At 64.4% G+C, this 56356-nt stretch carries 50 protein-coding genes and 1 pseudogene (1 of these 51 cut by a window edge); 10 read left to right on the top strand and 41 right to left on the bottom strand.

The window, feature by feature from the left end; genetic code table 11:
• The 3 genes from ABWW33_RS29745 to ABWW33_RS29735 form a co-directional block, all read right to left on the bottom strand.
• Positions 1-723, bottom strand: the 5' portion of a protein-coding gene (locus ABWW33_RS29745; RefSeq protein ID WP_353405048.1) for a M48 family metalloprotease. Its footprint begins 486 nt before the window's first position; 723 of the gene's 1209 nt are visible here — the first part of the coding sequence; its start codon is at positions 721-723; its stop codon lies off the left edge, out of view.
• Between the two features lie 81 nt (positions 724-804).
• Positions 805-2787 (bottom strand): hybrid sensor histidine kinase/response regulator, encoded by a 1983-nt coding sequence (locus ABWW33_RS29740; RefSeq protein WP_353405047.1) that lies wholly within the window; start codon positions 2785-2787, stop codon positions 805-807.
• A gap of 65 nt (positions 2788-2852) precedes the next feature.
• Positions 2853-3791, bottom strand: coding sequence for an SAM hydrolase/SAM-dependent halogenase family protein (locus ABWW33_RS29735; RefSeq protein ID WP_353405046.1), 939 nt, complete (start codon positions 3789-3791; stop codon positions 2853-2855).
• Positions 3792-3889: 98 nt separating this feature from the next.
• On the opposite strand from ABWW33_RS29735, the gene ABWW33_RS29730 reads away from it, so the two are divergent.
• Complete coding sequence (locus ABWW33_RS29730; protein WP_353405045.1) at positions 3890-4669, top strand: substrate-binding periplasmic protein; 780 nt, start codon at positions 3890-3892, stop codon at positions 4667-4669.
• Here the strand turns inward: ABWW33_RS29730 and ABWW33_RS29725 are convergent, their stop codons facing one another.
• From ABWW33_RS29725 to ABWW33_RS29715, 3 genes are all read right to left on the bottom strand, one after another.
• A complete protein-coding gene (locus ABWW33_RS29725; protein WP_353405044.1) occupies positions 4670-5779 on the bottom strand; it encodes a catalase family protein in 1110 nt (369 codons plus the stop codon).
• Between the two features lie 14 nt (positions 5780-5793).
• Entirely contained in the window at positions 5794-7797 is a 2004-nt protein-coding gene (locus tag ABWW33_RS29720; protein ID WP_353405043.1) for a DUF6600 domain-containing protein, read from the bottom strand.
• 84 nt (positions 7798-7881) lie between these two features.
• Positions 7882-8673 (bottom strand): helix-turn-helix domain-containing protein, encoded by a 792-nt coding sequence (locus ABWW33_RS29715; RefSeq protein ID WP_353405042.1) that lies wholly within the window; start codon positions 8671-8673, stop codon positions 7882-7884.
• Positions 8674-8746: 73 nt separating this feature from the next.
• Here ABWW33_RS29715 and ABWW33_RS29710 point away from each other — a divergent pair, with 73 nt between their 5' ends.
• The gene (locus tag ABWW33_RS29710) at positions 8747-9763 is read left to right on the top strand and encodes an alpha/beta fold hydrolase (RefSeq protein ID WP_353405041.1); all 1017 of its coding nucleotides are present in this window, start codon (positions 8747-8749) and stop codon (positions 9761-9763) included.
• A gap of 4 nt (positions 9764-9767) precedes the next feature.
• Here the strand turns inward: ABWW33_RS29710 and ABWW33_RS29705 are convergent, their stop codons facing one another.
• The 6 genes and pseudogenes from ABWW33_RS29705 to ABWW33_RS29680 form a co-directional block, all read right to left on the bottom strand.
• Complete coding sequence (locus ABWW33_RS29705; protein ID WP_353405040.1) at positions 9768-10577, bottom strand: DUF4198 domain-containing protein; 810 nt, start codon at positions 10575-10577, stop codon at positions 9768-9770.
• A gap of 13 nt (positions 10578-10590) precedes the next feature.
• Positions 10591-11043 (bottom strand): hypothetical protein, encoded by a 453-nt coding sequence (locus ABWW33_RS29700; RefSeq protein WP_353405037.1) that lies wholly within the window; start codon positions 11041-11043, stop codon positions 10591-10593.
• A complete protein-coding gene (locus ABWW33_RS29695) occupies positions 11040-11633 on the bottom strand; it encodes a HupE/UreJ family protein (RefSeq protein WP_353405036.1) in 594 nt (197 codons plus the stop codon). The genes ABWW33_RS29700 and ABWW33_RS29695 overlap by 4 nt, the downstream gene beginning before the upstream one ends.
• Entirely contained in the window at positions 11630-12817 is a 1188-nt protein-coding gene (locus tag ABWW33_RS29690) for a DUF4331 family protein (protein WP_353405035.1), read from the bottom strand. The genes ABWW33_RS29695 and ABWW33_RS29690 overlap by 4 nt, the downstream gene beginning before the upstream one ends.
• Positions 12818-12864: 47 nt before the next feature.
• Complete coding sequence (locus tag ABWW33_RS29685) at positions 12865-13695, bottom strand: helix-turn-helix domain-containing protein (protein ID WP_353405034.1); 831 nt, start codon at positions 13693-13695, stop codon at positions 12865-12867.
• A 98-nt stretch (positions 13696-13793) separates the two neighbouring features.
• Positions 13794-13898, bottom strand: a pseudogene (locus ABWW33_RS29680) (LysR family transcriptional regulator); the annotation flags it as partial.
• 102 nt (positions 13899-14000) lie between these two features.
• Here ABWW33_RS29680 and ABWW33_RS29675 point away from each other — a divergent pair.
• Both ABWW33_RS29675 and ABWW33_RS29670 read left to right on the top strand, forming a co-directional pair.
• Positions 14001-14381: a DUF427 domain-containing protein gene (locus tag ABWW33_RS29675; RefSeq protein WP_353405032.1), complete on the top strand. Its 381-nt coding sequence runs from the start codon at positions 14001-14003 to the stop codon at positions 14379-14381.
• Between the two features lie 134 nt (positions 14382-14515).
• Positions 14516-16621: a hypothetical protein gene (locus ABWW33_RS29670; RefSeq protein WP_353405031.1), complete on the top strand. Its 2106-nt coding sequence runs from the start codon at positions 14516-14518 to the stop codon at positions 16619-16621.
• Between the two features lie 44 nt (positions 16622-16665).
• On the opposite strand, the gene ABWW33_RS29665 is transcribed toward ABWW33_RS29670, so the two are convergent.
• The 12 genes from ABWW33_RS29665 to ABWW33_RS29610 all read right to left on the bottom strand — a co-directional run bounded on the left by ABWW33_RS29665 (position 16666) and on the right by ABWW33_RS29610 (position 33180).
• A complete protein-coding gene (locus ABWW33_RS29665; RefSeq protein WP_353405030.1) occupies positions 16666-17529 on the bottom strand; it encodes a hypothetical protein in 864 nt (287 codons plus the stop codon).
• Between the two features lie 55 nt (positions 17530-17584).
• Positions 17585-18364 carry an enoyl-CoA hydratase gene (locus tag ABWW33_RS29660; protein WP_353405029.1) on the bottom strand — a complete coding sequence of 260 codons (780 nt, stop codon included), beginning with the start codon at positions 18362-18364 and terminating at the stop codon, positions 17585-17587.
• Positions 18365-18436: 72 nt separating this feature from the next.
• On the bottom strand, positions 18437-19633 hold the full coding sequence (locus ABWW33_RS29655) for an acetyl-CoA C-acyltransferase (protein WP_176655346.1): 1197 nt from the start codon (positions 19631-19633) through the stop codon (positions 18437-18439).
• A 30-nt stretch (positions 19634-19663) separates the two neighbouring features.
• Entirely contained in the window at positions 19664-20113 is a 450-nt protein-coding gene (locus ABWW33_RS29650) for a YiiD C-terminal domain-containing protein (protein ID WP_176655345.1), read from the bottom strand.
• Positions 20114-20169: 56 nt separating this feature from the next.
• Positions 20170-22569, bottom strand: a complete 2400-nt coding sequence (locus ABWW33_RS29645; protein WP_353405028.1) for a 3-hydroxyacyl-CoA dehydrogenase/enoyl-CoA hydratase family protein — start codon at positions 22567-22569, stop codon at positions 20170-20172.
• Between the two features lie 18 nt (positions 22570-22587).
• Entirely contained in the window at positions 22588-24378 is a 1791-nt protein-coding gene (locus tag ABWW33_RS29640; protein WP_353405026.1) for an acyl-CoA dehydrogenase C-terminal domain-containing protein, read from the bottom strand.
• A 49-nt stretch (positions 24379-24427) separates the two neighbouring features.
• On the bottom strand, positions 24428-25048 hold the full coding sequence (locus ABWW33_RS29635) for a TetR/AcrR family transcriptional regulator (protein WP_176655342.1): 621 nt from the start codon (positions 25046-25048) through the stop codon (positions 24428-24430).
• A gap of 244 nt (positions 25049-25292) precedes the next feature.
• Complete coding sequence (locus ABWW33_RS29630; RefSeq protein WP_353405025.1) at positions 25293-26504, bottom strand: DUF4861 family protein; 1212 nt, start codon at positions 26502-26504, stop codon at positions 25293-25295.
• Between the two features lies 1 nt (position 26505).
• Positions 26506-27771 carry a DUF2264 domain-containing protein gene (locus tag ABWW33_RS29625; RefSeq protein ID WP_353405024.1) on the bottom strand — a complete coding sequence of 422 codons (1266 nt, stop codon included), beginning with the start codon at positions 27769-27771 and terminating at the stop codon, positions 26506-26508.
• 18 nt (positions 27772-27789) lie between these two features.
• Entirely contained in the window at positions 27790-28941 is a 1152-nt protein-coding gene (locus ABWW33_RS29620) for a glycoside hydrolase family 88/105 protein (protein WP_353405023.1), read from the bottom strand.
• Positions 28942-29042: 101 nt separating this feature from the next.
• Positions 29043-30341, bottom strand: coding sequence for a BNR repeat-containing protein (locus ABWW33_RS29615; RefSeq protein WP_353405022.1), 1299 nt, complete (start codon positions 30339-30341; stop codon positions 29043-29045).
• Entirely contained in the window at positions 30328-33180 is a 2853-nt protein-coding gene (locus ABWW33_RS29610; protein ID WP_353405021.1) for a TonB-dependent receptor, read from the bottom strand. Before ABWW33_RS29610 ends, ABWW33_RS29615 begins: the two co-directional genes overlap by 14 nt.
• Before the next feature lie 289 nt (positions 33181-33469).
• Between ABWW33_RS29610 and ABWW33_RS29605 the strand changes: the two genes are divergently transcribed.
• Both ABWW33_RS29605 and ABWW33_RS29600 read left to right on the top strand, forming a co-directional pair.
• Complete coding sequence (locus ABWW33_RS29605; RefSeq protein WP_353405019.1) at positions 33470-34489, top strand: LacI family DNA-binding transcriptional regulator; 1020 nt, start codon at positions 33470-33472, stop codon at positions 34487-34489.
• Positions 34489-35823: an MFS transporter gene (locus tag ABWW33_RS29600; RefSeq protein WP_353405018.1), complete on the top strand. Its 1335-nt coding sequence runs from the start codon at positions 34489-34491 to the stop codon at positions 35821-35823. The genes ABWW33_RS29605 and ABWW33_RS29600 overlap by 1 nt, the downstream gene beginning before the upstream one ends.
• Before the next feature lie 13 nt (positions 35824-35836).
• Here ABWW33_RS29600 and ABWW33_RS29595 read toward each other — a convergent pair whose 3' ends face one another.
• Together ABWW33_RS29595 and clsB are read right to left on the bottom strand one after the other, a co-directional pair.
• Positions 35837-36220, bottom strand: a complete 384-nt coding sequence (locus tag ABWW33_RS29595) for an Hsp15 family ribosome-associated heat shock protein (RefSeq protein WP_176655334.1) — start codon at positions 36218-36220, stop codon at positions 35837-35839.
• Positions 36217-37380, bottom strand: a complete 1164-nt coding sequence (gene clsB / locus ABWW33_RS29590) for a cardiolipin synthase ClsB (RefSeq protein ID WP_353405016.1) — start codon at positions 37378-37380, stop codon at positions 36217-36219. Before clsB ends, ABWW33_RS29595 begins: the two co-directional genes overlap by 4 nt.
• Positions 37381-37483: 103 nt before the next feature.
• Here clsB and ABWW33_RS29585 point away from each other — a divergent pair, with 103 nt between their 5' ends.
• Positions 37484-38296: a substrate-binding periplasmic protein gene (locus ABWW33_RS29585; protein WP_176655332.1), complete on the top strand. Its 813-nt coding sequence runs from the start codon at positions 37484-37486 to the stop codon at positions 38294-38296.
• A 1-nt stretch (position 38297) separates the two neighbouring features.
• Here ABWW33_RS29585 and ABWW33_RS29580 read toward each other — a convergent pair whose 3' ends face one another.
• The 6 genes from ABWW33_RS29580 to ABWW33_RS29555 form a co-directional block, all read right to left on the bottom strand.
• A complete protein-coding gene (locus ABWW33_RS29580; protein ID WP_353405015.1) occupies positions 38298-39113 on the bottom strand; it encodes an endonuclease/exonuclease/phosphatase family protein in 816 nt (271 codons plus the stop codon).
• A gap of 56 nt (positions 39114-39169) precedes the next feature.
• Entirely contained in the window at positions 39170-41128 is a 1959-nt protein-coding gene (locus tag ABWW33_RS29575) for a DUF4214 domain-containing protein (protein WP_353405014.1), read from the bottom strand.
• A 93-nt stretch (positions 41129-41221) separates the two neighbouring features.
• Positions 41222-41680: a dihydroneopterin triphosphate diphosphatase gene (gene nudB, locus ABWW33_RS29570; protein WP_353405013.1), complete on the bottom strand. Its 459-nt coding sequence runs from the start codon at positions 41678-41680 to the stop codon at positions 41222-41224.
• Positions 41681-41728: 48 nt separating this feature from the next.
• The gene (aspS, locus tag ABWW33_RS29565; RefSeq protein WP_176655515.1) at positions 41729-43528 is read right to left on the bottom strand and encodes an aspartate--tRNA ligase; all 1800 of its coding nucleotides are present in this window, start codon (positions 43526-43528) and stop codon (positions 41729-41731) included.
• A 53-nt stretch (positions 43529-43581) separates the two neighbouring features.
• Positions 43582-44202, bottom strand: coding sequence for a DUF502 domain-containing protein (locus ABWW33_RS29560; RefSeq protein ID WP_176655329.1), 621 nt, complete (start codon positions 44200-44202; stop codon positions 43582-43584).
• Positions 44203-44264: 62 nt separating this feature from the next.
• A complete protein-coding gene (locus ABWW33_RS29555; protein ID WP_176655328.1) occupies positions 44265-44543 on the bottom strand; it encodes an FmdB family zinc ribbon protein in 279 nt (92 codons plus the stop codon).
• 209 nt (positions 44544-44752) lie between these two features.
• Between ABWW33_RS29555 and ABWW33_RS29550 the strand changes: the two genes are divergently transcribed.
• Positions 44753-45118 (top strand): YXWGXW repeat-containing protein, encoded by a 366-nt coding sequence (locus ABWW33_RS29550; RefSeq protein ID WP_353405011.1) that lies wholly within the window; start codon positions 44753-44755, stop codon positions 45116-45118.
• A gap of 3 nt (positions 45119-45121) precedes the next feature.
• Here ABWW33_RS29550 and ABWW33_RS29545 read toward each other — a convergent pair whose 3' ends face one another.
• The 5 genes from ABWW33_RS29545 to ubiE all read right to left on the bottom strand — a co-directional run bounded on the left by ABWW33_RS29545 (position 45122) and on the right by ubiE (position 49647).
• Positions 45122-45715, bottom strand: a complete 594-nt coding sequence (locus tag ABWW33_RS29545; RefSeq protein ID WP_353405010.1) for a methyltransferase domain-containing protein — start codon at positions 45713-45715, stop codon at positions 45122-45124.
• Between the two features lie 3 nt (positions 45716-45718).
• Positions 45719-47287 (bottom strand): ubiquinone biosynthesis regulatory protein kinase UbiB, encoded by a 1569-nt coding sequence (gene ubiB / locus ABWW33_RS29540; protein WP_353405008.1) that lies wholly within the window; start codon positions 47285-47287, stop codon positions 45719-45721.
• Positions 47284-47907: a ubiquinone biosynthesis accessory factor UbiJ gene (locus ABWW33_RS29535; protein ID WP_353405005.1), complete on the bottom strand. Its 624-nt coding sequence runs from the start codon at positions 47905-47907 to the stop codon at positions 47284-47286. The genes ubiB and ABWW33_RS29535 overlap by 4 nt, the downstream gene beginning before the upstream one ends.
• A gap of 77 nt (positions 47908-47984) precedes the next feature.
• Entirely contained in the window at positions 47985-48899 is a 915-nt protein-coding gene (locus ABWW33_RS29530; protein WP_353405003.1) for a Tim44 domain-containing protein, read from the bottom strand.
• Between the two features lie 13 nt (positions 48900-48912).
• Complete coding sequence (gene ubiE, locus ABWW33_RS29525) at positions 48913-49647, bottom strand: bifunctional demethylmenaquinone methyltransferase/2-methoxy-6-polyprenyl-1,4-benzoquinol methylase UbiE (RefSeq protein ID WP_176655322.1); 735 nt, start codon at positions 49645-49647, stop codon at positions 48913-48915.
• 140 nt (positions 49648-49787) lie between these two features.
• Here ubiE and ABWW33_RS29520 point away from each other — a divergent pair, with 140 nt between their 5' ends.
• On the top strand, positions 49788-50276 hold the full coding sequence (locus ABWW33_RS29520; RefSeq protein ID WP_353405001.1) for a PIN domain-containing protein: 489 nt from the start codon (positions 49788-49790) through the stop codon (positions 50274-50276).
• A complete protein-coding gene (locus ABWW33_RS29515) occupies positions 50263-50538 on the top strand; it encodes a hypothetical protein (protein ID WP_353404999.1) in 276 nt (91 codons plus the stop codon). Before ABWW33_RS29520 ends, ABWW33_RS29515 begins: the two co-directional genes overlap by 14 nt.
• A gap of 3 nt (positions 50539-50541) precedes the next feature.
• Here the strand turns inward: ABWW33_RS29515 and ABWW33_RS29510 are convergent, their stop codons facing one another.
• The 4 genes from ABWW33_RS29510 to ABWW33_RS29495 all read right to left on the bottom strand — a co-directional run bounded on the left by ABWW33_RS29510 (position 50542) and on the right by ABWW33_RS29495 (position 56145).
• A complete protein-coding gene (locus ABWW33_RS29510; protein WP_176655321.1) occupies positions 50542-50967 on the bottom strand; it encodes a gamma-butyrobetaine hydroxylase family protein in 426 nt (141 codons plus the stop codon).
• A 2-nt stretch (positions 50968-50969) separates the two neighbouring features.
• A complete protein-coding gene (locus tag ABWW33_RS29505; RefSeq protein ID WP_353404996.1) occupies positions 50970-51398 on the bottom strand; it encodes an HIT family protein in 429 nt (142 codons plus the stop codon).
• Positions 51398-55429: a DUF3683 domain-containing protein gene (locus ABWW33_RS29500; protein WP_353404994.1), complete on the bottom strand. Its 4032-nt coding sequence runs from the start codon at positions 55427-55429 to the stop codon at positions 51398-51400. The genes ABWW33_RS29505 and ABWW33_RS29500 overlap by 1 nt, the downstream gene beginning before the upstream one ends.
• 224 nt (positions 55430-55653) lie before the next feature.
• Complete coding sequence (locus ABWW33_RS29495; RefSeq protein ID WP_353404992.1) at positions 55654-56145, bottom strand: YqaA family protein; 492 nt, start codon at positions 56143-56145, stop codon at positions 55654-55656.
• Positions 56146-56356: the final 211 nt, after the last annotated feature.

Raw genomic sequence — 56356 nt, 5'->3', positions numbered from 1 at the left:
GCCCTTGACCACGGCCATGCGCTTGACCAGCCACGGGTAGTCGCCGACCAGTTCATGGAACGACATCCAGAAGCCGGAGGACTCGCGCGCCTGCGCCGCGTAGCCCGCCGTGCTCAGCTGGCGCCAGCGCTTGCCGCCGGCGGCCAGCGCCGCCAGCCCGACCTGCGCGCTTTTCAAATCGTCGCAGGCGTGGAAGCCGTGGCGGTCGCAGGTGTATTCGCGGGCGCGCGCATAGGCCGCGCCCAGCAGCGGCACCAGCGAAGCCGGCGCCAGCAGCGCCGACCAGCGCAGGTGGTTGCGCTTGATGTGGCCGATCTCGTGGCCGATATAGAAATTGATCGCGTCCGGCTTGTCCTCCAGCGCATCGACCACGTCCGAGTACAGCACGATGTAGTGATTGTCGAGGAAGCGCGTGGCGAAGGCGTTGAACAGCCCGCCCATCTGCAGCAGGTAGGCCTCCGGCGCCTGCTCCAGCCCGAGGCGCTGGCAGCAGGTGACGATGCGCTGCTGCAGGTCGGGAAACTGCTGCGGCGTGATGCGCACCGCCGTGCCGCGCAGATAGGACACCAGCGCCGACTGGGCGAAACACCAGGAAATAAAAAACAGCAGCAGCCACACCAGCGCCATGCCCATGGTTCCCAGCAGCAGCCCGGCCCAGATCAGCACGGACACGCCCAGCATGATCGCAAACAGCGTTTTTTCGTTCTTGTAAACCAGTTCCATACCGTCCTCGTGCCAGACAAAAGTTTCCGCGAGGCTATTTTAATGGTTTATTTGAGAAATACACAACTATTTTTGATAACTTCAACCAATCTGGTTGTCCAGCACGGTTTGCAGTTCGGCGATATTGACGGGTTTGACGAGATGGGCGTCGAAGCCGGCCGCGCGGCTGCGCGACTTGTCGTGCTCCTGGCCGTAGCCGGACAGCGCGATCAGCTTCAGCGCCGCGCCATCCGGCAGGCTGCGCAGATGGCCAGCCAGCTCGAAGCCGTCCATGCCGGGCAGGCCGATGTCGAGGATGGCCACCTGCGGCATGGCGCCGCCGGCGGCGACGATGGCGTGGGCCGGATCGTAGGCCACCGTCGCGCTGTAGCCCAGCGCGCCCAGCAGGTCGCCGAGCGAATCGGCCGCGTCCTGGTTGTCGTCCACCACCAGCACGCTGGCGCCATGGCCGGCCATGGCCTCGGGCGCCGCCGCAGCCGGCGCCTCGGCCTCGGTTACCACCACCCCGGGCAAGGTCAAGGTGAAGGTGCTGCCGCGTCCTTCGCCGGCGCTGTAGGCGCTGACCTCGCCGCCATGCATCTGCACCAGGTTGCGCACCAGCGCCAGGCCGATGCCCAGCCCGCCCTTGGCGCGGTCCAGCTGGCGGTTGCCCTGCACGAACAGGTCGAAGATGTGCGGCAGCAAGGTCGGCGCAATGCCGTTGCCGTCGTCGGTCACCTGGATCTGCAGGCAGTCGCCCTTGATGCGGGTGGACAGTGTGATGTGGCCGCCGGCCGGCGTGTAGCGCGCGGCGTTGCTCAGCAAGTTGGACACCACCTGCGCCAGCCGCGCCGGATCGCCATGCCAGCGCGCGGTGGGCAGGTCGACCAGCAACTGGTGCTGTTTCTGCTCCAGCAGCGGGCTGGTCATTTCGATCGCCTTGTTCAGCACGTCCGCCAGCGCCACGGTTTCCTTGCGCAGCTCGACCTTGCCGCTGGCGATGCGCGACACGTCCAGCAAATCGTCGACCAGCCGCACCAGGTGGTCGACCTGGCGCTGGATCACGGCCTGCTCGTTGGCGCTGCCGGTGTCGCGCAGCTTCATCAGCTTGAGCGCGGTGACGATGGGTGCCAGCGGATTGCGCAGCTCGTGGCCCAGCATCGCCAGGAATTCATCCTTGATGCGCGAGGACATGTTCAGGTCGATGTTCAGGCGCTCGCTCTCGGCCATCGCCTGCGCCAGCGCGCGGTCGCTTTCCAGCCGGCTCAGCGTGGCGCACACGGCGGCCGTGATCTGTTCCAGGAACTGGCGATAGTTGTGGTCCAGCGGCAGCCGCGGCGACAGCCGGAACACCAGCGCCAGGTCGTCGCACAGTTGCAGCTCGGCGCTGCGGATGACCAGCGTGCCGTCGCCCTGCTCGACCGGCGGGTCGCCGTGGTACAGCTCGACGCCGTGCAGGTCGGCCGCATTGTCGGCCACGCACTGCGCGATGCTGGCGAGGACGTCCTGTTCGCTGCGGCAGTTGAGCAGGCTGCGCGCCAGCATGTCGAGCCCGTGGCGGCGGCGCTCGGCCAGCACCTGGGACGTGGTTTCGGTGCACACCACCAGCACCCCGCCGACGCGGTCGTGCTCGTCGAACACCGGCGTGTAGGTGTAGCTCCAGTAGACATCCTCGATGCGGCCGTTGCGCCAGATCGGCACCAGGTTGTCGGCATACCACTGCGATTCGCCGCCATTGCGCACGCTGTCGATCTGCGGGCCGATGATGGGCCAGGTCTCCGGCCAGCACTCGCGGCCGGGCTGGCCCAGCGCGGCCGGATGCTTGCCGGCGCCGAAGCACGGCACGTAGGCGTCGTTATACACCTGCACCAGCTGCTCGCCCCACCACAGGAACATCGGATGCACCGAGTGCAGGACGATGCCGACGCTGGTGCGCAGCGAGGCCGGCCAACCGGCGATCGGTCCCAGCGCCGTGTCTTCCCACGCATGGGCCTGCACCATGTCGCGCATGGGCGTGCCGCCGCCGATGAAGCGCCAGGCCGGCTCGGCTACCGCGGATGAGGTGGAAACAGGTAATGCAGACATAAGGCGCCCAGATTCAGAAAGTGAAAGTGTAACAACTGTATTGTCTGACGGCGCACAATAGCGATCTATTTCCTCGACGGCGATGCCTTGCTCACTTCAATCTCCCAGTCGACACCGGAGCCCACATGGTGCTTGGCGGCGAAATTGCCCTGGCTGATGGCCACGGCGACATCCATCAGGCTGTTCATATAGACCAGCGGCTTGCCGGCCGCCACGCCACCGAAGGTGTTTTCATACGGCGCCACCACGCTGGCCACCTGCTTGCCGCCGTGCAGGATGCGCACCCGCACCTTGTCGTGCAGCGCGATCTGCAGCTCGTCGAACAGCGACTTGGGGATATTGGTCCAGACGTTGCCGTACTTTTCATCAAGCACCGGCACGATGCCGCGCGCCACCCCGCCCTTGCGCACGGGTTGCTGGTAAGGGATCTTCACCACCGAAGCGCTCGGCAGCAGCGGGCCGACCTGGTCGTAGCGGATCGCGCCGGACGCCAGCCGCGCGCCGACATAGGCATACACGTCGCGGCCGTGGAAGGTGTAGGACTCGCCCGAGCCCGGCAGGCGGTTGACGGTCTCGTCGATCTCGCGCAGCTCGGCCACGCCGTCGCGCTCGGCGATCAGCGTGAACAGGCCGTTGTCGGGGCCGACGAAGTAGCGGCCTTCCGTGGTTTTCAACACCACCGACTTGCGGCTGGTGCCCACGCCCGGATCGACCACCGCCACGAACACGCTGCCCTTGGGCCAATAGTTGGCGGTCTGGTACAGGCGGTAGGCGCCGAGCCAGATGTCGTAGTCCGGTATCTGGTGCGTCAGGTCGGACACGGTCAGCGTCGGATCGACGCCGTAGGCCACGCCGTGCATGGCCGACACCGCGCCGTCCGAGGTGCCGAAGTCGGTCAGCAGCACCAGCGCCGAGCCGGCCTGCGACGGAAGCGGCGCCAGCATGGCGGCACTCAGGCTGGCCAGCGCCAGCAAGCGGGAGAGGTGAAAGCGGAATGGAAGCATGTCGGTCCTTATAGGTGGTGGGTGGGCAGGCAAAGGTGCGCTTGACATTCCCGTCACATCTGGCAAATTGTAGCCAAAGACCAAGAAGGGGTATCTCCATGCAAGCGCGTCACGTGTTATCCGTCATGGCGTTGACGCATGCAATTGTCATACCAGCCTGGGCCGCCACGGCGGAATCCTGCCAGCTGAAGCTGGCGATGGAACAATGGCCGCCTTATCTTTACAGCAAACCCAACTCGCCGCCCGCCGGCCTGGACTGGGAACTGGCGCAAGCCATTGTGAAGGAAGCGGGCTGCACGCTGCAGCTGCTGCCCGAGTTGCCGACCGCGCGCCGGCAACGCCAGTTCGAACAAGGCGGCATCGACCTGCTGCTGGCGGCCTCGGACACGGCCGAGCGCCGCAAGTACGCGCGCTTCAGCATCGCTTACCGCTATGAAACCGTCAGTGTGTTCGTCCCTACCGGCAAGCTGGCCGGCTACCGGGGCATCGGCAGTCTCGATGCGCTGGCGCGCAACAAGCTGTCATTGCTGGCGCCCAAGATGGGCTGGTATGGCAAGGCCTACGCGCGTGTGCAGCCCGAGCTGGCGCAATCGGGACTGCTGAGCACCTTCCTCAGCTTTCAGCAAGGCGTGCGCATGCTCGAGGCCGGCCGCGCCGACCTGATCCTCGGCGACACCGCCGCGCTGCGCCACGAAGCCAGGGAGCAAGGCCTCGCCATCAGCGCGCTGCCGTTCACCGTGCTGCGCGCGCCGGTGCACCTGATGCTGAATAAAGACAGCACCACGCAGGCACAGTTGGAGTTGCTGAACGGCGCCATCCAGCGCCTCGAGCGACAAGGCGTGCTCAGCGAGATACGCGGACGCTACGGCGAATCCTGATCAGTGCTCTTTCCAGTTGTCGAGATTGTGCGGTTCGGCCAGCGGCGCGCCGTTGCGCCGGGCGCGGAAGCGGGCCGAAGCTTCATACACGGCGCGCCGCACCCGCATGATGGAGCCGAGCGGGCGATGTGCGGCCAGGCAGTGCCATGGGCTGAACTGCATGCCGTCGTCGACCAGCACCGACAAGCCGTGGGTCCAGCCGGCCTGCGGCGGCGTCGTGATGCGCGCCACAGCGATCCAGGGACTGGTCCATTCCACCGAAGCGTCTTCGATCGGCATCGCTTGCAGATCGGTGCACAGTTGCACCCTTAACTCCCATTCGGCGCCGTGCACGGTGCAAAAGTCCACCACCGCCGCGCGCAGGCCGTTGGGCTTGTGCTCCAGGTCGACTTCCTTGTCCCGCAGCGCCAGCAGTTCCGGCGACACCGGCGCCAGCGACAGCTTGGCCATGTAGCGGCCGTACAGCACCGGCACCTGAGTGAAGAAGGTCTCGCCGAGGATGTGGGTTTCCGCTTGGCCGCCCAGGCCCTTGAGCGTGCCGCTCTCGCCGCCCACGGCTTCCAGCGCCTTTTCGGTGCCGCGCAAGGCGGCCGACAACGCCTCCTTCAGCGCCGGCGCCTTGTCGGTGGTGGCGGCCAGCAGCTTGACGCTGCCAAGGAATTTTTTTGCGGTCGGCGCCAGGAACACCGGGCCGTTGACCATGACGAAATCCTGCGTGACATCGGCCCCGCCGCCGGGCAGGCGTTCGCCCGGCACGCCGATGACCTTGATGGCCATGCCGCGCGGCGTGGAGACTTTGTCGTCCAGCATATCGCCCGGCGTGGTCGACAGCCGCATCACCACCGGCCACTCGCCGCCGGCGTTGCCGAACAAGCCCTGCGCATAGTCGGGAGGCAGGTTGTCCAGCACGCGCAACCGGCCGCGCAGCAGGCCGTGGCTCTTGGCGTGCACGCCGCGATGGGCGTGGCCGGTGTCCTTGCGCACGGTGTCGGCAATGTAGTGCATCTGCTCCTGCAGACCGGCGATCGTGCCGGCCTCGTCGTCCTCCTCGATTTCGTAGGACGGGTCGTAAGGCAAGGGCTGGTTCAAATGACGGGTAGGAAAGTCCACGGATATGCTCCTGGCTATTCGCGTTTGGGTTCGTGCTTCGGATCGTGATGCGCCGCTTCACGGCTTGGCGGCTCCTGCCCAGGCTGCGGATGAGGCTGGCCATGCGCCTGTTCGTGCTGCTGAGGCGCCGGTTGAGGATGAGGTTGGGTGTGCTCATGCGGAGGCGGCGCCGGCTGCGGTCGCGGCTGGGCATGCGCCAGCTCCTGCGGCCGCGGCGCTGGCTGCGGTTGCTGATGCGGTTGCTCATGCGGCGGCATCGGTTGCGGACGTGGCTGGGCATGCGCCAGTTCCTGCGGCTTCGGCGCCGTTTGCGGTTGCGGTTGCTGATGCGGTTGCTCATGCGGCGGCATCGGTTGTGGACGTGGCTGGGCGTGCGCCAGTTCCTGCGGCCTCGGCGCCGTTTGCGGTTGCGGTTGCTCATGAGACGGCATCGGTTGTGGGCGCGGCTGTGCGTGCGCCAATTCCTGTGGCCTCGGCGTCGGCTGGGGTTGTGGGTGCGCCTGATCGCGCGGCGCCGGCTGGGCGCCAGGCTGCGGCCGGCGCGGATCCGCGTGCGCGGCGATCTGGGGAGCCGGTGGCCCGGCGTGGGCAGGAACAGGCATCGGCGCCGCGGGATGGTCCGCCTTGACCAGATGAACCCGCGGCGCCATCGCTGCCGGCGCCGTCCTGGCCACCGCTTGCCGTGCCAGAAGAGCCGGCGCAGGGCGCGGGCCCTCGTGCGTTCCAGGCGCAGGCCGTTGCGGCCTTGCCGGGGCCGACGTCGCCAACGGCGCAGCAGCCAGCTGCTGCGGCGAAACGTGCATCGCGTGCCCGCGCACCGGCTGCGACTGCGCAAACGCCGCCGCAGGCACCGCCGTTACCGCCTGCCGGTTCACATAGCGGATGTTATTGACCTGAACGTTGTTGTAGACATTGGTGATCTGCGTCTGGTTGACCACCGTGTTGCTGACATTGATATTGGTGACATAGCGCGGGCTGGCGCGGTACGACGGCCGATAGACCTCGCGCGGTCCCAGCGGAAACCACGCCACGCCATGATCGCGCGAGCGCTCGTCGAGCAGCAGATTGGCGCCGCCGACAAACACCACCAGCGCCGGCGCGTACACCGGCCGTTGCGCCACTGGCCCGGGCAGCCAACCCCAGCCAGCCGGCGTCTGCGCCCAGCGTCCGTAGTGCGTGACCGCGAAGCCCCACGGCGCATCGTCGACCCAGGTCCAGCCCCAGGGGTCGACCCAGGCCCAATGGCCGTCGCGGTACGGCGCCCAGTCCGACGCCACATGGGCAGGCATCCACACATTGCCGTAGCCCGGCACGTCGCGCCAGTTGCCGTTGTCATCCAGATCTTCGTAGCCGACCACATCGCTGGAAACATAGCGCACCGACGCGGGATGATCGAGCCGGCGGTCGCGCTGCGCTGCCCATTGGTCGAACTCGTCTGCCGGCGGCGGCTGGGTCACGCTGAAATCCGTCAGATTGGTGCCGCCGAAGCGGTAGGACTGGCCAGGATCGATCAGATAGGCATTGCCCTCGCCATAGGCCTCGCCCTGGCCGTCGATCACCGACACCTGGGTGGCATTGCCCGAGGCATCCACGTCGAGGCGGTAGTGGCCGCGCTTGCGGATATTGAACGCCAGATTCGGCGTATCGATCTCCAGCACCTCGTCCGGCCGCATCTGGCGCACGCGCAGGTTCAGGCGGCCCTGCGACAGTTGCAGCTGCGTGGTCCGGTCGTCGACATTGAGCAGCGTGACCAGCGTATTGGCGCCCATGCGCACGTTGGCCGGACCGGCCTGCACTTCGTCGCGCGCGCCGTCGGCGGCCCAGACGCGGTCGCCCGCCACCAGCGGACGGTTGATGCCGGCCGCCTGCCAGTCATCGCGGCCAACCGGCGAAAGGCTGACGGGGCCGGAGCTGTAAGCCAGCCGCGCCACACGGGAAGGCGGGTCGGCCAGCACGACGCCGCTGTAGAGCAACGACGCCCCGGCCAGCGCCACAACGATACGGAATGGATAAGACATGGGTAGACTCGCCAGAAATATTCGGTGAGTCAACATACCCCGTTGCGCCCGGGCAGACCGTGCGATTACGCACAAATAACCTCCCTAACCGAGGCGGCGGCAGAAATCGGCGGTGATGTCGTCCGTCGGGAAACATGCTTCGACATGCAATTCATCGAGCGTGACGTCGCGCGGAGTACCAAAAGTGGTGATGGTCGAGAAAAAGCTGATCTGCACACCGTCGCGCCGGAACGCGGTGGTCAGAATGGGCGCCGGCGCGGTGGCCAGGTCGCGCTGCCGCCAGTGGGTGGGCACGCCGGGATAGGCCAACATGTCATCGAGCAACTGTCGGGCCTTCGTGTCTGAAGGCACGGCCGCCACTTCGTTGTGCAGGTGGCGCAGCAGGGTGCCGGCGACATCTTCCCAGTTGTCGATGGCCGGCCGCAAGTCTTCGGGATCGAAAATCTGATGCAACATATTGCCGTGTTTGCTGTCGCGGCCGCCGAGCATGAAGCGGTTGAGCTTGCGGGCGGCCTGGTTCGCCATCAGCACATCCCAGTGCCGGTTCAGCAAAAACGCCGGATATGGCTCCTGCTGCGCCAGCATGGCTTCGATCGCAAAGCGCATCTGCGCCAGCTTGGGCGTATCGATGGAGGTTTCCGGGTACATCGGCGCAAATCCGCCGGCGATGAACAGATTGTTGCGCTCGCGCAGCGGCACCGCCAGCGACTCCGTCAGCCGGGCAATCATTTCGCGGCTGGGCTTGGACTTGCCGTTTTCCACGTAGCTGAGATGCCTGGACGAAATATCCGTCTGCAGCGCCAGGTCGAGCTGGCTCAGGCGGCGGCTCAGCCGCCATTCGCGCAGCAGACCGCCTATATGTGCTGTATTTTCCATGAGAGCATTCTAATCACGTTTGCGACACACAACCATAACCTCCGAGGTTATCAATCCTGGAAATGGCGCGTAATTGATTGCCAGCATCCGTTGCGCGATGCTGGCGTTTTCAATCCGACAGGACTACACCATGAAACGCAGGACATTTATCGCACTGCCGGCGGCGATGGCCGCCGTCGCTCTGGCCGGCGCGGCGGAACCGCATGCCATGCCCGCCCCCATCGACGCCGCGCGGTTCCACGCTATGCGCAAGTTCGCCACCACGCGCTTCGGACGTATCGCTTACGTGGAACAAGGTCAGGGACAAGCCGCACTGTTTCTGCATGGCTTCCCGCTGAACAGCTTCCAATGGCGCGGAGCGCTGGAGCGGCTGAGTCCATGGCGCCGCTGCATCGCACCGGACTTCCTGGCGCTCGGCTACACCGAGGTGGCGGCTGGCCAGGATGTTGGACCGGATGCGCAGGTCGCCATGCTGGTCGCTCTGCTCGATACACTGGGCGTCGCACAGGTCGACCTGGTTGCCAACGACAGCGGCGGCGCGGTGGCGCAACTCTTGTTGACGCGCCACCCGCAGCGAATCCGCTCCCTGCTGCTGACCAACTGCGACTCGGAGATCGACTGCCCGCCAGCCGCCCTGAAGCCCGTGATCGATATGGCGCATGACGGCACGTTTGCCGACCGCTGGCTGGCCGCATGGGTCAAGGACAAGCCGCTGGCGCGGTCCAGGGAAGGCTTGGGTGGCCAATGCTACGGCAATCCGGCCAATCCGAGCGACGAGGCGATCGATTGCTACCTGGGGCCTTTGGTGGCGTCGCAACGGAGGAAGGACCTGGTGCACGCCTACGCTCTGGCACTCGAGCGCAACGTGCTGGCGGGCGTCGCCGGCGGCTTGCGCAATTCCACCGTGCCCACGCGCATCCTGTGGGGCGCCGACGACACGATCTTTGCCCCGCCAGGCGGGCACTACCTCGACGGAATGTTCGGCAATTCGAAGGGCTTGCGAATGATCGCGGGCAGCAAACTGTTCTGGCCGGAAGAACGCCCCGAGATCATCGCTGGCGAAGCGCTCACGCTGTGGGGCATCAGCTAGCGCGTTATTCGAAGCCAAAGCTGAGACTGGAGAAGACGGTTTCAAAGTCGGTGTCGCTGCCGCGCGGCCGCGCCCTGGTCCAGATGACGTTCAGCATCCAGCGGCCGGATTGGGGCATGCCGAAGTCAGCGCGGCCACGGCTGTCGCTGACGCGAGTTTCGAACGGCTCGGCGTCATGGTCAAGATTGGTCAATTTGACGGTGGCGCCGGCCAGCGGCTTGCCGAAGTACAGCACGACAATCGGCAAGCGCCCGGACCGCGGCTGTGCGTGAGGATTCATCTCCGGCACGATTTCCAGCGGTAACCCTACCGGCGACGTCACGCGGCCGCCGGCATCCGCCCCCACCTGCACGATGACCTTGGCACAGCGGCTGTAATTCTCCGAGCCCTCCGCGTTGAGGCTTTTATTCCGTTGCCGCTCCTCCAGCGCCGGCGTCAGCCCCTCAACCCGCAAATAGTCGTTGAAGCGCAGCGCCGGCAAATGGCTCTGCGCCTTGCTATCCGTCTCCAGCAGCAGTACATGGGTGCCCGCCTGCTTGAACGTCAGCATGCCGTCGTCGGTAGCGCCGCCCGCGTGCAATGAAGGTCGCAGGTCGGTGACACCGCCGTCGATGCCGATGTCGGAAAAGCGGCTTATGCGCCGCAACGGAATCTGCGAGCGCTGGCGAAACGGGCCATGGCCAACCTGCAAGGTCATCGGCGTCGACGCACCGGGAGAAATTTTGAAGTGCTCCGGTTGCAGCCAGAAGTCGTGCGCCTGGGCAGGCATGCAAAGCGAAACAACAAATCCGGCGATGCCACGTAGTTTGTTCATATCAAAACCTAACCTAATCGAGATGGTCGGGCATGTAGCCCGGACTGACGGGAAGATATGCCAGCGATATGGTGAGCAAGGCGACGGCAGCCAGCCATCCCGCCAGGATTTTCACCAGCACGGGAGCGCGGTTGCCGATCAGCAGTCCGGCAGGAAAAATCAGCAGCACGGCGATGGCTGCCACGTACGGCGACGTCATCGAAGCACCGGCACAAAACCCGGCTGCGACAGACAAAGCCAGCTGCAAGCGGGCAAGCAGCGGCAGATGCAAAGTGAGGGCCAGCGCTATGATGCAATACCAGCCCGCTTGCCGGGCAGGCGTCAGCGGCAAGGACATCATCGCGGCCAGCGACATGGCCAGCACAAAACCGGCATAGCCTTTCAACCGCCCGGCGACCGGGTTGGCCGACAACGCCAGGCCCGAAGCGCCCGCCAGCAAAACGACGGCATAGCTCTCCCCTGTCATAAAATCACCGCCCGCACCAACAAGCACCCACCCACGATCACGATCGCGACGCCACAGCCCCGTATCACCCGCAGGCCTGCGGCGTTATCCTTCAACATGCCCAGCGCGATGCCGGATAAATGCACCAGCCCGGTCGCGAAGACAAAGCCGATGCTGTAGCCGACAGGATCCGCCGCCGACGGCAATTCCTGCCCGTGCGCATAGCCGTGAAATATGGCAAATACCGCGACAATCAAACACGCCTCCCGGGTGGGCAAGCGCAAGGCGCCGGCCACGCACACGCCCAGCATCAGCAGCGATGCAGCAATGCCGATTTCAACCGGCGGCAGCCATACGCCAAACATGCCCAGCACGGCCCCGCACACCATCATCGCCGGAAAAATCATCGGCAGCAGATAGACCAGCGGCCGCCCAAGGAAAGCGCCCCACAATCCCACCGCCGCCATCGCCAGCAGGTGGTCGAGTCCATTCCATGGATGCGCGAATCCGGCGGCAAGTCCGCCAGCAAGCCCTGTTCCGCTGTGCGCGAACGCGGGGACCGGCAGCAGGCATACCCAAGTGGCCACGCGCCTCAGGCTGCGGGAATTCAATATTTCTCCCTCTGGCCGGGCGCGGCGAGGAATGGAAACACATCGTCCGAATGGCGCAGTTCGTCGTGTGTGACGCCGTCATCCACACCCTGCGTGGTGCCGTTCACCAGCAGCGAGCGGTATTCGTTGACCACGTTGTAGTTGGGTGTGCGTCCGCCGCAGTCGCCGCGCCATTTTTCCTGCCGACCCAGGTGGGCCAGCTCGACGGCAAACAGCTGCGTGCAGCTGTGCGATTCCGTATTGACCCACAAGCGGTCGTCGGCAAGCAGCGCCGCCAGCGCACGATAGCGTTCCGATGGCGACGCCGCTTTCTCGATCAACCACTGGTTGCCGCATGCGCCATCGAAGCTGTCATACAAGGCAAGTCCCTTGCCGATCTCCGCGATGAACTCCGCCGAGGTCGATGGCGTGGCGGCGTTGTACCGCTCCTTCAACGCATCGCTGATGTCGTCTGTTGCGATGGTCCCAAGCAAGGCGTTGCCGGTCAGCGGCCGGCCGGCGCGGTCGATCTGGCGGCCGCCTTGCCGCGTCGCGGCCCATACGGCGAGCAGCTTGCCGCCTTTGGCTACCAGCGGCAGGTCGATGGAGACCACGATCGACGCCGGCGTCCACCCTTTGAGGAAATTGGTGGCTGGGCCGCCGTCGGTATGCCGCCACTGCTCCAGCAGGATGTCCGACTGCTCCTGTGTCAGCAAAGGACAACCTGCGGCATCCATCGCCGTGCCGCGCTGCATGGCATCGAAGACCACCGAATATGCCGCCCGGGTCCCTTTGACGTTGTTGAAAAAGGGATCGTCACGCAATCCGGCAAACACGCGGAAATGGTGCTTGGCGCTGTCGAGGCCGACGGGCTGGCTGGCGTCGCCTTGCGCGCTGTCGTCGTTGCCGGCGCGGCAGCTGGTGACGCCGGCTGACGGGAAGTTGCACCGGACCGTGGTGGTGTGCGCCGTCTTGCCGAAGGTCTTGCCGCTATCGATGTGGAACACGTAGTCGGTCTTGTCGGAAAAGCTGTGGCCGACGATGGTCATGACCAGGTTGAGACGGCGGCCGTCGGCCGAGGTCCATGCATACAGGTCGCCGATATCGGTGCGCGGATCGGCGATCACGCTGGGCGTGTCGAGGTGGTCGGAGGCCATGCAGGCCAAAGGCGCCAGCAAAGCCAGCGAAAGAATGAAGCGCAGCATTTGAGTTTCCTGGGTAGTGAGCAGATGACTCACTATCGCCGAAGGCATTATCTGCCGCTGTCGAAATCTTTAGTGAATTTGCGGTACGCGGAAGGCGAGCGGCCATAGGCCTGGCGGAAGCTGGCGCTGAAGTGGCTGTGGCTGGAAAAGCCGAGGTCGAAGCTCATCGCCGACAAGTCGTCGTACTGATCGATGACCGACAGCGCCCGCGCCAGGCGCAGCTGCAGTTGATAGCGGTACAACGGAATGCCCTCGACCTGCTGAAAAACCTGCGTCAGGTAGACCGGCGAGCCACCGGTCTCGGCGGCGATCTCGGCCAACGTCCAGCGCCGCGCCACGTCGCCGGCCAGCGTCAACTTGACGCGCTCGACCAGACGCCTGCGCCCGACGGTGGCACCGGCAGGCGTCTCAGCCGGGCGGCCCAAGGCACGGCGCAACAATGCCAGCACCAGCGTTTCGGCCTCCAACGGTTCGGCCGCGCCATGGCGAAGCTGGGCGGCCAGCATTTGCGTCTGGGAATCGATGCGCTGTTGCTGACGCAAGAAAGCGCTGCCGCCACCCGCTTGCAGCATCGATGCCGGTGCAAGCTCGCGCAACGTGGCGGGATCGACGGAAATGGACAGGCAGGCATCGCCGCCCTCGACCGGATGGCTGATACGGTATTCCTGCTGCTCGTTGAAGAACAAGACCTGGTTGCCGTCGGCCACGGTGACGTCCTGCCCTACGCTGCGTACATACACGCCGCGATAGGGAAACACGATGTGCGTCGACTGCGCGCATTCCAGCTCGTCTTCATGCCGGCATCCGCCAGCGCAGCGCACGTCGCTGACGGTGAGCGCAGGTGTGCCAAGCAAACGATCGACCTGTATCGTGGACATCACGGCTCCGTAGGGAAAGGTCCCTCATTTTATGACGAAGGGGTCAGCGTATCCATTACCTCCGAGGTTATGCCGCCTCCATCTCCAGGACGGCATATTCAGCTGGCGGCCAACTCGAACAGCCGCGACAGGAACAGCTTGAGCACCGGCGAAGTGTTGGCCCTGCTGTAACCGACCGCCAGGGCGATGGTCGGGACGTCGCCGGCCATCCAGCGCTTCAGCATGATATTCGCGGTATCCCTATAATGAACGCTGCGTTCGGCCTGCCGGCCGGCGCCGCACCACTCAAGGAAAGGCATTCCGACATGACTACTCAACGTACCGTGAAGATTCCCGGGCCGGATCACCCCATCACCATCGAAGCGACGCCGGGCCGTGTGCGCGTCGTCGTTGCCGGCAAGGCGCTGTCCGACAGCGGCAACGCGTTGACGCTGCGGGAGGCGGCCTACCCGCCGGTGCAGTACCTGCCGCGCACCGACGTGGACATGAGCCAGTTGCAACGCAGCGAGCACACCACGTACTGCCCTTACAAGGGCGAGTGCAGCTACTACAGCGTTCCGGCGGGCGGAGAAGCCGGCATCAACGCCGTATGGACATACGAGGCGCCGTATCCGGCGGTCGTCGGCATCGCAGGCCACCTGGCCTTCTATCCCGACCGCGTGGAGTTGATCCTCATCGACGGCTAGCGGACTTCGCGGACACCGGTATCGCAACTCCAATTGTCGTGACGAAACAATTGGAGAGATTATGGGGCTGACAATCAATTATCATATTGATTACAAAAACACCATAAGCGATTCGTCCACTGCCGGGGTAAGCCATGTCCATGTCTTTCAACGCGACGTGCCGTCGCCTGTTGCCACTGACCTTAAGCCTGCTGCTCAGCGGGTGTGCCTCACAAATCCAGAAAACGCTGGACCGTACCATCCAGATTGAAAAGCGCTGTAGCGCCATCGAAGAGGCGCTGCCGATGGAACAGCAATACCTGAAGAGCGCGCTGGTCGACGCCGTCGCCTTGCGCCTGGTCGGCAGCTGCCTCGACGACAATCAGCTGTGTCTGAATTCATCGGACACGACCATCCCCCTCAAGCTAACCGGTTCTGTACAACAAATGGCTACAGGCCTGCAAAACCAGCGCACGCAGTTGCAGCAGGCAGGCAAGGCATTCGACGAAGGGCTGCGGCAGGACTACGCCACATTACAGCGGGATCTCACACAGACAAAAAAAGATACGGAAGATGCCCTGAACGCATTGCGCGCGGAACTAAGCACAGCCAGAAGCACACTTCTTGCCAACAGCAAGACCTGCAGCCAACGCACCGATTGCATGACAGTCTTCGCAGACCAGTTTGGCACTCTTGAAACCAGGCTTGTGCCCATCATCGACAAACTCCGGGCCCAGGCGAAACGCCTGCCCGAACTGGCCCAACAGGCTGCCGCGCTGGCCGACCGCAGCACGCTGCTGCTCAAGCAGGCCCAGGAAGTGGCTGACGGCACCCGTACGCTGCTGATCAAGGGGAATGAAGACCTGCAAGCCAACGCCCGGCAATTGAACGACCGCGCCAGGCAACTAGGCAAGCGGCTGGAAAACGGTTCACGGACATTGGAGAACCTGTTTTCCCATGACGTGGAAAAAGCCATGATGGACCTGATGGCGGCGAATATCTACGACAAAAGCGCCGACCGCTTGCTGGCGTTGATCGACCGTATGCTGAGTCAACTGGATCACACCATCGACAAGATCGACGACCACGCCTTCGGGGTAGCGTCGGTGGCTACGCAAATGTTTTCCGGAGAAATGCAGGATCGCTTCGACGCCATCTTCCGCAAACTCTTCGCCGAGCGCTATACAAGCAATACCGCGAAACTGGCGTTCGCCTCGGCGGCCTGCCGGCGCATGGGCGTGGGCAATGACACGGCCCCCCAGACCGCCTCGATGTTCACGCCCTTTCTCTACGCCGCCCTGATCCGGGTGGAGTACGACGTCAACGGGCAGAAGGGAAGCCTGGAAGATGTGCGCAAAGCATGGGAAAGCCAGCTCGGCAAGAAACCGGACGAGGTGGCCAAGGATGCCGGCGTCGTCAGCGCCGACCGCGACTTCGCCCAGAATGTCGCCGCCGCATACCAAAAAGACGCAGCCTCCCAGCCGAACAAGCCACCTGTCGCACCGGATATGCTCCAGAAAGTGGCCTTGTGCGCAGGGGTCGAACAGGAATTGGCAATGCAAGGCGTGACGGGCAACGCCTTGAAGGAGCAGACAGTCGCCGACTGCGGCCATGCGGCGTTGGACGCGACATTGGCCAACAGGCCGATGGTCAAGGCAGGCAGCCCATCAAGCGCGCAAGCCGCCATCGCCGCAGCGCCGCCTGCTACCACGTCACTTTCCTCCGGCAATATCCCCGGCGCGGGCAGTGCCGATGCCTGGAGCAAGGCCATGCTGGAGGTACTGGCGGCGTCGCGCCCCAAAGCCCCGGGATACTTCGATGCGCTGTGCCAGCAGATAAGCAGCCAGATCAAAGGCAGCCGCTGCGCCGGCGGCGTCGCGGACAGCGCCACCGTGGATTTCGATGCCAGCTTTGGACCAGGCCAGGCGCGCGACAAGGGAATCGAAATGCAGCTGGCCCAGCTGGCCGACATCCTGGCTGGCAATCCGCAAGACTACCGGCTCTTGGTCACCGCCTATGCATCGCACCAGTTGCCGCCTTGCCCGGACAAAACCGCCGCCGATGCCCAGGCCTGCGCAACCGCAAAAAACGCGGCGCTGGCCCAGTCCAGGGCGGACTGGGCATACGGCATATTGGAGCGCCGCATGGGCGGACGCTTCGGAACCGGCAATCAAAAACACGGTAGCGCCAATCCTTTGAGCTACGACACGCCGACGGATCGCCGGCTGCGCATCACGTTGTGGCCGAGCCAGAAACCCTGAGGAGGCCGCCGTCGTCAAGCCACCGCCGGCGCACTATTTGACACTCAATCCGTCGGGGCCGACAGATGCAGACGCAGGCGGCGATCCAGGCCCAGCGCCTTGATATCGGCGCCGAATGCCTCGTCAATCAGGCGTGCCTTGAGTCCCGTGGCTTCGGCTTCTTTCAAAGCCCGCTCGATGATGGGCCGATAACTGGCGGCCGAAGATGCCAGATAGAAACCAAAGTCGCCTGGATAATCCAGTAACAGGCGCGGCTCCACCGCCAATTCTGGATGTCCGCGCGCCTCGTCCAGTACCTCGATGACACCGCGCGGCAGATAGTCGACGTGCCGGTTTCCCGCATCCACCATCGCATAAATCGTGGTCCATGGCGCGGCATGCTCATACAGCGGCAAGCCCGCCGCCTTCCATACTTTCGCATCGCCCCAGCCGGCGCCGAACCCGGCGATCAGCCCGGTACGCTTCAAGTCGCCCACTGACTGGACGCGGGCAAAGACTGCGGCATCGGCTCGACGGATCAATAACACACGCTGGCCGATCAAGCCATTGGTCAGTGCGCTACGCACGGGAACGAGCTGTTTATTGCTGTCCTTATCCTTCGTGCGCATGCCGTAGAACAGATTGATGTCGCCGTTACCCAGCATCCACCACATGCGGCGGGCGGGAATGTCCTTCACGTAGTGGAGATGGTAGGGCTGATGAATCAAGCGCAACGACTCTTCCAGCAGGCGGATGAAGTAGTCGGCATGCCCATCTGACACCATCGCGATGCGTAACTCAAGCGGCGCGACCTCGGATGCACGCGTCGGCGACGATGCTGATGGGCCCTTCTCCGCTTTTCCTAACGCAGGAAACGACACCAACAGCATGCAAACGAAAAAACGGATGAACCGCAGCGTGGAAGACATTTTCGCGACGCCAGAGAAAGGTCGGGTTTGTAGCCTACCACAGGCTCGGCGGTTCCTAGGCGAACTTGGTGAAGTCCGGCTTGCGCTTTTCGAAGAAGGCGGTGAAGGCTTCCTTGGCTTCCGGTGCGGCCAGCATGGCGCCGAAGAATTTGTTTTCGGCGGCGATGGCTTCGGTGACCGGTCCCTTGCGGGCGGCCTTCATCAGTTGCTTGGTGGCGCGGATCGAGCTGGCCGGCAGGGCCACCAGCTTGGCGGCCTGGCCCTCGGCAAACGCGCGCAGCTCGGCGGCCGGCACGATCTTCGATACCAGGCCCATCTCCAGCGCTTCCTGCGCCAGGAAGGCTTCACCCAGCATCAGCTTCTCGGCGGCGCGCGGGTAGCCGGCGATTTGCGTCAGCAAAACGCTCGATGCGAATTCAGGGCACAGACCCAGTTGCACGAACGGCATCGAGAACTTGGCGTTGTCGGCCGCGTAGACCAGGTCGCAATGCATCAGCAGCGTGGTGCCGATGCCGACCGCCGCGCCGGCCACGGCCGCCACCACCGGCTTGGTCGAGCCGCTCAGCGCCATCATGAACTTGTAGACCGAACGCTCTTCGATGCCCGAGCCGTCGGCCGGACGCGAGGTCTTCATGAAGTCTTCCAGGTCGTTGCCGGCGGTGAAAATCTCCGGCTTGCCGACGATCAGGATCGCGCGCACGGCGGCATCCTGTTCCGCTTCATTGATGGCGTCGGCCATGCTCTGGTACATCGCCGAGGTGATCGCGTTCTTGCGTTCCGGGCGGTTGAATTCCAGCGTCAGCACGCCGTTGGTCTTGCTGCTCAAAATATCCATGTGATCTCCAAATGATTAAAGGGCGCCGTGGTTGAACCGCAGCGCCCTTCTTGATGATTCCGTGTTCAGTCTTTACACACGTTCAATGATGCCCGCGGCGCCCATGCCTGCGCCTACGCACATGGTGACCATGCCGTACTTCAGGTTGTTGCGGCGCAGTGCGTGCACCACGGTCGCGGCGCGGATCGCGCCGGTCGCGCCCAGCGGGTGGCCCAGGGCGATCGCGCCGCCCATTGGATTGACCTTGGCTGGATCCAGGCCCAGGTCGCCGATGACGGCCAGCGCCTGTGCGGCGAACGCTTCGTTCAGCTCGATCCAGTCCAACTGATCCTGGGTGATGCCGGCGGCCTTGCACGCATCCGGGATCGCGAATTTAGGACCGATGCCCATGATTTCCGGCGGCACGCCCTTGACGGCGAACGACGAGAACTTGGCCAGCGGGGTCAGGTTGTGCTCGCGCAGGAACTTCTCGGACACGACCAGCAGCGCGCCGGCGCCGTCGGACATCTGCGAGCTGTTGGCGGCGGTCACGGAACCCTTGGCGGCGAACACAGGCTTCAGCTTGGACAGCGACTCCACGGTCGAGTCGGCGCGCGCGCCTTCGTCGGTGTCGACGGTGCGGGTCTTGATCTTGATTTCGCCGGTCGCCAGGTCAGGCGTGCGCGTGATGATCTCGACCGGGGTGGTCTCGTCCTTGAAGAAACCGGCCTGCTGCGCGGCGATGGCGCGGCGGTGCGATTCGACGGCGAACGCGTCCTGCGCTTCGCGCGACACTTTCCATTGGGTCGCCACTTTTTCAGCGGTCAGGCCCATGCCGTATGCCATGCCGACGTTGTCGTCGGTGAACATGTTCAGGTTCATCGATGGGTGGTGGCCCATCATCGGCACCATCGACATCGATTCGACGCCGCCGGCGATCATCGCATCGGCTTCGCCGACGCGGATGCGGTCGGCCGCCATGGCCAGCGCGGTGATGCCCGATGCGCAGTAGCGGTTGATGGTCACGCCGCCGATGGTCTTAGGCAGGCCGGCCAGCAGCACCGATTGACGGGCGATGTTGAAGCCCTGTTCCGCTTCCGGGAACGAGCAGCCGATGATGGCGTCGGTGATCAGCGCCGGGTCCAGGCCAGGCGCCTGCGCCAGTGCCGATTGCAGCACGCGCACCAGCAGGTCGTCCGGGCGGGTCTTGTTGAACATGCCGCGCGGCGCCTTGCCGATCGGGGTGCGGGTGGCGGAGACGATGTATGCGTCTTGAATTTGTTTGCTCATTTTGTGCTTTCAATAGTTTTGATCGAGGGCTTACGTGCGCTTCTCGGATAAATACCAATCCACTTGAACCTGTGCGGCCAGCGTGCCGGCGGCGTCGAAAATGTCGACTTCCACCGGGAACGCCACCTTGCCTTGCTCTTTCAGCTCGGCTTTCAGCGCGGCCAGATCGCCAGGGACGCGGCCTTCGGCGCGCGTGGCGCCCTTGGCTACTTTCTGGTACTGGATGCGCGATTCCTTGGCGACTGGGCGCAAGCCCAGGATCAGATCCGCAAAGCCGCCCGCCATGGCCGCGCCGGAGGCCGTTTCGGCCAGCGTGAACAAGGCCCCGGCGTGCTGCGTGCCCAGGTGGTTATTGAGCTTCGGGTCTTCCGGCATCGACACTTTTGAAGTGCCGCTGCCGATCTCGTCGATCCTGATCCCCAGCAAACGCACGAAGGGCAAGGTGTCCATCATCTGTTGCTTGATACGGTCATACACCATGCTTGGCCTCACGCGCAGTAGAACTTTAAAAACCAGTTTCAGGATCGACATGCCGATTAGTTGCGGACTGGCTTACCGGTCTGCATCATGCCCATGATGCGTTCCTGGGTCTTCGGATGGTTCAGCAGTTCCAGGAAGGCTTTACGCTCCATGTCCAGGAACCACTGCTCGTTCACGAACAAACCCTGGTCGATATCGCCGCCCGACACGATCTCGGCGATCATCTCGCCCAGCTTGAAGTCGTGCGCGGAGATGAAGCCGCCGTCGCGCATGTTGACCAGCTGCGCCTTGATGGTGCCGTAGCCGTAGCGGCCGGTCACCTGCACAGGGGTCTTCAGCGGCGGACGATAGCCCTTGTCGAACATCGCGCGCGCTTCGACCTTGGCCACGTGCAGCAGCTCGTACGGGTTGAACACGATGACGTCGTCTTCCTTCAGGTAACCCATCGCCTGCGCTTCCAGTGCCGACTTCGACACGTTGGCGGTGGCGGCGTTGGTGAAGCCGGTTTTCAGGAATTGCAGGATGTCGTTGCCCTTGGCTTCCTTGAACGCGCGCACTGCCGCTTCCTTCAGGCCGCCGCCAGCAGGGATCAGGCCCACGCCCACTTCCACCAGGCCGATGTACGATTCGATCGATGCCACGCGCTTCGACGCGTGCAGCGCCATTTCGCAGCCGCCGCCCAGCGCCAGGCCGGCAACAGCAGCCACCACCGGCACGTTCGAGTATTTCATCGCCATGAAGGTGTCTTGCAGTTCGCGGATGATCGGGTCGACCGCCTTGGCGCCACCCTGCATGAACGCAGGCAGTGCCGATTGCAGGTCGGCGCCGGCCGAGAACGCGCCGCCGTCGGCCGCGTCCGCGCTCCAGATCACCAGACCCTTGAAGTTTTTCTCGGCTTCGGCCAGTGCTTTGCGGAAGCCGGCGATCACGCCAGGGCTGATGACGTGCATCTTGGTTTTCAGCGAGATCACCAGGACGTCGTCGCCCGAGTGCCACAGGCGGACGTCGTCGTCTTCGTGCACGGTGGTGCCGGCGGTGCGGCCGTCGATGGCGCCCGAACCCAAGACCGGTGCGCGGAACTGCTGGCGGTCGTAGACCGACAGGGTCGAGCGCGGCACGAACGATTTCGAGACTGCCGACCACGAACCTTCGGCGGTGTGCACGCCGCCTTTCTCAGCGACCGGACCTTCGAACACCCAGGCCGGCAGCGGTGCGCTGCACAGCGCCTGGCCGGCGTCGATGTCTTCCTTGACCCACTGGGCCACTTGCGACCAGCCTGCGGCCTGCCACGTTTCGAACGGGCCGACGTTCCAGCCGAAGCCCCAGCGCATGGCGAAGTCGATGTCGCGCGCGTTGTCGGCCACGGTGTCCAGGTGGATCGCGATGTAGTGGAAAGCGTCGCGGAAGATCGCCCACAGGAACTGGCCTTGCGGGTTGGTCGATTCGCGCAGCGCCTTCATCTTCTTGACAGGATCCTTTTCCTTCAGGATGCGGGCGATGATGTCGGCGGCCTTGCCGCCGCCGGCGACGTATTCACCGGTGGCGAAGTCCAGGCGCTGGATTTCCTTGCCAACTTTTTTGTAGAAGCCGGCGCCGCTCTTCTGGCCCAGCGCGCCTTTTTCCACCAGGCCCGCCAGCACGGCTGGGGTCTTGTAGACGGCGGCGAACGGATCGTTCGGCAGGTAGTCCTGCATGGTCTTGATCACATGGCCCATGGTGTCCAGGCCGACCACGTCCGCGGTGCGGAAGGTGCCCGACTTGGCGCGGCCCAGCTTGGCGCCGGTCAGGTCGTCGACCACGTCGACGGACAGGCCGAACTTCTCGGCTTCGTGCACGATCGCCAGGATGCCGAACACGCCGACGCGGTTGGCGATGAAGTTAGGCGTATCTTTTGCGCGGACCACGCCCTTGCCCAGCGTCGTGGTCAGGAAGCCTTCCAGCTGGTCGGAAATTTCCGGCTTGGTGAACTCGGTCGGGATGATCTCGACCAGGTGCATATAGCGCGGCGGGTTGAAGAAGTGCACGCCGCAGTAGCGCGATTTCAGGTCGGCGTCGAAGCCTTCGGACAGCTTGGTGATCGACAGGCCCGAGGTGTTCGAGGCGAAGATCGCGTTGGCGCCGATGTGGGGAGCGACCTTCTTGTACAGGTCGTGCTTCCAGTCCATGCGCTCGGCGATGGCTTCGATGATCAGGTCGCACTCGGCCAGCTTGGCCAGGTCGTCCTCGTAGTTGGCCACTTCGATCAGCGCGGCGTGGTCCTTGTTGCCCAGCGGTGCAGGCGACAGTTTTTTCAGGTTCTCGATGGCGCGCAGGACGATGCCGTTCTTAGGGCCTTCCTTTGCTGGCAAATCGAACAGGACGACCGGCACTTTGGCGTTGACGCAGTGGGCGGCGATTTGCGCGCCCATCACGCCGGCGCCCAGCACGGCTACTTTTTTAACGATGAAATTGGTCATGTCGTTTCCTCTAGGTTCTTAGAACAGGTCGGCGTCGAGTGCCATCAGATTGGCGGAGCCCGAACGTGCCTGGCGAATCAGGGTTGCAGTTTCCGGCTGCAGGCGGGCGAAGTAGAAGCGCGCCGTGGCCAGTTTGGCTTTGTAGAAATTGTCGCCGCTGTCTTCCTTGGCCAGGGCGATTTTCGCCATCTGTGCGAAGAAGTAGCTGTACACCATGTGGCCGACCACGCGCAGGTAAGGTACGCATGCCGCGCCCACTTCGTCCGGATTCTGGAAGGCTTTCATGCCGATTTCCATGGTCAGCTTGGTGACCTTGTCGCCCAGGTCGCCCAGCGGGGTGACGAATTCGCTCATCGCTTCGTCGGTGCCGTTGTCTTCCACGAAAGCCTTGATCTTCTCGCCGAACTTGCGCAGTTTAGCGCCGTTGTCGCCGAGGATTTTGCGGCCCAACAAGTCCAGCGACTGGATGGTGTTGGTGCCTTCGTAGATCAGGTTGATGCGGGCGTCGCGCACGTACTGCTCCATGCCCCATTCGGAGATGTAGCCGTGGCCGCCGAACACTTGCATCGCTTCCGAGGTGGCGATCCAGGCGTTGTCGGTGATGAAGGCCTTGACGATAGGGGTCAGCAGCGCGACTTCGTCGGCCGCTTCCTTGCGCACGTCTTCGTCAGGGTGGTGCAGTTCACGGTCGATCTGCAGCGCGACATACGAGGTGAAGGCGCGCGCGCCTTCGGCGTAGGCCTTGCCGGTCAACAGCATGCGGCGCACGTCCGGGTGCACGATGATCGGATCGGCTGGCTTGTCCGGTGCCTTCACGCCCGACAGCGAACGCATCTGGATGCGGTCCTTGGCGTAGATCAGCGCGTTCTGGTAGGCGATCTCGGTCAGGCCCAGCGACTGCATGCCCACGCCCAGGCGGGCCGCGTTCATGAACACGAACATGGCGTTCAGGCCCTTGTTCGGCTGGCCGATGATCCAGCCCTTGGCGCCGTCCAGGTTCATCTGGCAGGTCGAGTTGCCGTGGATGCCCATCTTCTCTTCGATGGCGCCGCAGGTGATCGGGTTGCGTTCGCCGACCGAGCCGTCTTCCTTCGGCAGGTACTTAGGCACCAGGAACAGCGAGATGCCTTTCGAGCCTTCCGGCGCGTCCGGCACGCGGGCCAGCACCAGGTGCAGGATGTTTTCCGACATGTCGTGTTCGCCGGCCGAGATGAAGATCTTGTTGCCGGTGATCAGCCAGGAGCCGTCGGCCTGCGGCAGCGCTTTCGAGCGCAGCATGCCCAGGTCGGTGCCGCAGTGCGGCTCGGTCAGGCACATGGTGCCGGTCCATTCGCCGGACACCAGCTTCGGCAGGTAGACTTCCTTCTGGTGGTCGGTGCCGTGTTCCTTCAGGCACTCGTAGGCGCCGTGCGACAGGCCGGGGTACATGGTCCAGGCCTGGTTGGCCGAGTTCAGCATTTCATAGAACGAGTTGTTCAGCACGACCGGCAGGCCCTGGCCGCCGTATTGCGGATCGCAGGCCAGCGCGGCCCAGCCGCCGTCGACGTACTGCTTGTACGCTTCCTTGAAGCCTTTCGGAGTGGTCACGGTATGGGTCGCGGCGTCGTGCTTGCAGCCTTCGCGGTCGCCCGAGTGGTTCAGCGGGAACAGCACTTCGGCGGTGAACTTGCCGCCCTCTTCCAGCACCTGGTTGATGATGTCGGCATCGACTTCGGCGTAGTCCGGCAATGCCTTCAGCTCTTCGCCCACGTTCAGGAATTCGTGCAGAACGAATTGCATATCCCGGATTGGCGCGACGTATTGACCCATGATTTTCTCCTGATGACTACAACTATTGGTTTAGTTTGGTTTGACTTAATTAGTGCTGCGCAACCACCGCTGCCGGCGATTGCGGATTGCGATACGTTTCAATCAAGCGCTCGAAGCCTTTGCCCGCCCGCTCCAGGCTGCCCGGGATGCGCAGGAAGCGCGCATCGTGGTGCAGTGCCAGGATCAGGCCGTACATCTCGTACACCAGCTGCTGCGGGTCGGTGTCCGCCTTCAGGTCGCCGCATTCGACGGCCTGCTTCACGCAGCGCAGCAACGCGCCCTGCCAGGCGCCGACCATCGCCATCAGCTCTTCGCGGATCGGGCCCGGGCGGTCGTCATACTCGACGGCGCCGCTGATGTAGATGCAGCCGGAGGCCACTTCCACGCTGACCCGCTTGACCCAGCGCGCGAACATCGATTTGAGACGCTGGATGCCGCGCGGCTCTTTGACGCTGGGGAAGAAGACTTCCTGCTCGAAGCGGTGGTGGTACAGCTTGAGTACTTCCAACTGCAAATCCTCGCGCGATCCGAAGTGCGCAAACACGCCGGACTTGCTCATGTTCATCTTATCCGCGAGCAATCCGATGGTCAGGCCTTCCAGACCGTCCCGGCTGGCCAGATCCAGCGCCACGTCGAGGATTGCGGCGCGTGTCAGTTCACCTTTGCGCATAAATTTAGTTGAGGTATTAATAAGATTTCATCCCAAAGTAAAATTTAATCATGGAGAAAAGAGCATTTTGCTCCAGTTAAATTTACTCCGTGTGAAAAGAATTGCGAACGCTCGTACTATTATCCACCGAGGGGTAAATGTCAAACAGTACCGTTAGAGGTGGCGTTCTATTATCTTGACGCAACATGGCTGTTGCCGCCGGGGGACAACGGGCGGCAACAGCGGGGTGACGGAGGGAGGGATGTTACGGCAGGGGGCGCAGGCGGATGGACAACGGTGCCCGCAGGCGGGCGGCGTAGGCGGCGACCCGGCGCTGCCAGGCGGCGGCGTCGGGCACCTCGCCGGACCAGCTGGCGATGGCGCCCACGTAGTAGCGCAGCGGCTGGCCCGGACGCACCGGCGCCAGGATCAGCTCGTTGGCGGCGTCGGCGGCATAGGCCGGCTCGCCGGCCGGCAGCACGATGGCCACGCCGAAATCGCCGGCGCTGCGCTGGGTCACCCACTGGGTCAGCGCGCGCGCCGCCGGCAGCGGCGTGGCGGCCACCGTCGGCTGCTGGGGCGCGTAGGCGGGCGTTTTGTTGAGGCCGATGGCGGCGGTCAGCTGCGCCGGCCCGCTGAAGCTGAAAGTGCTGTCGATCTGGTCGAAATCATGCCCGGCGTCAACCGTGAAGCGCTTCACTTCCGACACGCTGGTGCCGGCCGCGTCCCAGGCGTCGTAGCGGAGCTCGAAGATGGCGCGGATCGGCCCGTTGGCGATGACCTTCCAGCTGGCGTAGTTGCGGCTGGTGTACAGCAGCTTCCCATCCCAGATGCCGGTGCCGCCGGCGCCGCGCGTGGTGCCGACGCCGTACATGTCCAGGCCCTCGCCCTCGTCCTTGTGATAATGGTCGTGGCCCTTGTTGTACCAGCGGTCGACGACGGGATAGCGTACCCGCTTGAACCAGATGTCGAGCCCGCTGGTCACCAGCACCTCCTTGCCGCTGCCCTGGGCATCCGGCGCGGCCAGCGCCTGGCCGTAGGTGCGGTGGGCGATGCGGTCGTTTTCCCAAGCGAAATCGTCCAGCCGTTCCGGCACGTAGCGGGCAAAGGCCTGCACCGGGAACGGCGGCGCCACCGCCTCGCTTTTCTCCACCGTGAAGCTGGCGCTGTGCTCGCCGGCGGCAAAGTCGTGCTGGAAGATCAGCTCGCCGTACGCGATGCCCTTGCCCTGCGGGTCCTTGGCCTCCGGCGCCACATTGGTCACCTGGTAGGGCAGGCTGCGGCCGGCCGCGTCGCGGACCGTCAGGTGTTGCAGCAATGCGCCCGGCAGGGCCTGATTGACGTCCTTCCACGGCACCGCAATGGTTTCGGCCGGCCGCGCCGCGTCGAGCTCGTGGCTGGCCGTGACCACCAGCCGTTCCGCCGCGCCGGCGGAAGCGCCGGCCAAGGCCAGCAGCAGTGCGTAGCGTGTGCGCATGTCAGTATTTCACCGGATAGTCCTTGGGGAACTGGCGGCCCGAGTAGGCCAGCTTCTGGGTCCAGTCCTGCGCCGGCGCGGTCCAGTAGGGATCGTTTTCCGGCAAGCCCAGCGACAGGAAGCCTTCGGACGCGATGTACATGCTGCCGTTGTTGGAATACCAGTCGCCCAGCTCGGGATGGTGGCCGACGAAGCCGATGGTGAGGAAGCCGTCGCGCGTGAAGTTGCTGGGCGCCGACCACACGGCCTGGTGCGCAGCGTGCAGCGCCGCCCTCACCTGCCCGGCCGGCAGGCTGGCCGGCAGCTGCTTGCGCCAGGCCAGCAGGCCCAGCGGCTGGAACACGGCGGTGCGGTAGGTCAGCGAGCGGCCGATCGGCGGATAGGTGCCGGTCGGCGAGATGAAGCGCTCCAGGTGCTCGCTGTAGCGCTGGGTGCGCTTGAGCGCCTGCGCCAGCAGTTCTTCCGAATTGCCGCCCCAGAAAGGCGTCCTGGCCCGCGCCAGCACTTCCAGGATCTCCACCAGCATCGGATAGATCACGTACGAGTTGTAGTAATCGAAGTGGAAGGCGTCGCCGTCCTTGATCCAGCCGTCGCCGGCATACCACTCGTTGATCTTGCGGACCGCCAGGCTGATGCGCATCTGGTCGTACTGCTCGCCGATCGACATCAGCCAGGCCTCGTTCATCGCGGCGAACAAGATCCAGTTGGTGTAAGGCGGATCGACCCGGCGCAAGCTCTTGATCTCGGTAATGATGCGCTGTTTGGTGGCGCTGTCCAGCGGCTCCCACAGCGCCTTGGGTGCCCGCATCAGGGCATTGGTGAAATACGCCGAGTCGACCAGCGCCTGCTCCGGCCCCTTCCACAGCAGATAGTCCGGGTTCTTTGGATCGACGCTGTTGGCATAGCTTTGCAGCGCCAGCTGCTGAAGGCGCTTGCGGGTCTTGCCCTCGGCCGTGCCGTCTTCCGGCAGCGCCAGCCACGGCGCGGCGCCGGCGATCAGGCGGCCGAAGCATTCGAGGTAGGTCACGCCTTGGTCGCGGCCGTCCCAGGTCGGGCTGAGTTCGACCGGGAAATTCTTCTTCAGCTTGCCTTGGGCCATGTTCGACAGCACCGGCTCGGCCATCTTTTGCAGCAGGCCGGTCATGTAGGCGCGCTCGCCGCCGGCGGCCAGCGGCGCGCTGTCGGCGGCGCTGGCGCCGGCGGAGGCCATCAGGCCGGTGGCGGCGGATCCGGCAAGCACCGCCTGCATGAAGTTGCGACGTTCCATAGTGTCTCCGATGTTGATTTATTTTTGATCGAGCAAGCGTACCAGTTCCGCCGACGCCAGCAGGAAAGCGCCGACGCCGAAATCGGCGGTGGAATCCTGGTCCACCACCTGGCCCGGGATCGCGCGGTCGCCGATGGGCTGGACATAGCCGACGCGGCCGTCCGGCTGCAAGGCCACCTTGCTCAGGTAATGCCAGCTCTTGCGCACCACCGGCAGGAATTCGTCGCGCGCCAGCACACCGTGATTGATGCCCCACAGGTAGCCGTAGGTGAAGAAGGCGGTGCCGCTGGTCTCCGGCCCCGGCGCGTGCAGCGGATCGAGCAGGCTGCGGGTCCAGTAGCCTTCGGGCTGCTGGGCGCGTTTCAGCGCCTGCGCCATGCCCCGGAAGCGGGCCACGTATTGCGCGCGGTGCGGATCGTCGGCCGGCAGCTCGTCCAGCACCCGCGCCAGCGCGGCAAACACCCAGCCGTCGCCGCGCGACCAGAAATCCTTCTTGCCGTTGACGCTGGCGTGCGCGGGATAGACATACTTGGCGTCGCGGTAGTACAGCTGCTCGGCCGGGTCGTACATGATGCTGTTGGCGTACTCGAAATACTGGTGCAGCTTGTCCAGGTAGCGGCGGTCGCCGGTGATGCCGTACAGCTTGGTCATCACCGGCATCACCATGTACAGGCCGTCGGACCACCACCAGTAATCGTTGCGCGGCGTGCTCATCTCGTATTCCATCACCTCGCGGGCGCGGGCGATCTTGCGCGGATCCGGCGCCAGCTTGTACAGGTCGGCGTAGGTCTGGAAGCAGATCTGCCAGTCGCCGAACAGCACGTGCTCGTCGGTCTCGCCATAGGTGTGCTGCCAGCGCTCCCTGTCCGTCGAGCGCGCGCCCATCCACTGGTTGTGCGCGGCCCAGGCTTCGGAATAGCGCAGGTACGCCTGGTTGTGCGTGACCTGGTAGGCCGCCATATTTCCCGTGTGGTAGGCCGCCACGTGCCAGAACGACCACTGCTGCGCCGGCGTGGTGCGCTGCCAGTGGCCGTTGACCTGGTCGATGATGGCGACCACCTCCGCCCGGCTGCCGCCGATGGCCGCGCCGTCCCCTGCCCGGGTGGCGCAGCCGCCCAGCGTAAAGGCCAGCAGCAGCAAAAATCCTTGCGCGTATTTTTTGAAATTCATGGGACCGTTTGAAAAAAGGGCCGAAGGCGGGGCGGCCTTCGGCATAAACACCCGGGACCCGTCAAGCGGTCCCGGCCTGGAGTGCACTGCCAACAAAAACACTAGGGCTTCCACTGCCACACTTGCACCGGCGCCGACACGCCGGCGGACGTGCCCTCGCCGTCCAGCTGCCGCACGTCCTGCACGAACAGGTGCAGCTCGCCGCGGCGCCGCCACAATTCGGTGTCGAACGACGGCTCCCACGCGCCCACCGGCGCCTCGCCCAGGTCGCGCACGATCCAGCGCGGCCGGCGCAGATCGGCGATGCTGGCCACCGAGACCTTGTTGCCGCGCTCGGCATCGCGGAACACCAGCAGGGCCGCGTGGCCATCCACCATGACCTGCGGCCGCGCAATCGGAATCGCCTTGGTGCCCAGGCCGGCAAGCGAAAACGGCGTGCGGCGGAAATCCAGGTCCAGCTGGCGCCAGGCGCCGCCGTCGCGATACAGCAGGTGGTACTGCGGCACCGCCGAGCCGGACGCGCGCCAGTAGCTGGCGATCACCGGCTCGCCGTCGGCACCGGCCGCCATCGAGGTCTGGTTGATCAGCTCGCTGTTCTGCGGAATGCGCGCCGCGTACTCGGCGCTGTCCGCCGTGATCGGCAGCGTGTAGCGCTCGCCGCCGCTGCGTTCCCACGTCAGGCCGCCGTCGCGCGAGCGCGCGTAGGCCATGTCGTGGTTGCTGGCCACGTCCGGCGATTCGCGCCACACCCACGACAGGTGGATGGTGCCGGCGCGGTCGACAAACGCCTGCCAGTAGGCGCTGCGCCGCCCTTCCCCGCCGATCAGGTTGCTGTGCAGCCGGGTCCAGCTGGCGCTGGCCACGTCGTAACGGTTCATCACCAGGTTGCCGTGGCCGGAACCGCCGTCACGGTAGAGGAACAGCAGGCCGCCGTCCGGGCAGCGGAAGAACTCGGGATAGCTGACCGAGGCCTCGTCCCGGCCCAGCATCGCTGTTTCCGGCGTCAACTCCAGCGCGCCGGGGCGGATGCCGCGCGCATAGCGCAGGCGCTGGTTGTGCGCGTCCCACGCCAGGTGCAGATAGCCCGCGCCGTCCACCATGATGCTGATGCTGTTGTGCGCGTCCGCCGCGTTGCCGCGATAGGGCGTGCGCCGCAGCGTCCAGCGTGCCGTGCCCAGCTTGCGCTTGCCCAGCACCACCATCGCATCCTTGTCGTAGAAGGCGATGTACTGCGTGTCGCCGTCCGATACCAGCGAGTTCTTGCGGAACACCACGGCGTTGACCGAGTTGTTGGCCCAGCCCGGCGCGACGTCGACCACGCGCGCGGGGCCGGCCGCGCCGGCCGCCTGCGACGCGATGGCCAGGCAGGCCAACAACATCAGGCGCTTAGAACTTGCCACGCAGTCCAACCTTGATGGTGCGGCCGTCGTACTTGGCATAGTCCATGCGCGTCTTCTTGCCGCTGCCATACTTGCCGCTGACGTCCTCGAAGTAGTCGTAGGCCAGCGTATTGGACAGGTTCAAGGCATCGATGCGCAGTTCCAGCTGCTCGCTGATCTTGTAGCTGGCGTTGGCGTCCAGGTAGCCGCGGCCGGCGTGCCAGCGGATCAGGTCGTCGCCGGTGTTGCGCGGGCTGTCCGGATGCAGCGAGCGGTCCTTGTAGTTGTAGGACATGCGCAGCGCCAGCGGGCCGTTCTCGTAGTAGACCGTGGTGCTGTAGGCAAACTTGGGCACGGAATTGACATTCATGTCCTTGCCCGCGTTGCTGATCCACGGCACGCTGTTGAACGGATTGATGTGGGTGTAGCTGGCCAGCGCGCCCAGGCCCTTGAACGGTTCCGGCAGGAAGGTGAATGCCTGCTGGTAGGCCAGCTCGAAGCCCTTCAAGGTCTGCTCGCCGGCATTGGTGTAGCTGCGCAAGGTCATCGGCAGGTTCGGATCGACGTGGCCGCTGGCGTCGTAGAAGATCGCCCCCAGCGCCGTGTCCGGCAGGCCCAGCTTGCCGAAGGTGGTGTTGGTGGTGTTGGCCACGGTGGCGTCGGTCAGCTCCTTCTTGAACACGGCGCCCGACAGCAGGCTGCCCGGGGCGAAATACCATTCCAGGCTGGTGTCCAGGTTCTTCGACTGCTGCGGCTTCAGGCCGGGATTGCCGGAGGTGGCCGAGTTATCGAAGGGATTCGGTATCGTGGTCTGCGCGGCGATGATGGCCAGCGACGCGCGGCTGACCGTCTTGCCCCACGACGCGCGCCACATCAGGGCATCGGTCAGGTCGAAGGCGCCGCTGAGCGCCGGCAGCACATTGCTGTAGGTGCCCTTTTCGTGATTCGGCGCATAGACCAGGCTGGCGCCCTGCTGCTTGAAGTTGTCGATCTCGGTCTCGGTGCGCGAGTAGCGCACGCCGGCGTTCAGGCGCAGCTCGTGGCCGCCCACCTCGCCCTTGAAGTCGGACTGGACGAAGCCGGTGGTGACTTTTTCCGCCGCCGTGAAGCTTTGCGCCGGCGTGAACGCCGACGCCGGATTGAAGGCCAGCGGATCGAAGGTCGAGTAGGTCGAGGCGCGCGTGAACGTGCCGAACGCGTGCGGCCAGCCCGGGCCCATGTCGAGGTTGTCGATCGGCAGCGTGGTGGTCATGATGCCGCGCATGCCGGTGTTGCCCAGCGAATTCAGCTTGGCCGTCGCCTGGGTGGTGCCGTTGCGCTTGTTGATGCCCTTGGTGGTTTCCACGTACACGGTGCCGGCCTTCAGGTGGCCGGTCCAGTCGCCGGGCAGCTGGTAGTCCCAGTCGGCGACCAGGCGGCCTTGCTTGCCGTGGTCGGTTTCCTTGGTCCAGGTGGTGCCGATGCCGAAGCCCTGGTAGTTGTTCACGTCGGTATAGCTGGTGGTGGAGGAGACCGATGGATAGACATGGTCGGGCCCGTAGTCGATGGTCGAGTCGACGCCGAAGATCTGGCCCGACAAGGTGTCCTGGTAGCTGAGCGCGGTGCTGTTGTTGCCGCTGACCTGGCCGGTCAACACCAGTTCCTTGGTGGCGGCCCAGCGGCCGTTCAACGACATGTAGCCGAACTTGGTTTCGTCTTCGCTGTAGGTCACGCCGCTGCTGTACGAGGTGTTGCCGAAGGTACCGGTCAACAGATTGGACGCCGGATCGATGTGCACGTTCAGCGGCACGAAACCGCTGTGACCGGTCTGGCCGGCAGGCGCGGCGCGGTTGGTGGTCTTGCTGTTGCGCACCAGGATGCCCATGTACATTTCATCGCGGGTGTTCTTCAGTTGCGATCCCAGCACGTCCAGGCTGAGGTTGACGTCACCGTTCTTGTACTGCAGCGAGGACACCAGGCCGTCGCGGGTGCGGTCGTTGGCCGAACCGTAGAAGCGGTAGATGCGCGGCAGCAGCGCGTTGTCGATCTGGTCGCGGGTGTAGCCGCCCAGGTTGGCGCGCGGATCGTCATAATCCAGCTGCACGGCGAAGGTGCCCTTGACCGGGCTCTGGCTGCCGCGCGCCGAGCTGTTATAGCCGCCGGTCGCCTCGAAGCCGGAGCGGTTGTTGACGCTGGCCGAGTGCGAGCCACCCACCAGGAAACCCCAGTTGCCCCAGGTGTTGGAGAACAGCGCGAAGCCCATCGGGTCGGCGTGCTTGGACATGGTGTTGTACTGCTCGGAAATCGCGTAGCGGATGGTGCGCTTGGGATTGTCGAACGGGCGCGGGGTTTGCAGGTCGACCACGCCGCCGATGCCGCCTTCGCTCAGCTCGGCCAGCGGCGACTTGTAGAAGTCGACGCGGCCAAACAGTTCCGACGCGAACACGTCGTAGTTGAAGCCGCGCGCGGCGCTGCCGATGGTGCTGGTCGAGGTGGTGTTGACCGGCGCGCCGTTGAGCGTGGTCACCGAGTATTCGGTCGGCAGGCCGCGGATCGAAATGCGCTGGCCCTCGCCCGAGCTGTCGTCGCGGTTGAGGATGATGCCGGGCACCCGCTGCAGCGATTCGGCGATGTTCGCCTCGGGGAATTTGCCGATGTCCTCGGCCACGATGGAGTCGCGCACGCCGATGGCCTGCTGTTTCAGGTTCAAGGCTTTTTGCAGGCTGGAGCGGAAGCCGGTGACCACCACCGTGGTCGGCTCGGCGGCGCCGTCGGCCGGCGCTGGCGCGGCCGGCGGCGGCGTCTCCTGCGCGGCGGCGTTCGCCCCGTAGGCGGCAGCCAGAGCCAGCGGCAGCAGAGTGGCGAGTAGTTTCTTACGCATTATTTCCCCCGTTGTTGTATGCAACAATCTAAAAGTTCACTGTGTAGTTTTTTTCACGCCACGCCGGTGTCTCCTGAAAAGCGTGCCGCGCTGCTGCTGCCTGATTTTTTGGCATATCGCATGTGGTCACGTTACCACCCATTGAACTCATCGTACAACTTAATTTTTCAGCACTGCCCGTGAAATGCACGTATCTATTTGATTTTTATCAGAAATAAATTTGATGGAAGAGCAATTAAGGATGTGGTATCGTGACCACATCCTGATCTCCAGCAACTCATTCGCACACATGGCAAAATCGAGCAAACTCAGTGAAGTGGCGAAAATCGCCGGGGTCTCGCCCATCACCGCCTCGCGCGCGATCCGCGGCACCGGCTACGTGTCCGAGGCGGCGCGCACGCGCGTGATGGCGGCGGCGGCGCAGCTGAACTACACGCCCGACATGCTGGCGCGCCGCATGCGCGGCGATAAAAGCAAGCTGATCGGCGTGTTCGTCAACAACTATGGCTCGCTGGTGCTGCATGAAATCACCAAGGCCATCAGCGACGAGGCGCGGCGCCAGGGCTACGACATCCTGCTGTTCAACGCCGAGCGCTTCGACCTGCCCAGCCGCACGGAAACCTGCGCCATGCTGAGCCAGCTGTGCGCCGGCCTGGTGCTGCTGTTGCCCAACGCGGCCGACGGCTACCTGGCGGTGGTCGAGCGCCAGAGCCTGCCCTGCGTATTTGTCGGCTTCGACGCGCGTCCGGTCAACCTGCCGGTGGTGGTGGTGGAAAACCGCGCCGGCGCCCGCACGGCGGTCGAGCACCTGCTGTCGCTGGGCCACCGCCGCATCGCCTTCATCGGCGGCACGGCCGGCACCGGCCAGGGCGCCGAGCGCCTCAAGGGCTACCACGACGCGCTGCGGGCGGCCGGCGTGACGGCCGACCCGGCGCTGGCGGTGGACGGCAATTTCTCGCAGACGGGCGGCTATGCCGCGGCCGAAAAACTGCTGTCGCTGGACACCCCGCCCACCGCCATCTTCGCCGCCAACGATGAAACCGGCTTCGGCGCCATCGACGCCATCCACAGCCGGGGCTTGAAGGTGCCGGACGATATCTCGGTGATCGGCTTCGACGACATCTCGACCTCCAGCTTTGTCCATCCGCCGCTGACCACGATGCGCCAGCCCAACGCCGACATGGCGGCGCGCGCCGTCAACGAATTGCTGGCGCAGATACAGGGCGGCGAGAAGCAGGCCCAGCGCATCGGTTTCCCGATGAACCTGGTGCTGCGCAGTTCCACCGGGCCGCTGCGCCGGCCGGACTGATGGACAGCGACGGCGCCATGGCCGGCCCCCGCCCCGTCGGCCAGCGCGCTGCCTGGGGCCTGGCCTCGGCCGGCCTGCTGGCGGTGCTGTTCTGGCTGCTGGTGGGCGACCTGGCGATCTCGATCCGCGAACGGGCCGCGCTGCCCAGCGGGCTGGAACTGCTGCGCCGCAACGGCGCCTCCGACACCACCACCTCGCTGCTGATGTCGACCGTGCCGGCGCTGCTGAGCGTGCTGCTGGTGCCCCTGCTCGGCTACCACTCGGACCGCCTGCGCAGCCGCTGGGGCCGGCGCCGGCCCTTCCTGCTGGCGGTGGCGCCGGTGGGCTGCGCCGCCATGCTGGGCCTGGCCTGCTCGCCGGCGCTGGGCGCGCTGGCCGACGCCGCGCTGGGCGCGTTGTCGCCGGGACGCCGCCTGTGCAACCTGGCCGCCTTCAGCCTGTTCTGGACCATCTTCGAATGCGCCGGCATCAGCGCCGCGTCGCTGTTCACCGGCCTGGTCAACGACGTCGTGCCGCAGGGACTGCTGGGGCGCTTTTACGCCGCCTTCCGCATCGTCGGGCTCAGCGTCGGCATCGCCTTCAACACCTGGGTGTTCGCGCTGACCGACCACTACCTGAGCGAGATCCTGCTGGCCATCGGCGTCGTGTTCGGCCTGGCGCTGCTGCTGGTGTGCCTGATGGTCAAGGAGCCGGCCTGCGGCGCGCAGGACGACGGCCGGCGCGCCGGCGGCTGGCGCGCGCTGGCCGTGCCGCGCGCGCACGTGCTGGCCTGCTTCGCCCACCGCCCCTTCCTGTGGGCGGTGGCGGCCTTCATGCTGGCCAGCGTCACCTTCAATCCCTTCAATACGTTTTACCAGTACTACGCCCACCTGTCCGGCATCCCGAAGGCGACGCTGGGCACGCTGACGGCCTACGGCTATGCCGTCTCCATCGCGTCCGCGTTCGGCATCGGCTGGCTGGTCGACCATTACGGCGCGCTGCGCGTGTCCAGCCTGATCATGGGGGTGTACTGCGCGGCGGCCGCGATCGGCTACCTGAGCCTGGGCAACCCGGCCTGCTTCCCGTGGTTTTACCTGGCCCATGTGGTAGTGTCCGGCGCCTGGTTCACGGCGGCGGCATCGATGCCGATGGCGCTGTTCCCCAGGGCTCAGTTCGTGCAATACAATTCGACCAAGGATTTGATGGTTGTGCTGGGCAATATCCTGGTCAGCGGCGTGCAGGGGCCCGTGCTCGACCTGTCCGGCCACGACTATCGGCTGACGCTGCTCAGCGGCGCCCTGTTCGCGCTGCTGTGCGTGCTGTGCCTGGCCCGCCTGCAGGCGCGGCCGGCCTAGGCGTTACCGTCCACTAGTCGTAATCGCCGGCCTTGCCCAGCTGGCGCCGGTCGCGCTTGGTGGGACGGCCCTTGAAGTCCGCGCTCGGTTCGCGGAACATGCGGCGGTTCTCGGCCACGGCGGCGCGCCGGGCGACACTCAGGTCGGTCTCTTCGTACAGATTGCGCGCGATCGGCGCGGCGGCGCGCACGTCCGACAGGTTCATCACGTCGACCTCCCAGCGATCCGAGCCGTTGTCGATGTCCAGCTGGTCGCCGACGCGCACCGCGCGCGCCGGCTTGACCTTGTCGCCGCCCAGCCTGACCTTGCCGCTGTCGACGGCCTCGGTGGCCAGCGAACGGGTTTTAAAGAAGCGCGCGGCCCACAACCACTTGTCCAGTCTGACACTATCGCTCAAGCGTACTTCCCCACGGCAAAGACGCGCATCAGCATCTTGTAGCAGAAAAAGGCTATCTCGTAGCCGATGCGGCGGAAGCGGCCGACGTGTTCGAAATCGGCGTAATGGATTTCCACGCCGTCGGCGATCGCCGCCTCGATATGCCGGCGCAGGCTTTGCGCAAAGGCGGCGTCCTTGATCACGACATTCGCTTCCTGGTTCAAAAACAGGCTCAAGCCGTCCACATTGCTCGAGCCCACGGTGGCCCAGTCGTCGTCGATGACGGCAACCTTCGCATGCAACTGGGTCTTGTGATATTCCACCACTTTGACGCCGGCCGCAAGCAGCTTCGGATAGAAGGAATGCGCGACCGCATCCTGCAGCCAGATTTCGCCGACGCCGATCAGCAGCGTGACCTCGACGCCGCGCTCGGCGGCGGCGGCCAGCGCGTGGCGGAAGCGCGCGCCCGGCGCGAAATACGGATTGGCCAGCAGCACGCTCTTGCGCGCCCGGCCCAGCGCCTGCAGATAGGCGCGCTGTATGGTCCGGCGGTTGCGCAGGTTGTCGCGCACCACGAAGCCGGCCTGGACCATGTTCTGCGTGGCGCGCTTGTTGACCTTGCGCATGTCGCGGTACAGGCCGATCCGCTTCATGATGCCCAGCTTGCCCAGCCGGCGCCATTGCGTCTGCGCCTCCAGCTGGATCGCCCCCACCAGCGGGCCGCGCACCTGCACCGCGAAATCCCAGCGTGGCGCCGACAGGCTGATCGCGTGGTTGTAGTCGCAGTACATGTCGTCGTTGATGTTGATGCCGCCGACGAAGGCGATCTCGCGGTCGACCACGCAGATCTTGCGGTGGGTGCGCGTGACGCCGCGCCTGAACCAGGGATTGAACACGCGGTGCTCGACGCCCGCCGCCACCAGCTTCTCGTGCATGCTGTTGACCTGGCGGCGGCCGGTGCCCCACCAGTCGGTAATCATGCGCACCTGCACGCCGCGCTGGGCGGCGCCGGTCAGCGCGGCCTGCACCGCGAGTCCGGTGGCGTCGCCGGCAAAGATATAGGTCTCGAAATATACCTCGTAGCGGGCGGCGTCGATGGCGGCTATCAGCGCGGGAAAGAAGTCGGTGCCCGTGTGCAGGAGCGTGACTTCGTTATCGGCAAGGAAATTGACTGTGCGCATAACTGGATTCTAACCCCGGGCGACGAGATCAGGCGCTCCCGTGGAAACAAGTCTATAATAAATTGCAACCCTATTGTGAGGGCTAACGCTCGGAGCGCTATGCATGGGAGCACGATTGCTGACCCGTAGTCTGTCGATGATGCTGCTGGCGTCCTGGCTGCAGGCCGCGGCGGCCGAGCCTCCGGCGGCTTGCGCCAAGGTGGTGGTGTCCGCCGATCCCGACTATCCCCCGCTGCACTGGTACGACGGCAAGGAGTTGCGCGGCCCCAGCGTCGAGCTGGCCGCGCGCGTCCTGGCCGATCTGCAAATCCCCTACGAAGTGCGCTATGTCGGCCCATGGAAACGCGTGCTGGCCAATGCCGCGGTCGGCAAGGTCGACCTGGTGGCGACCCTGAAGATCCAGCCCGAACGCGAACGCTACCTGGACTTCGTGCGCACGCCGGCGTTTCCCAATCCGGTGGCGGTGTTCGTGCAGCGCCAGCGCGCCTTCATCTTCAACAACTGGCAGGACCTGGCCAGCCACAAGGGCGGCATCGCGCTGGGCAATACCTTCGGCCAGGCGTTCTCGGAGTTTGCCGCCAGCCATTTGCAGCTGGAGGAATCGGGCACCGCCGACACCAATTTCCGCAAGCTGGCCCTGGGCCGCATCGACTATTTCATCAGCGGCCTGTTCACCGGCGAAGCATGGCTGGCGCGCCATCGCCAGGGCGAGCAGTTCATGGCGATGCGGCCCTTCCTGGCCGAGGACAAGAATTACTACGCCTTCGCCAAAACCAGCCCCTGCGTCAAGTATCTCGACGCGTTTGAAGCACGGCTCAAGGAGCTGGTGGCCAACAAGACCAACATCGCCATGCTCAACGTCAGCCTGCAGACCCTGGACGTCAAGCTCGACAGCGCAACGCTGAGCCGCAAATAGCTCAGGCCAGCGTCAGGTTGGCGACGATGGGGGCGTGATCGGACAGCTTGGCCCACAGGCTGCCGTGCATCACCTCCGCCGCGTCGACCTTGAAGCCGCGCACGTAGATGCGGTCCAGGCGGAAGAACGGCAAGGCCGCCGGGAAGGTGCGGGCCGGGTTGACGCTGGATTTGCGGCGCAGCGTGCGCACGATCTCGTCCAGCGTGGAGTTGGAGCCGATCTGGTCGAAGGCCTCGACCACGCCCAGCGCGTTGCGCAGTTCGCCGCCCAGGGTGTTGCGCCAGTCGTTGAAATCGCCGGCGATGATGACCGGCTCGCCGTTCGGCGCCGAGTCGCGCACGGCCGAGATCAGCGCCTGGGTCTGGCGCCGGCGGCCGGCCTCGAACAGGCCGAGGTGGACCACAAAGCAGTGCACGGCGCCGTGCGGCGTATTCAGCGCGCAGTGCAGGATGCCGCGCTGTTCGTAGGCGTGGTCGGACACATCGTGGTTGGCCTGGTTGGCGATCGGATAGGCGCTCAGCAGAGCGTTGCCGTGATGGCCGTGGTCGTAGATCGCGTTCATGCCGTAGGCGCTATGCGCATGGCGCGACTCGCCGGCAAAATACTCGTGCTGCGCCGCAGCGGGCCAATGCTTGTGGCCCAGATGTTCGGCCCCGTATTTGGCGGCTTTCAAGTCGTGCTTGCCCTGCACCTCTTGCAAAAAAACCACATCGGCATCGAACAGGCCGATGGCTTGCTTCAGCGCCAGCACCCGAGGCTCGGAGCGGATTGCTGACACGCCCTTGTGGATATTGTAGGTGGCTACGCGAATTTTCATGGGGCTATTCTAACCCCGAGTCCGCAATCAGCTCCACACGGTAACATCGGCGGACATCAGGCGTGGGCCCAGCCATGTTCGACAGTGCCGATGCCGACCAGCGTCACCTGCGGCGCGCCTGCCGGAGTGCCGCCCGACATCGACGCAACCGTCTGCATCACCGCGCTTTCATAGCTAAGCAGGCTGGTGCTCTGGCTGACGCCGTCGAGCAGGGCCCGCGCGACCGACGCGGCGGCGTCGCCCGCATAGCTGCTCTGTTCCTTGGGTGTGTCGAGCAACGCTGTGAAGTTGGCTGCCACGGTTAGCCGGTTGATCACCAGCGCGCCGTCGAGCAAGCCCTGCGGGGTGGTATTGCCCTCCGCACCGGCCATCATGTTGAGCGCGGCCACGCCGCGCGGCAGCCCGGCGTCCAACGCGTTGGACCAGTAATTCAGACCCTCCGTATCCGGCACGCGGCTCAACAGGTGTGCGTAGATCGCGGTGACGAAATCCCTGTTGGTGCCGTGATACAGCGCGGCCGACTCGGCGCTGTTGCCGAAGCTGTCGACCAGCGCCTTGACGGTGGCGTTGGTGCTGTAGGAGTCGGCGAAGGCCAGCGTGGTGGTCGGCGTGGCGGCGGCCATCAGCTGGCTGACCATCGCGTTCAGACCGGCGCTGTCGGCTGGGCGGCCGAAATACGCCACGTAGAATTTCTGTGCCATTGCCACATATTTGGCCTGCACCGGATCGTCGGCCACGCTGGCTAGGTTCAGCGACATCGTGCCGTCGGCAAAACTCAGGCGCTCGATATTGCTCAGGGTGTCGCTCTGCCCGGGGTCGGTGCGCGAAGTCACCGTGTAGCCGCCGCTGACGGCCGCCAGCGTATAGGTGCTGAAATTGCCAGTGTAGACCGCGGTATCGGTGCCGGTGCCGCCGTCGATAACGTTGTGGCCGCCATTGCCCTGCAGGCGGTTGCTGCTGCTGTTGCCGATCAGCGTATCGTCGCCGCTGCCGCCGGTGGCGTTTTCAATTACCGCGCCGTAGGCGATCGCCAGGTCGTTGGTGCCGTCGTAGGTGCCGACCGGCGGCGGCGTCTGCCAATTGATGCCGGCGCCGGTGTCGGACGGAATATGAATGGACGAATAATGCCCCTGTTGCAGGTCGATCAGCGAGCCGGCGGTGAAATTGGCGATCGAAATGGTATCGATGCCGCCGGCGTCCCAGATGGTACTGATGAACGGCGTGGCGGGATCAAAGGTATAGGTGTCGTTAGCGGTGTGGTAGGTCGTGTTCGCGCCGTACAGGTATTGCATCACCGCGATGTCGTACAGCATCGGCGTGCTCGGCACCACGTCGTAGGACTTCCACGATGCCGAGCTACCGCTTTGCGTGACGTCGACGAACAGGCTGCGCGGCGCGTCGTCGTAGGCCATCACCGAGTACTGGCGGTTGGCGTGCGCGGCATCCAGCACCGCGCCGTCTTCGAACGGATGCTTCAGGCCCAGTGCATGGCCCAGCTCATGGATCAGGGACATGTAATTGTACGAGCCGACCGACCAGTCACTGCTGCTGGCCCCCGAGGAAGTGGTGCTGATCCACACATCACCGCCGGACGGATAACTGCTATTCGGATAGCTGGCCCAGCCCCAGGCGGCGCCGCCGTCGCTGGTGTTTTGCGTGGCCGAGGTCCACGCGAAGCGGATGTCGCCGACCGTGCTGGCGGTGTCGACCACTTTTACCGGCGTGATGTTGGCCACGTTGGCCCAAGACTGCAAGGCGGCCGTCGCGGCGGCCTGCTGTACCGCGTTCAGTCCGTAGTGCTGGCTGGCGGTGGGTTCGCCCAGATCGGAATAGCTGCCGCCGCCAGGCCCGCTGAAGACCGCCGAGGCGCCGCCGGCAAACGGGAAGCTGTAGGTGATGGTGATGCCGCTGCCGGCGACGCCGCCCCATTTGGTGCCTGCCAGCAAAGCATCGATGCTCAGCGTACCGGTATCGTTTACCTGCGTGGTGGGACTGGACGTGGTGGGGCTGCTCATACCGGTTCTCCTGGATCAGGCCACCAAGCGGGCCTATCCATCGATTCTATTCAAAAAAGTTGCCGATGAACAGGAAACTCGCAGCCTGAGCACCTAGCGGGCGTGCGCATATTGCCTTAGTTGCAATATGGCTTCGGCGTTGGAGAACGAAAAGCATTTGTCGGCCGCTTCCAGGTAGGGCAGCCAGACGTGGTTCAGGTGCTCGCGCGGCGCGAGGGTGATGGCGATGTCGCGCGGCACCTCGACGCTGAAGACGTGCTCGGTATTTTCCGTCACGCCCGGCGCGTAGCGGTGACGCCAGACCGGATAGATCGTGTAGATGTTGGACAAGTGCCAGTCGCGCAGCACGATGCGCTCGCCGTCCGCGACGATGCCGGTTTCCTCGAACAACTCGCGCGCGGCCGTTTCCAGCAAGGGTTCGTCGACCGCGTCCAGCGAGCCGGTCACCGACTGCCAATAGCCGGGCCGGTCGGCGCGCTCGATCAGCAGCACTTGCAAATCGGCCGTGTGGATCACCACCAGCACCGAGACAGGGATCTTGTAGGGCTTCATAGTTCTGGTAAAAGAAAAGGCGCCGAAGCGCCCTTTCCATTGCAATAATCAGCTGGCCACTTTTGGCTCGGCCGTACGCAGGCGGATATGCAGTTCTTTCAACTGCTTCTCGTCCACTTCCGACGGCGCCTGGGTCAGCAGATCCTGGGCGCGCTGGGTTTTCGGGAAGGCGATCACGTCGCGGATCGAATCGGACTTGGTCATCAGGGTCACGATACGGTCCAGGCCGAATGCCAGGCCGCCGTGCGGCGGCGCGCCGTACTGCAGCGCGTCGAGCAGGAAGCCGAACTTCAGGCGGGCTTCGTCGGCGTCGATCTTCAGCGCGCGGAACACTTTCGACTGCACTTCCTCGCGGTGGATACGGATCGAACCACCGCCCAGTTCCCAGCCGTTCAGCACCATGTCGTAGGCCTTGGCGATGCAGGCGCCCGGATTGCTTTCCAGCCAGTCTTCATGGCCGTCCTTCGGCGCGGTGAACGGATGGTGGGTCGCGGTCCAGCGGTCCGACTCTTCGTCGTATTCGAACATCGGGAAGTCGATCACCCACAGCGGCGCCCAGACGTCGTCGAACAGGCCGGCTTTCTTGCCGAATTCCGAGTGGCCGATCTTCACGCGCAGCGCGCCGATCGCGTCGTTGACCACCTTGGCCTTGTCGGCGCCGAAGAAGATCAGGTCGCCGTCTTCGGCGCCGGTCAGTTCCAGCACCTTGGCCAGGGCCGCGTCGTGCAGGTTCTTGACGATAGGCGATTGCAGGCCGTCGCGGCCCTTGGCCTTCTCGTTGACCTTGATGTAGGCCAAGCCGCGCGCGCCGTAGATGGCGACGAACTGGGTGTAGGCGTCGATTTCCGAACGTGGCATGTCGCCGCCCTTCGGCACGCGCAGGCCCACCACACGGCCGTTAGGCAGGTTGGCGGCGCCCGAGAACACCTTGAAGTCGACGTCCTTCATCACTTCGGTCAGGTCGGTGAATTCCAGCTTGACGCGCATGTCCGGCTTGTCCGAACCGTATTTGCCCATCGCCTCGGCGAAGTCCATCACCGGGAACGGGTTAGGCAGCTCGACGTTCATGGTGTTGCGGAACACCTTGCGGATCATGTCCTCGAACAGGTCGCGGATTTCCTGTTCGGTCAGGAACGAGGTTTCGCAGTCGATCTGGGTGAATTCCGGCTGGCGGTCGGCGCGCAGGTCTTCGTCGCGGAAGCACTTGGTGATCTGGTAGTAGCGGTCGAAGTTGGCCACCATCAGCAGCTGCTTGAACAGCTGCGGCGATTGCGGCAGCGCGAAGAAGTTGCCGGCGTTGACGCGCGACGGCACCAGGTAGTCGCGCGCGCCTTCCGGGGTCGACTTGGTCAGCATCGGGGTTTCGATGTCGATGAAGCCCAGGTCGTCGAGGTACTTGCGCACTTCCATCGTGACCTTGTAGCGCAGGCGCAGGTTGTTCTGCATCTGCGGACGGCGCAGGTCCAGCACGCGGTGGGTCAGGCGGGTGGTTTCCGACAGGTTGTCGTCGTCCAGCTGGAACGGCACGGCCACGGAAGGGTTCAGCACTTCCAGCTGCGAGCAGACCACTTCGATCTTGCCGGACTTCAGGTTGGCGTTGACGGTACCCGCCAGGCGATCCTTGACCACGCCGGTCACGCGCAGGCAGAACTCGTTGCGCACGGCTTCGGCGGCCTTGAACACTTCAGCCTGTTCCGGATTGCAAACGATCTGCACCAGGCCTTCGCGGTCGCGCAGGTCGATGAAGATCACGCCACCGTGGTCGCGGCGACGATGTACCCAGCCGCACAGGCTGACGGTTTGGCCAAGCAGCGCTTCAGTGGTGAGGCCGCAGTAGTGAGTACGCATTGAGGACATGTTTATTTCTCGGTTCAGGTTAGTGTTACTCAGTTGATCTTAATTTATTTGCTCGCGATTTCGATCGGGCGCGGCGCGTCTTCCGGCGCCACCACTCCCATCGACACGATGTACTTCAGGGCCGCATCGACGCTCATGTCGAGTTCGACCACATCCTTGCGCGCCAACATCAGGAAAAAGCCCGAGGTCGGATTCGGCGTCGTCGGCACGTACACGCTGACGTAGTCGCCCACCAGGTGGTTCTTGACGTCGCCGCCCGGCACGCCGGTCAGGAAGGCGATGGTGTACGAGTTCTGGTGCGGATACGGGATCAGCACGGCCTTGCGGAAGGCGTTGCCCGACGACGAGAACAGCGTGTCCGACACCTGCTTGACGCTGGAATACAGCGAGCTGACGACCGGGATGCGCGTCAGCAGCTTTTCCCACAGCTTGACCACGTAGTTGCCGACCAGGTTGTTGGTCAGCAAGCCGGTCAGGAACACGATCAGCACGGTCAGCAAGGTGCCCAGGCCGGGAATATCGAAGCCGATCAGCGTGCGCGGCTGCCAGCGTTCCGGCACGAACAGCAGGGACTGGTCCATGGTGCTGATCACCAGGTTCAGCACCCAGGCGGTAATCGCCAGGGGCACCAGGATCAGCAAGCCGGTAATGAAATATTTACGCATCGATTACTCTTAGGGTGGGTGTGGCGGCGGTGCTTCAGTCGGCGCAATTCAGTCGGCGCATTTCAGTCCGATTTCGTGCCGGTGCCGGCGGCCGGCGCGGGGGCCGCAGCCGGCGCGTCCGTCTTGGCGCCGGTCGCGGTGCCGGTCGCCGGTGGCGTGCCGCCGCGGAAATCGGTCACATACCAGCCCGAGCCCTTCAACTGGAAGCCTGCAGCGGTCAGTTGTTTCTTAAACGACTCCTTGCCGCACTCTGGGCAAACAGTCAGCTGCGGGTCGGAAATCTTCTGCAAGACATCCTTGGCAAAACCACATGCCTCGCAGCGGTAAGCGTAGATCGGCATCTATTACTCCGCAAAAATCATCAAAACCCTGAATTATAAAGCTTTTTCCTGCCGGCTTGCCTGTTTCCTGTGGCTAAGCACCGATTTCCGCGCCCGCACCGCCGTCAAACAAGCTCGTCACTGACATGGCGCTTGTGCGACCGGCCGCACATACATCGGCAGCGGAACTCTTTATAACGGTCATACAACCTGTCAAGGAGGAGCTCAACATGATCAAGAAACTATTGCTTGCAGCCGCCATCGCGGCTTCCGCCGGTACCGTCACGCTGCCGGCGTCGGCCGCCGTCATCGTGGTCCAGACCGCGCCACCGCCGCTGCGCCATGAAGTGGTGCCGCCGCCCCGTCACGGCTATGTCTGGGCGCCCGGCTACTGGGACTGGCGCCACAACCGCCACGTCTGGGTCAAGGGCACCTGGGTGCGCGAGGGCCGCGGCTATGTCTACCACCAGCCGGCCTGGGAAGAGCGCAACGGCCGCTGGGAAATGACGCGCGGCAGCTGGGCCCGTGGCGACCGCGACCATGACGGCGTGCCGAACGGCGTCGACAACCATCCCAACAATCCGCGCCGCGATTAAGCGCTAGCGCCGACGCCAGACCATCCAGCGCTCCTTGCCGGCGAACACCGGTATCGAGTCGCTGACGGCGTCGTCGGCGATGCAATCGAAATCCGCCCGCAGCAAAGCATCGAGCTCGCCGCGGGCGATGCCGAACGGCGGCCCCCTGCGGCCATCGTCGAAGAAGAAATAGCCGGCCAGCAGCGCGCCCGGCGCCAGCAATTGCGCCCACCGCGCCGCCACCTGCGGCCGCATCGCCGGCGGCAGCGCGCACAGGAAGGCGCGCTCATAAATCAGCTGCAATGGCCGCTCCGGCTGCCATGCGAAGAAGTCCGCCTCGACCACGCGCGCAGCGTGCCGGCCGACGGCCCCCTTGCCCACCGCCACGGCGGACGGCGAGAAATCGATCGCCACCGCATCCCATCCCGCATCGGCCAGCAAGGCCAGCTCGTAGGCCGCGCCGCAGCCCGGTATCAAGGTGGTCAGCGGCGCGCTGGCGGCGGCAAAATCGCGCAAGGCTTGCGGCGCGCCGCCCCGGTCCCACGGCGTGAAGTTGCGCTCGAAGCGCTCGTCCCAGAACGCCGGCGACATCGGATCGCGCTGCTGGAAATCGGCCATGGCCTAGCCCAGATGATGCCAGCGCAGGTACAGCTGGAAACCCAAGACGCCCAGGCCGAAGGCGCCGGCGAAATAAATCACAAAGCTCAGCAGGCGATTGGTGCGCTGCTGTTCGTGGATCAGCACTCTCATCAGCTCGGCATTGTCGGACGGCTTCTCGCCCTGCTGTTCCAGCGCGCGGTGCAGCAGGCGCGGCAGTTGCGGGATGATGTGGGTGTAGCGCGGCGCCTCGGCCTTTAGGCGCTGCCACATGCCCTGCCAGCCGACCTGTTCGGCCATCCAGTTTTCCAGGTAGGGCTTGGCGGTCTTCCACAGGTCCAGGTCCGGATCCAGCTGGCGGCCCAGGCCCTCGATATTGAGCAGCGTCTTTTGCAGCAGCACCAGCTGCGGCTGCACTTCGACGTTGAAGCGGCGCGAGGTCTGGAACAGGCGCAGCAGGATCTGGCCGAAGGAGATGTCCTTCAGCGGACGGTCGAAGATCGGCTCGCAGCAGGCGCGCACGGCGGACTCCAGCTCGTCGACGCGGGTTTCCTTCGGCGCCCAGCCGGACTCGATGTGCGCCTCGGCCACGCGCTTGTAGTCGCGGCGGAAGAAGGCCAGGAAGTTCTGCGACAGGTAATCCTTGTCGAAGTCGTTGAGCGTGCCGACGATGCCGAAATCCAGCGCGATGTAGCGGCCGAAGGTCTCCGGCTCGATCGACACCAGGATGTTCCCCGGGTGCATATCCGCATGGAAGAAGCCGTCGCGGAACACCTGGGTGAAGAAGATCTCGACGCCGTCGCTGGACAGCTTTTTCAAGTCCACGCCGGCCGCCTCCAGCCGGTCGATCTGCGACACCGGTATGCCGTGCATGCGCTCCATCACGATCACGCTGTTGGAGCAGTAATCCCAGTACATTTCCGGCACCAGCAGCAGCTTGGATTCGGCGAAGTTGCGGCGCAGCTGGCTGGCGTTGGCCGCCTCGCGCATCAGGTCCAGTTCGTCGTGCAGGTACTTGTCGAACTCGGCGACCACTTCGCGCGGCTTGAGGCGCTTGCTGTCGGCCCACACGCGGCCTATCCACTCGGCGGCGATGTGCATCAGCGCCACGTCCTCGTCGATGGATTTCTTCATGCCCGGACGCAGCACCTTGACCGCCACCTGCTTGCCGTCCCGCAGCGTGGCGAAGTGCACCTGCGCGATCGACGCCGACGCCACCGGCGTGCGCTCGAAGGTGGCAAATAATTGATCTGGATGCGCCCCCAGCGATTTGCGGATCTGCGCGATCGCCAGGTCGGAGTCGAACGGCGGCACGCGATCCTGCAGGCGCGACAGCTCTTCCACCAGGTCCAGCGGAATCAGGTCGCGCCGGGTCGACAGCACCTGGCCGAACTTGACGAAGATCGGCCCCAGCTCCTCCAGCGCCATGCGCAGGCGCACGCCGCGCGGCGCCGACAGGTCGCGCCAGAAGATCACCGTGTCGATCAGCTTGGCGATGCGCGGCTTCTTCAGGCCGGACATGGCGATTTCATCGAGGCCGTAGCGCACCGATACCCGCAGGATTTTCAGCAGGCGTAAGAATTTCAACATCATTGGGAGTCCAGTTTTTGTACCAATTTTTGTTCCAGTCTGGCCAGGCGCTTGGCGGCGCGCTCGACGTCGTCGCGCAGGCGCACCACGTCGGCCGAGAATTCCTCCACCGCCTGCGGACGTATCAGCACCGGCTGTTCATCGAGCAGGAATTCGGCCACGTTCTCGGCCAGCTTGCGGTGGCCGGTCTTGACCGCCTCGAAAGCGGCGCGGGCGCCGGACACGGCGCGCACGGCGGCGATCGGGCCCACCAGTTTTTCCAGGTCGTATTCGGCTTCCCAGCGCAGCGACTTGCTCAAGTTGGAAATCGCGTTGGCGAATTCGGCGTCGCCCTCGATCTGCACGTAGGAAAACGCCCGCTCGCGGTTTTGCGCGATCAGCGGCAGGTCGGACAACTTGACGCGGATGGTGACGTGGGCCGGCTCATCGGCAGGCGCCGCCGCCAGCATGCCGTCGGCCGTCACCAGCAGGCGCAGCACGGCGGCGCCGGTGTCGATGGCGGCGACCTTGCCCGCGTGGCGCAGCAGCTCCTGGCGCGCCCACGGCTCTTGCGCCAGCAGGTGGTTGATGGCGGCGCTGACCGGCGCGGCGGCGGAAAACTTGCTTAGGTTCGGTGAAATCATTCTTGAGCCGTTCAAAACAAAACCGCCCGGAAATACGGGCGGTCTTGATCTTACCAGTTTGCCGGGCGGGCCGGCGGTTATGCGAGCTGCTGAATACCGGCCAGCATCCAGCCGGTGGCGCCGGAAACCGGCTTCGACAGGTTCCACACTTCATTGAACGGCTCGGCCAGCGCGTCCGGCGCCGGCTTGATGCTACCGGTGAACTTGACGCTCGCCAGGTACTCGCTGCCGCTGGTCTCGATGCCCAGCAGCTCGGCGTCGATGGCGACGACGTCGGTGTAGTCCTTTTGCGCGCCGCGCTCGGTGATCTGCATCTTCAGCTCGGCAAACACCTCAGGCGTGGTGAATTCGCGGATATCGGCCACGTCGCCCTTGTCCCAGGCCGCCTGCAGGCGGATGAAATTGGACTTGGCCACGCGCAGGAACGACGGCGCGTCGAAATCGGCAGGCACGCCCCACGGGGTGTGCGCCACCGGCGCGGCGACTTGCGGTACCGGCTCGGGCTGCAGGCGCGAGCCGATTTCCGGCGTGGCGCTGCCTTGCGGCGGCATCGCATACACGTTCTGGCTGCCGCCGAACGCCGCCGCGGGCGTTTGCTGCTTGCCGCGGAACAGGCGCACGATGAAGAACACCACGCCGGCCAGCAGCGCCAACATGATCAGCGAACCGAAGATGCCGCCCATCGCGCCACCCAGGCCAAAGTGCGAGAACAAGGCGCCCAGGCCCAGGCCCAACAGCGCGCCGCCCAGGATGCCTTTCCATGGGCTGGCCGGCTTGGGCGGGATCGCGGCCGGCGGCGTGCCGGGAGCCGGCGCCGGAGCGGCCTGGCGCGGCGCCTGCTGCGGCGCGGCGGCCGGCGGCATGCGGCTGACGTTTTGCGACTGGCGTCCGATCGAACGGCCGCCGCCCATCGGACGGGCGGTCGCCTCGGCCAGCATGGACAGTGCGGACACGGCCAGCAAGGCGCCGATCAGGATTTTCTTGATGTTCATGGTGCTCCTATGACTACAGTTTGATACCGGTGTGTAAAGCGGCCACACCTGCCGTCAGGTTGTAATACGTTACGCGTTCCAGGCCCGCCGCTTCCATCATGGTCTTCAGCGTTTCCTGGTCCGGATGCATGCGGATCGACTCGGCCAGGTAGCGGTAGCTTTCGGCGTCGTTGGCGATCTTCTGGCCCATCCACGGCAGGATCTTGAACGAATAGAAGTCGTAAGGCTTCTGCAGCGGCTCGGCCACTTTCGAGAATTCCAGCACCAGCAGCTTGCCGCCCGGCTTCAGCACACGGCGCATTTCCGCCAGCGCCTGGTCCTTGTGGGTCATGTTGCGCAGGCCGAAGGCGACGCTGACGCGGTCGAAGTAATTGTCCGGGAACGGCAGCTTTTCGGCGTCGCACAACAAGGTGGGGGTCAACAGGCCGCGATTCAAGAGGCGGTCGCGGCCGACGCGCAGCATCGATTCGTTGATGTCGGTGAGCCAGACTTCGCCGGTCGGGCCGGCTTGCTTGGCGAACACCTTGGCCAGGTCGCCGGTGCCGCCGGCGATGTCCAGGCACTTGAAGCCGGGGCGCACGGCCGCGTTGGCGATGGTGAAGGTCTTCCACAGGCGGTGCAGGCCGGCCGACATGACGTCGTTCATGATGTCGTACTTGGCGGCGACAGAATGGAAAACCTTGGCGACTTCGCGGACTTTGTCGTCTTCCGCGACGGTTTTGTAACCGAAGTGAGTGGTATTGGTCATGGTAGGCAGGCCTGTTAGTTTGCCTGCATTATACAAGCGCGGCGGCGGAGCGTTTGTTTGATCCACCTAAAGCCTGAGCCGGATGAACGGCCTAAGCTGGACGAAGCCGCCGCCCAGGCGGATCGCTAGCGAGGTCCGCCATGCATCCCACCATCTATCTCGATACTTCGGTCGTCCGCCATCTGACCGATCCGCCCAGCACTAATCCGATCACCCGTGCATGCCAACAATTAACCCACCTCTGGTGGGATACACGCTGCGTTCCGAACAGGACGTACGTTTCGAAATATGTGATAGCGGAGATAAAACGCGGAGATCCGCTGCGCATGGCCCATCGCTTGAAAATCATCGAATTACTGCCCCGATTTCCCGATAGGGATAGAACCAGAGGCATTGCTGAACTTTTAATCAGCGGCGGAGGTCTAAAGGCGACAGCGATGAAGTCCGCCGAGCACATTGCTTGTGCAGCACAGAATCGAAGCGAAATCCTGCTGACCTGGAACTGCCGTGATATAGCAAACGCGGAACAGCTTCGGCTTCTTCGAATACTGATGTATGCGCATGAACTATATCTTCCTGAGCTAGTCACTCCCTTTGAGCTAATGGAGAATCGCTATGAAAATATATGATGTCGAAATCCCCGCCGACCTGGAAATTCCCGAACTGGATGCAAAAACGCGGACAGAGATCGATGCGGTGCACGACGAACTTGAACGCCGCGAGGAAGAAGTCAACCGGCAAGCCGAGCTGCCTGCATACACTGGCGGCCAATCTCCCGAAGCAGCGGATCCATATCCACCGCCGTCCATTAATGTTGCAGCACTGCGCCAACTGCCACCGCATGTGCGCGCGATCTTTGCTTACGTGCTGCGTGAGCATGTTACATACTGATCTTTAGTGCTTGTGGCCGCAACCTTTATGGTTGTGAGAGCCGGGGCCGGTCAGCGTGACGCCGGTTTCGCGGCCGCTGTCGCCTTCGAAGCCGGAGGCGTGCAGGCGGTCCATGTAGTTGGCCCACAAGGCTTCTTTTTCATTGCCCAGCTTGTACAGGTAATCCCAGGTGTACAACCCCGTATTGTGGCCGTCCGTGAAGGTCGGCTGCACGGCGTAGTTGCCGACCGGGTCCATCGCGGCGATGCCCACTTCGCGCTTGCCCACTTGCAGCACCTCCTGTCCTTCCCCGTGCCCCTTCACCTCCGCCGACGGCGAATACACGCGCAGCAGTTCGAACGGGATGGAAAACGAGGCGCCATCGTCAAACTCGATGTCCAGCACCTTGGACTTGTTGTGGACGGTCAGGCCGGTCGGTTGCTTGCTCATGTTTATGCTTTCAGACGTTCGATAATGGCGGCATGCAAGGCCGGCAGCAAGGCGCGGCGCGCGGCCAGCACCTCCGGCGACGACGCACGCTGCGCCACCGCCCACGTCGGACTCGGGAAATGCGCGTCGTTCGCGTAGCGCGGTATCACATGCCAGTGCACATGCGGCGTCATATTACCAAAACTGGCCAGGTTGATTTTTTCCGGCGCCATCACGGCGCGCTGCGCGGATTCCACCGCCCACACCACGTCCATCACGCGGCTGCGTTCGGCCGCCGACAAGTCCGTCATTTCCTTGACGTGGGCATGCCACACCACGCGCGTAAAGCCCGGATACTCCGCCTCGTCCACGGCGACCACCGACAACTGGCGGTCGCCCCAGATCAGCGCCGAACCAGGCGCCTCAAGCAGCTTGCACAGATCGCAGGCCATTACACCAGCACCCGCTCGATGCCGCCGTCGTTGGCGCGCTTGACGTAGTCCGGCATCCAGTTCTCGCCCAGCAGGTGCTTGGCGATCTCGACCACGATGTAGTCGGCCGTGGTGCCGGCATCCTCGCTGTAGCGCGACACGCCGCCCAGGCAGGATGGGCAGCTGGTGAGGATTTTCACCTCGCCGGTGAAACCGTCGGCGCGCAGCTTGTCGGCGCCCTTGATCATTTCCTCTTCCTTGCGGAAGCGCACCTGCGTGGCGATGTCCGGACGCGACACCTGCAGCGTGCCGGAATCGCCGCAGCAGCGGTCGTTCTTCTCGATCTTGACGTTGTCCACCGTCGAAATCAGCGCGTTGATGGTCTTGCCCGACTCCTGCAGCTTCATCGGATTGTGGCAAGGCTCGTGGTACATATAGCGCGTGCCGTTGACGCCTTCCAGCTTGACCTGCTTTTCCAGCAGGTATTCATGGATGTCCATGATGCGGCAGCCCGGGAAGATCTTGTCGAACTCGTAGGTCGCCAGCTGGTCGTAGCAGGTGCCGCACGACACCAGCACGGTCTTGATGTCCAGGTAGTTGAGCGTGTTGGCCATGCGGTGGAACAGCACGCGGTTGTCCGTCATCATCTTCTCGGCCTTGTCGAACTCGCCGTTGCCGCGCTGTGGATAGCCGCAGCACAGGTAGCCGGGCGGCAGCACGGTCTGCACGCCGACTTCCCACAGCATGGCCTGCGTGGCCAGGCCCACTTGCGAGAACAAACGCTCCGAGCCGCAGCCCGGGAAGTAGAACACCGCTTCCGTATCGGCGTTGGTGGTCTGCGGATTGCGGATGATGGGGATGACCTTGTCGTCCTCGATATCGAGCAGCGCGCGCGCCGATTTCTTCGGCAGGTTGCCCGGCATTTTTTTGTTGATGAAGTGGATCACCTGCTCGCGCACCTTGGGCTTGCCCACGGTCGGCGGCGGCGCCTTGGTCTGCTTCTTGGCGAATTTCTTCAGCACGTCATGGCCCAGGCGCTGGGCCTTGAAGCCCCAGTTGGACATCACCTGCCGGGTGGCATTGATGGTGGTCGGGTCGGTCGCGTTCAGGAAGAACATGGTGGCCGACAGCGCCGGCTTGAAGCTCTTCTTGTCCATCTTGCGCAGAAGGTTGCGCATGTTCATCGACACCTCGCCGAAGTCGATATTGACGGGGCATGGAGTGACGCATTTATGGCAGACCGTGCAGTGATCGGCCACGTCCTCGAATTCTTCCCAGTGCTTGATCGAGATGCCGCGGCGGGTCTGCTCTTCGTACAGGAAGGCTTCGATCAGCGACGAGGTCGCCAGGATCTTGTCGCGCGGCGAGTACAGCAGGTTGGCGCGCGGGACATGCGTAGAGCAGACAGGCTTGCACTTGCCGCAACGCAGGCAGTCCTTGACGCTGTTGGCGATCTCGCCGATATCGCTTTGCTGCATGATCAGCGATTCGTGGCCCATCAGGCCGAACGACGGCGTATAGGCGTTGGACAAGTCCGCTTCCATGCCGGCCAGGTTCAGCAGCTTGCCCTTGTTGAAGCGGCCTTCCGGATCGACGCGCAGCTTGTAGTCGCGGAACGGGCCGATTTCTTCCTCGGTCAGGAATTCCAGCTTGGTGATGCCGATGCCGTGCTCGCCCGAAATGACGCCGTTGAGCGAACGGGCCAGCTTCATGATGCGCGCGACGGCCTGGTGCGCCAGCTGCAGCATCTCGTAATGGTCCGAATTGACCGGCAGGTTGGTGTGCACGTTGCCGTCGCCGGCGTGCATGTGCAGCGCCACGAACACGCGGCCGCGCAGCACGCGCTTGTGGATGGCGGTGGCCTCGTCGAGGATCAGCTTGTAGGCGGCGCCGTTGAAGATCTGGCGCAGCTGGGCGCGGATTTCCTGCTTCCACGTGACGCGAATGGTGCGGTCCTGCACCACGTCGAACAGCGTCGCGTCGGCCTGCGTTTTCAGGCGTTCTTCGAACACCGGCAGCAGCCGCTCCATTCCCAGCGCGGACAGTTCGCCGGTGACGGCGGCCAGCGGCTTGTCCAGTCCTGCCAGCAGATAGGTCCAGCGCGCCTCGACCTGCGCCAGCAGCGCTTGCGCCTGCTCCACGCGGTCGCCCAGCATTTCCTCGTCGCCCACGGCATCGTCGGCGTCGTCGCTCTTGCCGACCGGCAGATTGCCGGCGGCGAAGAACTGCTGCAACTCGTCGGTCAGCTGCAGCTTGTTCTTGATCGACAGCTCGATGTTGATGCGCTCGATGCCGTCGGTGTATTCGCCCATGCGGTTGAGCGGGATCACCACGTCTTCGTTGATCTTGAAGGCGTTGGTGTGCTTGGCGATGGCGGCGGTGCGGGCGCGGTCCAGCCAGAATTTCTTGCGCGCCTCGGCGCTGACGGCCACGAAGCCTTCGCCGACGCGGGTGTTGGCGATGCGCACCACTTCCGACGCGGCCAGCGCGACCGCGTTTTCGTCGTCGCCGACGATGTCGCCGAACAGCGCCATCTTCGGCAGCACGCCGCGCTTCGACTTGGTGGCGTAGCCGACCGCGCGCAGGTAGCGCTCGTCCAGGTGTTCCAGGCCGGCCAGGCGCAGCGAGCTGAACTGCTCGCCCTTGGCCGGCAGGCCGTCCAGGTAATCCTTGATCTCGACGATCGATGGAATCGCGTCGCGCGCCTGGCCGAAGAACTCCAGGCAGACGGTGCGCGCGAACTTCGGCATCTTGTGCAGGATCCAGCGGCCCGAGGTGATCAGGCCGTCGCAGCCCTCCTTCTGGATGCCCGGCAGGCCGGCCAGGAATTTGTCGGTGACGTCCTTGCCCAGGCCTTCCTTGCGGAACTTGCGGCCTTCGATTTCCAGGATCTCGGTCTTGAACGGATCGCCCTTGGCCTCGCCGCGCGCGGTCGGATGGGTCCATTCCAGCTTGAAGCGGGCCAGCGGCGTGTCGTGGATCTTCGACAGATTGTGGTCCAGGCGCGTCACTTCCAGCCAGTCGCCGTTCGGATCGACCATGCGCCAAGAAGCCAGGTTGTCCAGCGCGGTGCCCCACAGCACGGCCTTCTTGCCGCCCGCGTTCATCGCGATGTTGCCGCCGATGCAGGAAGCGTGGGCAGAGGTCGGATCGACCGCGAACACAAAGCCGGCCTTCTCGGCCGCTTCGGAAACCTTGTTGGTGATGACGCCGGCGCCGGTGTAGATGGTCGCGTATTCACGGTCCAGGCCCGGCAGCACTTTCATTTCCACCGCGCCCATGTTGAGCAGCTTCTCGGTGTTGATGACGGCCGACATCGGCGTCAGCGGAATGGCGCCGCCGGTGTAGCCGGTGCCGCCGCCGCGCGGGATGATGGTCAGCCCCAGTTCGATGCAGCCCTTGACCAGGCCGGCCATTTCCTCTTCGGTGTCGGGCGTCAGCACGACGAACGGATATTCGACGCGCCAGTCGGTGGCGTCGGTCACGTGCGAGATGCGCTTCATGCCGTCGAAGCAGATGTTGTGCTTGTCGGTATAGCGGCCCAGTACCTTGTAGGTGCGCTTGCGCAGGTCGTAGGTCTGCTTGAATTCTTCGCCGAAATCGGCCACGGCCTTGCCGGCCGCGCGCAGCAGCTTGACCACGTTGGCGCTGCGCTGGCGCTGCGCCTCGTCGTCCGCGCCGTTGCCCACGCCTGCGCCAGTGTCGTCGACGGTCAGGCGGCGCTTGTCCACCTCGGCCAGGCGGTGATGCAGCGCCGCGATCAGTTCCTGGCGGCGTTTCGGGTTGTCCAGCAGGTCGTCCTGCAGGTAGGGATTGCGGCGTACCGCCCAGATATCGCCCAGCACTTCATACAGCATGCGGGCCGAACGGCCGGTCTGGCGCGCGCCGCGCAGTGCATCAAGCAAGCTCCACGATTCCTCGCCCAGCAGCCGGATGACGATCTCGCGATCGGAAAACGACGTGTAGTTGTAAGGAATTTCACGAAGGCGCGTCGCCTCCGGACCGTGGGGCGTTTCCGCCATCAAAGCTTGGATTTGTGCAGGGGCATTCATTGTGCGATTGGACTTGTAGACTGAACCCGGGAGGGCCATTCTAGCGTATTGCGGCGCACCACGCCGGAACAGCCTTAGGCCGCCAAGGGGCTATCGGCAACGCTCGCACCCACCAGAAATTCGAAAATCTTCCGACTTAGTGGCATATAAGGGTGAATACCAATTATAAAACTGAATGAAATTTAAGCGGAGGCGCTTCTGGCAATATGATAGATTGCACCAAATTAGCCCAGCATTTGGCCGATCCGGTGCCATACGCCGTCCGGCACGTACAACAGCAGCGTGGTCATGGTCAGGTAGCGCAGCAGTTTTCCGACCGCCATATAGGCGATGCTGGGCCAGAACGGCAGCCTGAGCCAGCCGCCCAAGGTGCACAGCGGATCGCCGATGCCGGGCAGCCAGGCCAGCAGCATGGTCTTGGCACCGTAGCGCTCCAGCCAGTGGAACCAGCGGCTCTTGCGCTCCTTGGCGAAGGTTTGCTTGGCCTGGTAGCCCATCCAGTAGTCGACGGCGCCGCCCAGCGTGTTGCCGACGGTGGCGACGCCGATGGCGCTCCAGAAGATGGCGGGATTGGCCTTGATCACCGCGAACACGGCCGGTTCTGAGCCCAGCGGCACCAAGGTAGCGGAGATGAAACTGATGATAAAGACCGAAGTCAGGCCCACTTCCGGCGCCGCCAATACGTGCAGCAGCCAGGCAATTGCAGATTCGATCATCGGTTTCTTTGAGCGGGAGGAAAGGTGTCCATTATAATGAAGCACACACCGCACGCTTGAACAGTCCGGTCGCGCGCCCATCCGCGCGCGGCCGCGCCCCTGCTCCACCCGGTCACCCGCCGGATAGTTAGCATCGAACGAGAATCCGGGGGCGGAAAAGCGGGGTCAGTTCCGGCAATCTGCCACGCGTGGCAGATTGCCGGAACTGACC

The organism is Duganella hordei (genome assembly GCF_040369125.1).
GTDB lineage: Bacteria > Pseudomonadota > Gammaproteobacteria > Burkholderiales > Burkholderiaceae_D > Rugamonas > Rugamonas hordei.
Note: the sequence above shows the minus strand (reverse complement) of the source record. Positions and strands in the feature narration are given on the sequence as shown.

Coding starts and splice junctions, on each gene's coding strand:
- ABWW33_RS29740 (WP_353405047.1), bottom strand. CDS start 2,787: ATGTCTGCATTACCTGTTTCCACCTCATCCGCGGTAGCCGAGCCGGCC.
- ABWW33_RS29735 (WP_353405046.1), bottom strand. CDS start 3,791: ATGCTTCCATTCCGCTTTCACCTCTCCCGCTTGCTGGCGCTGGCCAGC.
- ABWW33_RS29730 (WP_353405045.1), top strand. CDS start 3,890: ATGCAAGCGCGTCACGTGTTATCCGTCATGGCGTTGACGCATGCAATT.
- ABWW33_RS29720 (WP_353405043.1), bottom strand. CDS start 7,797: ATGTCTTATCCATTCCGTATCGTTGTGGCGCTGGCCGGGGCGTCGTTG.
- ABWW33_RS29715 (WP_353405042.1), bottom strand. CDS start 8,673: ATGGAAAATACAGCACATATAGGCGGTCTGCTGCGCGAATGGCGGCTG.
- ABWW33_RS29705 (WP_353405040.1), bottom strand. CDS start 10,577: ATGAACAAACTACGTGGCATCGCCGGATTTGTTGTTTCGCTTTGCATG.
- ABWW33_RS29700 (WP_353405037.1), bottom strand. CDS start 11,043: ATGACAGGGGAGAGCTATGCCGTCGTTTTGCTGGCGGGCGCTTCGGGC.
- ABWW33_RS29690 (WP_353405035.1), bottom strand. CDS start 12,817: ATGCTGCGCTTCATTCTTTCGCTGGCTTTGCTGGCGCCTTTGGCCTGC.
- ABWW33_RS29685 (WP_353405034.1), bottom strand. CDS start 13,695: ATGTCCACGATACAGGTCGATCGTTTGCTTGGCACACCTGCGCTCACC.
- ABWW33_RS29675 (WP_353405032.1), top strand. CDS start 14,001: ATGACTACTCAACGTACCGTGAAGATTCCCGGGCCGGATCACCCCATC.
- ABWW33_RS29670 (WP_353405031.1), top strand. CDS start 14,516: ATGTCCATGTCTTTCAACGCGACGTGCCGTCGCCTGTTGCCACTGACC.
- ABWW33_RS29665 (WP_353405030.1), bottom strand. CDS start 17,529: ATGTCTTCCACGCTGCGGTTCATCCGTTTTTTCGTTTGCATGCTGTTG.
- ABWW33_RS29660 (WP_353405029.1), bottom strand. CDS start 18,364: ATGGATATTTTGAGCAGCAAGACCAACGGCGTGCTGACGCTGGAATTC.
- ABWW33_RS29655 (WP_176655346.1), bottom strand. CDS start 19,633: ATGAGCAAACAAATTCAAGACGCATACATCGTCTCCGCCACCCGCACC.
- ABWW33_RS29650 (WP_176655345.1), bottom strand. CDS start 20,113: ATGGTGTATGACCGTATCAAGCAACAGATGATGGACACCTTGCCCTTC.
- ABWW33_RS29645 (WP_353405028.1), bottom strand. CDS start 22,569: ATGACCAATTTCATCGTTAAAAAAGTAGCCGTGCTGGGCGCCGGCGTG.
- ABWW33_RS29640 (WP_353405026.1), bottom strand. CDS start 24,378: ATGGGTCAATACGTCGCGCCAATCCGGGATATGCAATTCGTTCTGCAC.
- ABWW33_RS29635 (WP_176655342.1), bottom strand. CDS start 25,048: ATGCGCAAAGGTGAACTGACACGCGCCGCAATCCTCGACGTGGCGCTG.
- ABWW33_RS29630 (WP_353405025.1), bottom strand. CDS start 26,504: ATGCGCACACGCTACGCACTGCTGCTGGCCTTGGCCGGCGCTTCCGCC.
- ABWW33_RS29625 (WP_353405024.1), bottom strand. CDS start 27,771: ATGGAACGTCGCAACTTCATGCAGGCGGTGCTTGCCGGATCCGCCGCC.
- ABWW33_RS29620 (WP_353405023.1), bottom strand. CDS start 28,941: ATGAATTTCAAAAAATACGCGCAAGGATTTTTGCTGCTGCTGGCCTTT.
- ABWW33_RS29610 (WP_353405021.1), bottom strand. CDS start 33,180: ATGCGTAAGAAACTACTCGCCACTCTGCTGCCGCTGGCTCTGGCTGCC.
- ABWW33_RS29605 (WP_353405019.1), top strand. CDS start 33,470: ATGGCAAAATCGAGCAAACTCAGTGAAGTGGCGAAAATCGCCGGGGTC.
- ABWW33_RS29600 (WP_353405018.1), top strand. CDS start 34,489: ATGGACAGCGACGGCGCCATGGCCGGCCCCCGCCCCGTCGGCCAGCGC.
- clsB (WP_353405016.1), bottom strand. CDS start 37,380: ATGCGCACAGTCAATTTCCTTGCCGATAACGAAGTCACGCTCCTGCAC.
- ABWW33_RS29585 (WP_176655332.1), top strand. CDS start 37,484: ATGGGAGCACGATTGCTGACCCGTAGTCTGTCGATGATGCTGCTGGCG.
- ABWW33_RS29580 (WP_353405015.1), bottom strand. CDS start 39,113: ATGAAAATTCGCGTAGCCACCTACAATATCCACAAGGGCGTGTCAGCA.
- ABWW33_RS29575 (WP_353405014.1), bottom strand. CDS start 41,128: ATGAGCAGCCCCACCACGTCCAGTCCCACCACGCAGGTAAACGATACC.
- nudB (WP_353405013.1), bottom strand. CDS start 41,680: ATGAAGCCCTACAAGATCCCTGTCTCGGTGCTGGTGGTGATCCACACG.
- aspS (WP_176655515.1), bottom strand. CDS start 43,528: ATGCGTACTCACTACTGCGGCCTCACCACTGAAGCGCTGCTTGGCCAA.
- ABWW33_RS29560 (WP_176655329.1), bottom strand. CDS start 44,202: ATGCGTAAATATTTCATTACCGGCTTGCTGATCCTGGTGCCCCTGGCG.
- ABWW33_RS29555 (WP_176655328.1), bottom strand. CDS start 44,543: ATGCCGATCTACGCTTACCGCTGCGAGGCATGTGGTTTTGCCAAGGAT.
- ABWW33_RS29550 (WP_353405011.1), top strand. CDS start 44,753: ATGATCAAGAAACTATTGCTTGCAGCCGCCATCGCGGCTTCCGCCGGT.
- ABWW33_RS29545 (WP_353405010.1), bottom strand. CDS start 45,715: ATGGCCGATTTCCAGCAGCGCGATCCGATGTCGCCGGCGTTCTGGGAC.
- ubiB (WP_353405008.1), bottom strand. CDS start 47,287: ATGATGTTGAAATTCTTACGCCTGCTGAAAATCCTGCGGGTATCGGTG.
- ABWW33_RS29535 (WP_353405005.1), bottom strand. CDS start 47,907: ATGATTTCACCGAACCTAAGCAAGTTTTCCGCCGCCGCGCCGGTCAGC.
- ABWW33_RS29530 (WP_353405003.1), bottom strand. CDS start 48,899: ATGAACATCAAGAAAATCCTGATCGGCGCCTTGCTGGCCGTGTCCGCA.
- ubiE (WP_176655322.1), bottom strand. CDS start 49,647: ATGACCAATACCACTCACTTCGGTTACAAAACCGTCGCGGAAGACGAC.
- ABWW33_RS29520 (WP_353405001.1), top strand. CDS start 49,788: ATGCATCCCACCATCTATCTCGATACTTCGGTCGTCCGCCATCTGACC.
- ABWW33_RS29515 (WP_353404999.1), top strand. CDS start 50,263: ATGAAAATATATGATGTCGAAATCCCCGCCGACCTGGAAATTCCCGAA.
- ABWW33_RS29510 (WP_176655321.1), bottom strand. CDS start 50,967: ATGAGCAAGCAACCGACCGGCCTGACCGTCCACAACAAGTCCAAGGTG.
- ABWW33_RS29505 (WP_353404996.1), bottom strand. CDS start 51,398: ATGGCCTGCGATCTGTGCAAGCTGCTTGAGGCGCCTGGTTCGGCGCTG.
- ABWW33_RS29500 (WP_353404994.1), bottom strand. CDS start 55,429: ATGAATGCCCCTGCACAAATCCAAGCTTTGATGGCGGAAACGCCCCAC.
- ABWW33_RS29495 (WP_353404992.1), bottom strand. CDS start 56,145: ATGATCGAATCTGCAATTGCCTGGCTGCTGCACGTATTGGCGGCGCCG.